The following is a 57,671-nucleotide window of genomic DNA, read 5'->3' as shown; positions in this document are numbered from 1 at the left end:
GCGGTTGATCTAAGGCATGCGACGTGATCGATGGTGCCGTGCTGCCTGCTGCAAGTGTAAGGATCGCTTCCTCAGCTTTAGCTGCACTTGCCGGGGATGAGTGGATCCCCAGACCGAGCAGAGTGGTTGCGATTATGGTGACAGACAATATCCGAACAGGGAGCATACGGTGGTTATTGCTGTATTTTGGCTTGTCATTGCTATCCATGTTATGGATTTTCATAAACTGTCGTTTCAAAGTAAAACCGCCTTTCCTTGGCCTAAATGCGCCATGGATGTGATGGAATCATCATATCGGACAAGCTGTGCAAAGACTGTTACAAGCTGTCGCGGTTGGCGAAAGACGAAAGGTTCTATTTTTGCCTGCTTTTGTTGAGCGGCGTCATGAGGGCGCACTCACAGGCGAACACAGATGAAACAGACCGCAGGTTATGACGGACAAGCTCACTTTGGGCTCATACTGCCACTGCATTTCGGAACGGCGGTTCTTATACTGCTCCTCAATGAGCGTTTTTTTCTCTTCATCCTGCTCCTTAAGCAAGTCCTCATAATAGCCGTCGATGACGAGCAGTTCTTCTTCAAGACGTTCTCTTGCTTGAGCGGCCCAGTCGTAGTCCAGCTTGCTTAACTTGTCGATGAGATGGTTCTCAAGTGCTGCTGCGGCCTGCTGGAGAGTAAGCACTGCCGGGCGCACGTGGACGCTCTCAGGCAAACGGGGAGTCAGGTCGCGTCCCTCTAAACAAGCGGGGAAATCTTGAGCGATGGTGCGGCTTGATAGCGATATTCCGAGAAAAAATAATTCCTCCCGCTTCAAATCGCAGCTGAACTCTACCTTGAAGCAGACGCCCAGCCACTGCTCATAAGGCGTGGAACGTCCCCTGGGACGCGGCTCCATATCGCGCTGCTGGAACAGATAGACGCATTTGCCCTCTTCCCGGGAAGCATTCCAGATTTGGGCGAGCCGACTGCTGCCATAGCCGATATTCTCGCGCTGTATGCGGCCGGGGCCCAGGATCGGCAGAACCGGGGCATTCCCGTAAAAGCGGGCCAGGAGCGGATCCTGTGCAGGCGCGGCGAGCTGAGACTTGGCTTCAGCTTCTTTGGTCTTGGCAAGCCGTTCGTCGTAATTTTCCGGGTCAAATACGAAATTGAACGACAACGTTTCGGCGGGAGCGCCGGTACGTTCGACGAAGCCCCAGTAATAGGGGCGATTGGTGAGCATTTTGTCGGCCTGCGGTGACAGTTTCACGGTGACATGCTCGGGTGATTTTTCAATGACGGTGCATTCGGTAGCTTCCAAATAGGCCATGAAGTGCTGCTGCACCTCCTGCGGCGTCATGGTCATATTAGGCTTCTTCCTCTCTGAGAGTTTCTCCAGCTGTGCTTTCCAGCTCGATGTCCTGCTTGATATGGTGAATCGATTCGCCCAATGTGCTGATGCGCTGGCGGATTTCATCATCGTTGCCGGACTCCAGCATGATCTTGTACAGGCTCTTCTCGATGGATTCCTTCTTCTCGAAGCGCTCCAGAATGACATCCAGTCCGCCGATCACCATCTCAAACATATTAATCTTCTCGTGGAGTAGATTCAGGATATGCTCTTCAATGGTCCCGGATGTGGACAGGTTGTAAATCTTTACATCATTGGTTTGGCCTAGACGATGCACGCGTCCGATCCGCTGTTCGACCCGCATGGGATTCCAGGGTAAGTCAAAGTTGATCATATGGTGGCAGAATTGCAGGTTAATGCCTTCGCCGCCGGCTTCTGTTGCGATCATGACCTGTGCATTTCCCCGGAAGAGATCCATCATCCAGTCCTTCTTGCCGCGGTTCATGCCACCCCGGTACGGTACAGAGATCAGCCCGTGATCGCGGAAATAATTCAGCAAGTATTCCTGCGTAGCACGGTATTCCGTAAATACGATGACCTTCTCGTTCATCTGCTGGATCAGCTCAATGGCTTTCTCCGCCTTGGTGTTGGCTTTGATGGCCTTGATGAGATAAACCAGCTCCCAGATTTTATCGCGCAGCGGAGAGTCCTCGGGCAGCTTCTTGGACAGATTAACCAGTGTCACGAAGACGGCATCACGGCTGCTGCACACTTCGCGCTGGAGGGTAACGAGGGACAGCATACTGCTTAAATTTCCCCCAGCTGCCTGATACTGATCTTTGACGAAGGATGTGACCCCATCGTATAATGACTGTTCTTCGGGCGAGAGGCGTAGGTCCACATTACGGACGGTTCGCTTGGTGAACTTGACTTCGCCTTCCCCGCGGCGGTTGCGGATCATGACCTTGGACAGCTCATCCTTGAGCTGATCCTGGTTTTTCGGTTTTCGTTTATCGACAACAAAATTAGCGGCAAACTGCCCCTGGCCTCCAAGCTGGCCCGGCTTCAGCAGGGTAATCAGATTGAAGAGCTCGCTGAGATCATTCTGGACCGGTGTGGCTGTCAGCAGGAGGCAGTATTTTTTGCGCAGCTTTTGTATGAATTGATAGTTGGAGGTTTTCTTGTTCTTGAGTTTATGGGCCTCATCGATGATGAGCATATCGTATTCCTCGTTCAGCAGAATCTCCTGGTGAGGATCGCGTTTAGCCGTATCCATGGAGGCCACAACGATATCGTTGCCCCAGGAATAGGCTTTTTTCTGTGCAACTGCAGGAATGCCGAACTTGGAGTTCAGCTCGCGCACCCATTGCAGCACAAGGGATGCCGGTACAAGAATCAACACTTTGGATACCAGACCACGAACGATATATTCTTTAAGTATAAGACCGGCTTCGATCGTCTTTCCCAGTCCTACCTCATCGGCAAGAATGGCTCTACCCGACATCTCGAACAATACGCGTCTGGCAGTTTCGGTCTGATGGGGAAGCGGGGATAGGGCGCCAAGATGCTTGAGACACTGCAATTCTTCAAAGCTTGTAACGAGACGCGACTTCTCGCCCTCAAGGGCCAGACGGGACAGCCGGTAGTCGCCCCAAGGGCCGCCCTTATCCAGTCGACCGGTGAGATCATCCAGCCAGGAACGGTCGATCTGCAATGGAACGGGAAGACGTGGGTCAATGATCATGCCGGAGTCGGCAGTTGGCTGTTGGTTCATGTCGATCTCCTCCTGTTGTAAGTATTCCATTCCGGGCCAAGCGGCGTATTTGTAGTATGGACGAAAAAAGAAGTCTTCATAACCTTGCACGAATTCGGAAGCCTCGGAATACCTTATAGGACGCACGGCTGCTGGAATTGTATATTTTCATCCTTTTTTTTCATAGGGAATAGCAAAAAAAGAGAGCAAGAGGAAGAAAGCGGAAGCTTGCGGGAGGACCTTGAAATGGGCGTCTTAATTTTCACATTATCGGCATAGTTATCCTATATATAGTGTAGTATAATGAAAAAACAGCACTATATATGGTGTATCTAGTGCTATTGCATGTTTGATCGGCTACATAACAGGTTATGTTGTTGGTGAACGCAATGCTAGCAGAATCTATTTTATTTTTATTTTATATAGGAGGTAGTTGCTCTTGAGTACGATGCATAATCAGCGGCTGGAAGGTTTAAGTGAGAAGATCTTTTTGGACCGGTATGCCTGGAAGGATGCGGACACCAACAATGCGAAGATTGGCGATGTGGTGCTCGTTCTGACGAAGGATGATCCTAAATTTCCGACAAAGGAAGTTGGCGAAATCGTGAAGCGCGAAGGCCGCAAGGTCACAGTGAAAACACGAAAGGGCGAGCTTGTCGAATCGGATGTGGAGAAGCTGACGTTAACCATCGAGAAAACACCGGAAGAAATGTGGGATCGACTCGCGGCTGCCATGTCATCGGTAGAGGCAACGCCGGAACTGCAGGAAGAGTGGCGCGGAAAATTCCGTGAAATTCTGGATGATTGGAAGCTTGTACCGGGGGGACGGATTGCCGCTGGAGCGGGCGCAAGCGATGAGTTGACGCTGTTTAACTGCTACGTTATTCCTTCGCCGAAGGACAGCCGGGGCGGTATAATGGAAACCTTGACTGAAATGACGGAGATTATGGCACGCGGCGGCGGTGTAGGCATTAACTTGTCTTCCCTGCGTCCACGACGCGCGATCGTCAAGGGTGTAAACGGATCTTCAAGCGGTGCAGTATCCTGGGGCGGATTGTTCAGTTATACAACAGGCCTGATTGAGCAGGGCGGTAGCCGCCGCGGTGCGCTGATGCTGATGATTAACGATTGGCATCCGGACGTGGAGGATTTCATCACCGTGAAGCAGACGATGGGACAAGTTACGAATGCGAACCTGTCTGTATGCGTCAGCAACGATTTCATGAAGGCTGTAAAGGAAGATTTGGACTGGGAGCTCGTATTCCCGGATACCACAGATCCCGATTATGATGAGCTGTGGGATGGCGACCTGGATAAATGGAAAAAAGCCGGACACGCTATCATTCCATACAAAACGGTCAGAGCACGCGAGGTATGGCATACGATCATCGAATCCGCCTGGAAATCGGCAGAGCCGGGCGTTGTCTTCATGGAATACTATAATCAGATGTCCAACAGCTGGTATTTCAACCCGATCATCTGTACGAACCCTTGCGGTGAGCAAGGACTTCCAGGCTGGGGCGTGTGCAACCTGTCCGCGATGAACCTGTCGAAGTTCTATGACGAAGCGAATCATGATGTTGCCTGGGATGAACTGGCGACGACCACGCGTTATTCCGTGCGTTTCCTGGATAACGTCATTGACCGGACGCCGTACCATTTTGAAGAAAACGAATTGAACCAGAAGAAAGAGCGCCGCGTTGGTCTTGGCACAATGGGTTTGGCTGAGCTGATGATCAAGCTGAACATCCGTTACGGCAGCCCGGAATCATTGGAGTTCCTGGATAAGCTGTATGGCTTCATCGCACGCGAAGCGTATCTCGCTTCTGCTGATATTGCAGAGGAGAAGGGTTCCTTCCAGGCATTCGACGCTGAGCTCTATTTGCAAAGCGGCTTCATGAAAAATATGGCTGAAGTGTATCCGGAAGTTGCTGAAGCGGTACGTGAAAAGGGTGCACGTAACGTAACCGTCATTACTCAAGCGCCAACGGGCAGCACGGGTACAATGGTTGGAACGTCCACAGGTATCGAGCCGTACTTCGCCTTCAAATACTTCCGTCAAAGCCGTCTGGGCTTCGACGAGCAGTTCGTGCCGATTGCGCAGGATTGGCTGGACAGCCATCCGGGGGAAGAGCTTCCGGACTATTATGTTACTGCGATGACCCTGTCCGCTGAGGATCATATCCGCGTGCAAGCAGCGATTCAGCGCTGGGTGGACAGCTCCATCTCGAAGACAGCGAACTGTCCGTCCGACTTCACAGTGGAAGATACGAAACGCCTGTATGAGCTGGCATTCGATCTGGGATGTAAAGGCGTAACGATCTACCGCGACGGAAGCCGCGATGTGCAGGTGCTGCAAACGGAGAAAAAAGAAGATAAAGCCTCCGAAGCGACAACAGCTTCTGCAGAAGACACAGCGCTGGAACAAAGTGCTGTAGGGCAATCCGCAGAGGATGCGACTAGCGTAGAGCCAGCTGCTGCAAGCGTGGCAGTATCTCCAGCGAGCAAGAGCGGGCTGGATAAGCAATACAAGAAGCGTCCGCAAGTTCTTCGCGGTGCAACCTATAAAATGAACACGCCATTTGGCATGGCGTACATTACGATTAACGATTTGGACGGCATTCCAAGCGAAATCTTCCTGAACGTCGGCAAAGCCGGATCGGATGTATTCGCGATGGCGGAAGCCTTGGGCCGCGTCTGCTCGCTGTTCCTCCGTTACGGGGACCATGGCAACAAGGTGGAGCTGCTGATCAAGCACCTCAAGGGCATCGGCGGAACCGGCGCGATCGGCTTCGGTGCGAACCGCGTGGAGTCCATCGCAGATGCCGTGGCGAAGGCGCTCGAAACGCACGTGGCGAACAACGCCGAGTTGGATCATGACCATGATCCGGCACCGGTCGCAGCCACGATGATACCTGCGGATGCAGGTGAAGCCGGGGCGACAGCTGCTGCGGGATACGGTGGCGGTTATGGCTCCAACACAGGCGGCAGCTCCATGTCGCTGGATCTATGCCCTTCTTGCGGGGGCGCATCCTTGATTAACATCGAGGGATGCAAGACCTGTGGGAATTGCGGATATAGCAAGTGTTCATAATAGAAGTACTTTGTTAATCAACAGAACCGAAGTGGGAGTTGTAACTAATTTTTCAGAGTTATAGAAGTTGAAATGAACTGTCACATACTTTGAATATAATAATCAAAGCCTGATCCTTGATGGATCAGGCTTTTTTGTGGTTTACATTCAATGCTATGTTTGAAGTTCATTCTTTGGCCTCGCTATTTGATAATGATAGAATGCGGTAGTGATAATGATAGGCAGCGGGATAGAGGCGCCATTTTTCGATATAATATTGAAATAATATTACTTAATCTAATATTAATATTGTAATTTTATTTCTAATCTTATACACTAGTATCAGATAGAGGAGGAGATGATAGAGTGCTGCATGACTTGCAAACAGAGAAAAGAAATCTACTCACGATGGATTTGGACCAGCTGCCAACACTTTCGGTCCTTAGACTCATGCAGGAGGAGGATGAGAAAGTATCTTTATTGATCAGAGAGAAATTGAACGAGATCGAGCGTGTAACGGAATGTGTGATTCATAGCTTTAAACAGGGTGGCCGACTCATCTATATAGGGGCTGGTACTAGTGGTCGGATGGGGATTTTGGATGCGGTTGAATGCGTTCCCACTTTTGGTACCGATCCGAGCATGGTTCAAGGTGTGATTGCCGGCGGAGAGGAAGCTATTCGCTTCGCTGTAGAAGGAGCAGAGGATTCGCTGGAACAAGGGGAGGAAGATCTGGCGAAACTGAATTTAAGTGACAAAGATACAGTTATCGGTATTGCTGCCAGCGGTCGAACTCCCTATGTCATTGGCGCATTGCAATATGCGAGCCGGATTGGAGCGACAACAGGAAGTCTGGCATGCAACGAAGATGCCGAAATTAGTAAATATGCCAAGCACTCGATTGAAATTGTAACCGGTCCGGAAATATTGACCGGCTCGACCCGGCTTAAAGCTGGAACCGCCCAAAAAATGGTGCTGAATATGATTTCCACAGCTGCCATGATCGGTATTGGCAAATCGTTCAGCAACTTGATGGTGGATGTTCAGCCTACGAATGAAAAATTAGTAGAGCGGGCAAAAACTATGATCCAAGAGATTACGGACTGTGATTACGAAACCGCTACCAAATACTATGAAATGAGTCATCAGCATGTGAAGGTAGCAGTGATTATGATTCTTACGGGCTTAAACTATGCAGAAGCTAAGATAAAGCTGGATCAGTCGGAGGGTTTTGTACAGCGGGCCATACAATCAAATTAAAGGAGACATCAACATGGCTAAAGAAAAAGATTTGGCTTTAGGTATACTAGATACAATTGGCGGAATTCAAAACGTCGAAAAGGTAACACATTGTATGACTCGTGTCCGTCTTACTTTGAGAGATTTGGAAGCAGCTGACATCGAACAGTTGAAAAAAGTGCCTGGTGTGATGGGCGTTATTGTCGAGTCTACGCTTCAGGTCATCGTAGGACCAGGCCTGGTCGGCAAGGTTGCACTGGTAATAGCGAATATTAGCGGAGTAGAGATGGGCGAAGAAATTCCATTGAATGCTCCGAATTCCAATATAGACCGTGAACAAACGAGCAATAGAATGAAAGCCTCCCAATTAGCGTCTGAAAATAAGAAGAAGTATAAGGAACGGAATAATACACCGATTAAAAATTTTTTGAAATCGATTTCACATATTTTTATTCCTTTGGCCCCAGCTTTCGTGGCAGCTGGCTTGTTAGCAGGAATCACTGCCGTTATTGCCAACTTAATCACATCCGGTCATCTGTCCGGTGATGGCTGGCAGCAATTTAGCCTCATCCTGAATGTGATCAAGAACGGGATATTCTCCTATATGGCGATTTTTGTAGGGATTAACTCGGCCAGAGAATTTGGCGCAAGTCCATCACTGGGGGGAATCATTGGGGGAGCAACGCTGCTTACAGGTGCGAGTGCAGAGCTCCCCATTATCAACTTGTTTACAGGCGATCCACTCATTGCTGGACAAGGCGGGATCATCGGCGTTGTTCTGGCTGTATGGATATTATCTCTAATCGAGAAAAAGCTGCATAAAGTTATTCCGAATTCGATCGATCTCATTGTAACCTCCTTCATTAGCGTGTTGGTAACTGGTCTGTTGACCATCTTCGTCATTATGCCATTTGCTGGCTTTATTGCAAGTTATCTGTTGATAGCGGTTAACTGGATTCTAGCCGTTGGAGGGGCACTATCCGGATTCTTGTTAGGCGGAATTTGGCTGGTGATGGTTATGCTCGGAATGCATCATATTATGACTCCGATTCATATTGAGCTTATCAATCAGACTGGAGTTACTATACTGCTGCCAATCCTGGCTATGGCAGGCGCTGGGCAGGTTGGTGCAGCACTTGCGCTGTGGGTTCGCTGCTACAAGAATAAACCGCTTATCAATATCATCAAAGGTGCCTTGCCTGTTGGGGTAATGGGAATCGGCGAGCCGCTTATTTACGGTGTAACTCTTCCTTTGGGCAAGCCATTTGTCACAGCATGTTTGGGTGCAGGATTTGGCGGGGCCGTGATTGGCTATTTCGGTAATGTTGGAGCCATTGCTATCGGAGCATCAGGGATCGAAATGCTTCTCTTGATCGCAGACGGTAAATGGTGGATATACTTGCTCGGCCTTATCACAGCATATTTCTTTGGGTTTCTGTGCACTTACTTTTTCGGCGTACCTAAAGAAGCAAGATTGCCTAAAGAAGCTTAAAACTATTGAACTCTAAACATACGATGAACTAAAAGGAGTTTTGGAACCATGGCTGGAGTACTTGTTTCATTGACAGAACAAAGCATAGACCGTACTATAGAATACTTGGCTTTCATGCGACCATACGGGTTTGATACGATATTCACTTCATTGCAGATTCCCGAGGAAGCGGCAGAGAATCTTATGGATCCGCTAGGGCAAATCGGTCGATTTGCTGAGGAGCATAAGATGGAATTGATGGTGGATGTGTCCCCAAGAACTTTTGAAAACTTCACGCTGGATCAGTTGAAGCAGCAGGGCGTCACAGGACTGAGAATAGATAACGGGATGGAAAATGCCGAGATTGCAGCGCTAACTCATAATTGGCAGGTTTCTCTTAACGCCAGCACAATTGATCCTTCCTTTCTGGACGAGCTTAGAAATTTGAACGCAGATTTTGCCTCTCTAGAAGCTTGGCATAATTATTACCCACGACCGGAGACGGGCCTTGAATGGGGCACATTCAAATCCCAGAACGAATGGTTAAGATCTCAGGGGCTGAAGGTGGGTGCCTTTGTTCCGGGTGACGGTCAATTGCGGGGGCCTTTATATGAAGGGTTGCCTACTCTGGAGCAGCATCGTTACCAATCGCCATTTGCAAGCTTTCTCGAGCTGCATACTGAAGGAGCCGTGGATCTTGTCATCATTGGGGATTTATCGCTAAGTGAGTGGACCATGTCCCAGTTTAAGTCTTGGCATGAAGGAAGCGTGCTGGTTGGCGTCCGGGGACAGCTGCCGTCCCATGTGTGGAGTGAAACTCATCATAACCGGCCGGATATCGCGCGTGATGTAATCCGTTCAGAGGATGCGCGAAGATATTTTAAAGGGGATATTCCTCCGGAGAATTGTGTAGAGCGGCCTCGGGGAGCACTGACCCTGGATAATGATAATTACAAGCGCTATAAAGGCGAGTTTCAAATGGTGCTGAATCCATTGCCTCCTGATGAACGGGTGAACGTAATCGGATATGTGACCGACGAGGATCTTTCATTACTGCCATTCTTGCAAAAAGGGCGTTATTCATTCCGTTTTGTTGCTAGAGAGCCGAATAGGGAATAATATAATAATGTATTGCTATTTTAATTGATTAGATGGAGGCGTTAGCGTGGGTTTTGGTCAGATTTTATCACGAATTGAGAATGTGATACCTAAATTGACGCAGTCCGAGCAGAAGGTGGCCAGGTTTGTCCTGTCAGTTCCTGAAGAAGTTATGTTTATGTCCGTTCAGGAGATGGCGAGCCGCTCCCTATCCAGCAGTGCTTCCGTTGTCCGCTTTTGTCGCTCCCTAGGCTTGAAGGGCTTCCCGGAATTAAAAGTGGCGTTATCGGCCGATCTAGCCCAGGACCAAAAATCTGGCTATTACGATCTAAACAAAAATGAGAATACCACCGATCTGGTTGATAAAATTCTATCCAACGCGGTTCAGTCTTTGAGGGATACAGTGGGCCTGCTCGATACGAAAATGATAGAAAAGACAGCTCATGACCTGTATAACGCACCGGCTATTTTCGCCTACGGTGTAGGTGCGTCTGCTCTGGTAGCGGAGGACATCGCACAGAAATGGCTTCGTTTAGGAAAGAATGTTTATGCGCTGTCTGATATTCACGTTCTAACGATGAGTATGGCAAATGCGCCTAAGGGCAGCGTGTTCATAGGGATTTCTTACAGCGCGGCTACGAAGGAAGTCGTCCAGCTCATGAAATTTGCTAAAAAAATGGGGCTGGTGACGATCAGCTTCACGGGTTTTGGAAAAAGTGAGCTTTCAGAACTCAGCGACTATAATCTGTTTACTTCCCTAGCTCCAGAAGCCAAGGTCAGAAGTGCAGCGACGGGTTCGAAGCATAGTCAATTTTTCATTGTAGACGTACTGTATTATGTTTGCGCATCGATTGATATTGAAACCTCACTCGACAAAATTCAAAGGACCAGTGATGCGATCCAAGATCTAAAGCAGTTTGATACAACCGATCGAAGTAATCGAGAGAAGAATGATTGAATGCTGCATCTATAGATGGCTCGCATGATTAGATGAGTCTCTAAGATAAAGATGCCGGATATTCGGTGGTTACATTGGTCATAACTTTTAGTTAATCAAGAGGTTGCTGAGTAGAGGGTTAGCGGAAGAGTGTCAGTCCGCGTTTCTACGTGCATAAATAACAAATAAAGTTTGGAGAGTCCCCTTTAAGTAGACAGCGTGTAACTAGCGCATTGGAGTTTACTTGGAGGGGGTTTTTTTAAGAAAATTATCGTTTAGCGCATGAGACTGTTAAATCATAACCGAGAGGATTGAGCTTTTGTGAAACAATTAGAGAATTCGATATTAAATTTTATAGAGACAATGAATAAATATCCTCAAATAGAATCCCCAGTTGTTAAGAAAGGTAAAGTGCGTTATAGGTCAGAATCTGTAAACCTACAAGTAGATGACAAAATTCATCTTTCTCCTGAGTTGAAATATTTTTATGAACATTGTGAAATAATTTGTGATGTTCAGCATGATGGTCATGAGCTAAAAAGCATGGGGATTGATTTAGGAAATGCACTTTTTAGTCTTTGGTCTTCTAAAAATCTTGTTCTTAGACAAGATGGGTTTCGGTGGATTGGAATAGAACGGAAAGAAGATCCAAATTGGAATCCATTTTGGCTCGTCATTGCAGATGTAAATGATGATCCTATCGTAGTTGTAACTGATAAAGAAGGATCGCCAGTCATGGCATCTTATGAGGGAGGCGCTCTTTTTCCGATTTTTTGGATTACCTTTCAGCTACAATAGAATTGATAAAGGAAAAATATAATGGGGAAATCATAGATGAGGAATCTTGTGAATTGCTCGAAGGATTTATAGAAGGTTTAAAAGAGATGCTAATTAAGGTGAATAATAGCAATGAACTTATTGATAATTTTATCGATTATTTATATGGTTAGGCAGACAAGATTGGAAATAGGTAGATGGTTGCAAATTTAATATATATGCAGACAATCTTATTTTTGATACAATAGTAAAAATATTGCTTTTCAAACGAGACCATTACATACACTTTCTCTACTGACATCTCGTGTTAAGAAGGGAGGTGAATTAATGAAAAAAGTAGTTTTGATCTTATTATTAGCGTGTTTTTCTTTTTCTACTAGCGCATTTGCTGCCTACACTGCAACATCCCATGATTTATACGTTGGCCAATCTGCTCAATATAAATTAAGTGTTGGCCTCTGGAGTTCTACGAATGAAACGGTTGAGCTCTCGCTTTATTCCAAAGGACCATCCGGTCAGCTTAGTAGAGTATTCTCTACCACTGTGAATATTGGCCCAACCACCCCAAGTCCTGTCGAGTATTCAGTAGGTTATCTCAGCCCAGGAACTTATGTCGTTAAAGGTGAATTCCAAGGCTCTTCTGGTAGTCTCGGACCTGTTAGTTTGAATCAAGTTTATTAATGAAATGCTAGGGTTGAGAACGGCCAAGCGAGATTTCAATCGTTTGGTCGTTTTGTTATTAGAATTGGAATTGCTTTGATGATGAGGTTGAAATCTGATGCGGCTTCGTTCTTTTGATAGAATTGATTACGAATTCCTATACTGATATATTTTTTATGATATAAAATAATGGCGTTATTCCAAAAGCATTGGAGATTTCCGCGTGAGCGGGAGTCTCCTTTTTTTATTTGATAAGAGAAGGGAGAGAGGAATATGGTGAAGGAGAAGGAGCAGAAGAAGCACCCCTATGTTGCTTTGTATGATGGCAACTCGAGTATATTGCTAAAAGTACCCTATGTTTCGGAATGGATTGGATATGTACGCCGAATTCCCGGCCGCACATGGGATAAGGACAAAAAAGTATGGCAGGTACCGGCAGAACATGAGACGATGATGATATTATGCAATTTTTTAGAAACCATTCCTGTAAAAACGATGGACCGGTCATTATATGAGCGTTTCCCTGAGCTGGTTAGGCTCTGCACACCGGAGGATTATGCAGCAATGGAGAAGCTGGGCGATTTGCTAAGAAGGAAGGGATACAGCAGCAAAACGCGTAAAGCATATCTTGGTCATGCTGAGCGTTTTATTCGGCAATCCGCAGTATCGGTTGAGGGAGTGACCTCTGCACATTTGGATGATTATTTCATGCGACTAATTGAGGAAGGACGTTCCCGTTCTTATGTAAATCAGGCCATAAGCGCACTTCGATTCTGGTTTAAGGAGACACTTAAACGAAGTGGTTTTTCCAAGGCATGGGTACGCCCAAAATCTGATCAAACGCTTCCCACGGTATTATCAGAAGATGAGGTGCTGGCGTTGTTTAAATCCACACAGAATCTAAAACACAGGCTGCTTCTAACTCTTGTTTACTCTTCTGGCCTACGCGTCAGTGAAGTCGTCCGCTTACGTAAACAAGATATCGATGTCTCCCGCATAATGATCCATATCAGACAAGCGAAAGGTCGCAAAGATCGGTACAGTCTCCTGTCCGCAACGGTGATCGGGATGATGCAGACATATTTGAAGACCCATGCGGTGCTGGACTATCTATTTCCTGGAGCCGACAAGAGTGCCGGGCATCTCACGGAGCGTTCAGCCCAGTATATGTTCGAGCGGGCCAAACGAAAAGCAGGAATTGTAAAGAAAGCCTCGATCCACACATTACGACATTCATTCGCTACGCACTTACTCGAGAATGGCACCGACCTGAGGCATATTCAGGAACTCCTCGGCCACTCCAGCCTGAAGACAACCGAAATTTACACACATGTCGGTCTAAAAAATCTTCAGCGCATCCAAAGCCCGCTGGACCGTCTCATGGGGAACAAGCTGCCAGAGACAGGGGAGGATTGACCACCTGTTCGTCTAATATATAGGTATGCGTGTATTATACGAATTCGTCCATTTGGCCTAGAGGGGAGAATGGGCGAATTCGGGGAAAAGATGTTATCTGCAAGATCTGCCCCAAGAGAATTCTGAAGGTGTATCGTCCGCAACGTCCTGTTGCTTGAAGAGAAATGTATATATTTTTGCTTATAAAGACATGATTGAAGGCGGATCGGGGAAGTTAGCGTGGCAATAATCAGCAGGACATGTTTTGAAAGTGGTTCGAGAGGTAAATGGAATAATAGTTGAAATTCATTTTTATGTAAATAAACATAAGATTCAAGTCATTGGCTCTGTTAACGTGGAAACATATTTCTCATACTTCAATTCCATGTTATGGTAATACAGAGTTGGGTTTATGAAAAGTATACAAGGGAGTGTAAGCGAAATCGCTGAAGAACCGTTCATCTTTCAGCTTGTATAATATGTTTTATCGTTAAGAATGGATGAATGTAAATAGTACATATGGAGGTAATTAAGTTTGAATACCCACTACTATCTCAGTTGGTTTAATGATTTTTTTCCAGAGAAGCTGGTCAAATGGTTGCATGAGGATATAAAAGACAGAAAATCGCTTGTTATGATCAGCGCTCAACCGTCTGGTTATAAAGGTGAGCAAGTTAACACTGATGATGTTTTTGAAAGGACATGGTTTAATCAGGCTAACATTATTTTTGATGAATATCATTTTATTGATCACCGCATGCAGAAGGAAGATGCCCAGCGATTAATTCAAAACGCTTCTGTCATTTTTTTATGCGGTGGAAATCCTGTTTTGCAGAACGATTTTTTGGCTAAATATGAATTGTCGGATGCGATTAAGAACAGCAATGCCGTTATAATGGGTGCCAGCGCCGGTGCGATAAACATGGCTGCAAAATGGTTATGCTCGAAAAACACTGGCTATGAAGTTGAAACAAGTACTATTTATGATGGTATAGGCTTTGATCATTTTGCCTATGAATCTCATTCTAAACTCGACTACGCCGCGCTGGTTCAAGGCGACCTGTTCCCCTTATCTGAAAAGATTGATGTTTATGCGGCAGAACAGGAGAGCGCTATGCGTGTAAATGATGGCAAAATAGACATAATGGGTAAAGTGTATTTAATTTCACACTCAAAGATTCAGATATTGGTTGAGACGCTCTAATTAGGATGAGTGGCTGTTACCTAACATTGGAATACTGTTTTTAAACAGATGCAATCTTAATATCCCTAGGATTTATTGTTGGGCAGAAATGGTAATTTTTTAGACCGCCTTCAATGGCGGTCTTTCTATGCTGGGCGGATGCTATCTGCTCATTTAGCAGGAACATGTTTTGAAAGTGGCTCAAGAAGTTAATGGACAATAGTTTGAAATACATATTTGTGAAAGTAAGTACAAGGTGTAAGTCGTTCAATAAAATTTTGAAGACTGTTGTGGGGTGAGCCAGAAGAAGGTAGTATGAGATAAAGTGAAATTACATTTTTAGTAAGAAAGTCCAGTTGATAAGAACAATTGAAGATCGATTAAAACGATTAAAAACATGATTAGAGCCGAGGGTCGACGTCCTGTCTTTATTCAGAGAAGTGGGGCAGACCCAGCAGATAACATTATATTCACACGGCGGGGGACAAGCCCCCTTGGTCTGCCCGAGGCAATTCGGGGAAGTGGAATCAGGCAGACAACCCTGCGAGGCTAAGTCCTGCGGACCCAGTCGCTGCTCTCCTTTAAGCCTCTCTGGTTCGTGAATACACAAACGTTATGTGAAAGATCTGAAATACAATTAAGCGAGGGTACTATGATGTCAAAATTAAAAATAAACGATCTAAAAAAATACTTAAAACTACTTGATAGGCAGCAACTCGAGAAAGAGATTATTTCTATAGTTAAAACACATTCAGAAATACAGGACTACTATTTTGCTAAGCTTAATCCTGATAATGAAGATTTACTGGAAAAATATAAAAAAATAGTAGAAAAAGAATTTAATCCAAGAAGTAGAGAAATTTTGAGATATCCAGTTATTAAGAAAGCTATTAAAGATTTTAGCAAGTTAACTACGAATCAAGAGCAAGTTATAGATATAATGTTATTCACAGTAGATTGTGGTATAGATTTTACTAATACTTTTGGGGACATAGATCAGAAATTTTATCACTCAATAGCAAGAATATATGATCAAGCAGTTGCAATAATAGTCAAACATGAAAAAGATGATTATATAGAATGGTGCCATAAGCTCATGGTTTCCAGTCAGGACATTGGATGGGGATTTGGGTTTGATATGAGCGATATATACAATGAAGCATTTGGGCATCTCGAAGAAGACAGATCCATCACATAACACTGTATCTACGCTGCGGGCTTTCCCCTTCTTGGTTCGCGAGAAGATTTATGCAAAGAAGTGAATCAGCGAACAACCCTGCGAGGCTAAGTCCTTCAGACCCGTTCGCTGACGCTCTCTTAAGCCTCTCGGGTTCGTAGATACAAGAACGTTATCTGAAAGCTTGGCAAACTATTAAAAAGGGCTGATAAACATTTCATTTATAATTAGACAATTTAAAAGTGCTGATAAAGAAATAATAAAGAAATTAAATATCGACGGATTAAATCAATTTGGTGCAAGTATTGGTGACCCAGCTTTAGATAAAGATTTAGACAAGATTGAAGAATTATATATTGCTAATGGTGATTTCCTTGTCGGAACTGTAGATGAAAATCTCATATGTATGGGTGCATATAGGAAAGTAGATGAAATAACAGCGGAAATCAAACGGATTAGGATTAAGATGGAATTTCAGGGTAGAGGATATGGTAGCCAGATTCTTGCCGCTCTAGAAAAGTCTGCAGAATATAAAGGTTATACGAGATTAATATTGGATACAACAAGCAGACAGATTCCTGCTCAAAAATTGTTTCTCAAGAATAATTACATTGAATTTTCAAGACGCAAATATGATGAAATGGAATTAATATATTATTGCAAGATATTAAAGGATAATTAGTAAGCAAATGCTTCGATGGCCAAGCCTTCAGATAACATTATATTCACGCAACGGTCCGGCTGGCGCCGTCCCTTGGTCCGCCCGAGGCATTTCGAGAAGTTGAATCTGGCGGACAACCCTGCGAACCTAACCGCAGTCGCGGCCGGCAGCTGAAGCTGCCTTAAGGTTCTCGGGTTCGTGAATACGGTAACGTTATAGGAAATAGAAGCAAAGATTGATTTAAACAATACAATTCAAAAGCAAATCAGGAAACAGATTGTTTATCAATTGAATGTTTTTTAATTTTCTTCATCTCAGTTTCAGTTATATGTTTACTTGTTTTTGGATCAAAAAAGTCAGACTTAAAAACTTCTAAATCTTGAGTATAGACAGCTAATCGAATATAAATATTAGGATTATTGTAATCTTCCTCTTCAGGTAGCCACCCTACTGAAGACGTATTAGGTAAAACATTTCGGTTAATGACGTCTCCATCGGGCCCAACAACTTGTGTGACATATCTTATTCGAGAGATTAAATTATCGAATTCGTATTTTTCAATGTATATTTCGGTAATATAAGTTGCTCTTTGAGAAGTATTTACTAGTGCATATTGGTACTGTTGTTCTTTTCCTGCTCCCAACGTACTTATCGCTAACCTAACATTCAAATGTAGCTTTTCTCTATCTTTCTTCTGCTTGGCTGCAATAAGTATTGGAACTACGATACTTCCTATTATCGTTACAAACAAAGTCAAAGTCCCTAACATGCTTCATCTCCATTCTATAAAAAATGAGACATTATTTATATGAGTTAGATTTTACACGAAGAAGTATATAAATGAAAAACCTAATTTCAAAGGACTTTCCGAAAAACAACCCGGATTTCAATTCATGAGAGTAATTCAATGATGACTTCTACTTCCTATAACAAAATATCCACGCATCGAGCCTGGCGGCTCCTCGGTCCGCCCGAAGGGGATTAGCAGGGAAGTGGAATCAGGCGGACACATCCGCACCGACTAACCGCATCGGGCCGGCTGCGGGCGCAGCCTTAAGTCGGTGGGACGTCGTGGATACAGTAACGTTATGTGAAATCGCAATAAATTAGGAGGAGAGAGAACGTGAAAGATAATATGAAGAAAGTTCAATATTACCTAGATAAAGTCAAATTACGGCATCCTATGGGGATACTAATTCTTAAATATCTAATTATTGTAGCTCTTATCTTTTTACTAATAAAAATATATCTTTGTTATTCACGACAAGTAAATGTGGCCTTAAAGATGGGGGTTGAATCTCCTGGTGTAGTAGCGATATTAGCATCATTACTCGGTGCAACAGTAGGTGGGGTTATTACATATTTTACTACTACTCGTTCTTTGATTCAGGGTAATCACATAAAGAGTTCAATAATAAATAAAAAAACTATTTATGAACCTTTACATATAGAATTGAAGAATTTAATGAATGAGCTTGTTGAAAACGATATTATTCATTTATCTACAAATCCAAGTAATAGACACGGGGGCACTACAGAATTTGAGGTATGGACTAGAATAAAGAATGACTCAAGATTGTATCAGTTACCTGAGTATTTAAAAATAGATCTGCTAAATTTGGAGGATAAGATTTTTAGCTACGTAAAACAAAGAAACAGTATAGGCAACAATGCTTTTAAATACCTGAAAACACAGCTCGAATCTTTAGGTTACAAGATTAGTGAAAATGAATCAGGAATTGAATCATGTTTTGACATTGAGGATTTGATAAAGCGGCAAACAGATATTTTAAAAACGAGCATTCTCAACAATAAGATTCTTGGAATGCCTGATATATTAGAAGAAGATAAAGAAATGCTAAATGTTAGATTCAATGCTTACATACACAATACAACTGATATCACTGAGTTAGAAAGTAGCAAACATAAGCTCACTATTTCAATTAAATCACTTGTCGATATTATTGAACTAATCATTATCACAATTACTAATAAGTATGAGAGACAAAGTAAATTATATTAGATTGGAGGAGTTAATATGCATGTATTCAAAAGAGAAATCAAAGAGAAGATGATTCGGAATTTTGAGTCAAAGCATCCAGATCTCTTACTTTATCTGGATAACCCATATATATCCGAATTGTTAGATGGAATATTCGATGTAGTTGCTGAAGAAATTTGTGATTTAAAGAACGACTCTGTATCAATAAAAGATCTAAATCGACGAAGATATTAGAAAGTTGATTCAAGAGGCATGCGACTTCACATAACAATATTTTCAAGCTTCAGGGCATTCGCCCTTCGGTCCGTAGATGGATTTCGAAGTAGAAAGTACAGCCGGACACATCCGACTACGTCGGACGTCTTGAATACAACAACGTTATATGAAACCGATGTAAAGAAATAGGTAGGTGTATCAATGAATTTAAATTATGAAGATCGATTTCTTTCAGTTCTTAGAAATCAGATGGAAATTAAGGCCCTAGAGATGTAGCTGTATGAGCATGTTGAAAAGCTGGAGGAATCTTTAGGTAGAGATATGTGTTTCAAATTACTTGATCTTAACTATAAATCAAAATTTGTAATAGATGAGCTTGAACCTATATTAGTTAAGATATTGGGTTTTGACTCAGTTGAAGATTTTATTATCAGAGATCTTTTGATTCGACTTATGCAAACAAATGATGACGATGAGTTTATAAATATATGTAGGAGTATTTATCATGAGTATTGTAATGGATATAACTTTTTCAGATTAATGGCTCTTAAATACATAGTTTATGATTATGATTTTCAATTACATGACCCTGTTGCAAAAGCTGATTTTTTACTGAATAATCGAGCGGAATTTATTGAAGAAGGAAAGAGACTTTTAAGGTTTTTTGACTCCGGAGCGTTAAAAATATTTGACATTAAACAGTACATTGATTTAAGAACTAAAAATGAAAAAATAGAAGAAGATTATTGGAAGTAGTTCTAGGAGACATCGGCATCATATAACAATATGTTCACGCATCGGGGGCAAGCCCCGCTCGGTCCGGGAGGAACAGTCGGAGAAGTGAATGCCGGGACACATCCGACACACGTCGGACGTCGTGAACACGAGAACGTTATCGGAAATCAGCTAACACATAATAACCCTCAATAGTTCATTGATTAGAAGCTATTCACCTAACGGGCAGGATAGTTGAAACGTCCCTCGAAAAATTATTTATTTGTCATATGGAAACATAAAAATTGTAGATTTTATTGGAGTGAATTTTTATGGAAAATGAAAATCGTTCGATAACATTCTTAAAAATGCATAAAAATCCTACGACAGATTTGAAATCAGATGAAGATTATTTAAGATGGTCAGAAAAATGTCTCAACGAAGCGAATGCGTATTATGAAGTATCATTTAGATGTAAGGATATGATTTATAATGATTACAGGAACGCATTTTTAACAAATGTTTCATTTGCATGTGAACTATATTTGAAATATTTGCTTTTAATTCAGAGTATTGATTGTAGAAAAGAACATAATCTCTATAAATTATTCAAGAAATTACCTGAGCAAATAAAAGAAGAGTTAAAGAAAAAGCACCCTTGTGGAAATATTTCAATAGATAAGTTCGAACTAGAACTTGATGAAATTGGTCAAGCATTTATGATTTTCCGTTACATGTATGAGCGAGGGAATATGGCATATAATTTTCAGTTTTTGATGGAATTATTATTTACTCTTCATAGCTTAATTAATAATAATAAAAAGGATGAGTGATTTTTATTTATCCTTTTTGCAGTAAAGGAGCTATATTCAAGCTGATTAAGCTAACGGGACACGATAGTTAAAGATAACCAAAGTTGAGGGATATTTCAAAGAAGACGCTGACATCCGATAACACAGCATTCCTACTGCGGGCATTCGCCCTTGATCGCCAAGGGGGATATAAAAAATGAAGTGGATTCAGGCGATACATTCAACCAGCTAAGTCTGACGACCCGTTCCCTTTGGTCACTTAAGCTGCTTGAACGTCAGGAATGCGAAACGTTATCGGAAATCAGCAAACCATATCTTAATTCATAAACTTTCTTTATAGGGAGATAATAACATGTTAACAGTTGATATACGCAGACTAAGTATTAATGACACTAAAGAGCTAAATCACTTTTTTAGACTCGTAATTACTGACACATTTATCAAAGAAGGAATTGGTGAGAAGTCAGAAGATATTGAAAAAGAAATCAATACAAAATAAACCACTTAATAAGGGACATAGAAAGTGATGGAGAGGATCACTATTTTTTAATTGCTGAGCATCAAGGAACTATTATCGGTTCCATTGAAATAGGACCTGCTAATAAGATTATCCGTAATAATATTAATAATGAAATAATCGATCTTATTGAACTGGATACAGTATTTGTTCATCCTGATTATCAAGAAAAGGGGATTGGTAATTTACTTTTGAAAACAATGTATTCTTCAATGCGCCTAAAAGGAATAAAAGAATTTGTTCTAGATAGTGGATATAAGAAAGCCCAAAGTATCTGGAGGAAAAAGTTCGGAGAACCTAATTACTTATTAAAGGATTATTGGGATAAGGGATACGACCATATGATTTGGAAAATCAAGACTGATGATATATCGAAATAATTGTAAGTATTACGAAGGAGTCGCTGACATCCGATAACACAGTATCTACGCTGCGGGCCGTTCGGCCTTTGGTTCGTGAGAAGTGTTAGGCATAGAAGTAGATTCAGCTCACAACCCTGCGAGGCTAAGTCCGTCGGACCCGGTCGCATCCGCTCCCTTAAGCCTCTCGGGTTCGTAGATACAACAACGTTAAGTGAAATATTCGTAAGAACATTTTAAATCGATAGAAGCTTATATGAGGTGGGATATGGAAGTCTTACAAACATATGATTACGAGCTTATTAGTAGGCTGAATCAGGAAGTTCAAGAATTACATAGACAGATGTATCCTGAGTATTTTAAACAATATGATCCCGATGCTGCGAAAACTTTTTTTAAACAAATCATAAACGACCCAAGATTTATCTTTTATGTTGCGCGAGAAGAAGATCAAGTTTTGGGATATGCTTGGGTGGAGATACGAGAGTATAAAGAAAGTGCATTCCGTAATGCGTATCAATCTCTATTTATTCATCATCTGAATGTCCTTAGTGCATTTAGGCATAGGGGAGTAGGAAATGGATTAATAAATAAAGTTATTGAAGTAGCTGAAAGTAATAAAGTAAATAAAATTGAATTAGATTATTGGGTGAACAATGAAGTAGCTAGGAGTTTCTATAAGAACAAAGGATTTATGAAATTTAAAGAATTTGTTTACAAAGATATACGAAATTAGGAACAGTATCTGAAAGCTTGATCGAGGATGACGAATACATCACTTAACATAGTATCTACGCTTGGGCCGTTCGGCCATTGGTTCGCAGAAGAGGCAAGCAGAGAAGCGGATTCAGCTCACAACCCTGCGAGGCTAAGTCCGTGGGACCGGGCGCATTCGCGCCTTAAGCCTCTCGGGTTCGTAGATACAGGAACGTTAGCTGAAATTACTGTGAACAATTAAAAATAAGGGGGAATTTAATTGAATTATTTAGAATCTATAAATAAGTTTATTGCGGCAAAACAGGAAGCATTTGTACAAGTTCAAGGCTATGAGAAAGACCTACTAATTTTTTGGAGGTTTTTAGAAACTAAGAAAGTAAATGAAGATACATGGAATCATGTCTTGGGTGGAGCCAACACTGATTTAGTACTTGAATGCCTAAAGTTTTATGTTGATTTTAACAAAGTTAACTCTATGTCAACTGCAAACAGATTCATTTCAGTATTAGCTGAATACTTTCAATTTGCTATTGAACATCAGCATATATCGAATAAAGAATTATACGAAGAAATGAATGCACCTATATATAGTGATCGATCGTTTAGAGCAAGAATAAACTCTTGGATCTCTAAGAACCTAAAGGATAAGGAAGCTACAAGGATTTTTAGTGAGTCTGAAATACAGAAGCTAATTAAAGATTGTAATGATACATTAGACTTACTAAATAATGAGGAATCTGATTACTTTGATAAGAAGTTTGTTCCAGCACTTATTCTTAAAATATTGGTTTTAACTGGAATGAAATATAAGAAAGTGCCTAAGTTAACTTTGAGCGACTTAAATCTACGATATGGAACTATTAAGATAAACAATTATATTATTCATATGCCCCATAGACTTATAGATCAATTTGAAATGTATCTCTCTTTACGAGAGGATAAGACTAAGTCAAACTTCTTGTTTATTAAATCAAATGGTGATCAAATACCTGAACAAACCAGCAATACAGCATATTTTCTTGGAAGTCTGACAACGAGAACTGACATTCAAGGCATTATTAAATATGTAATTGTTCAGATGCTTGGTAAAGGTATAAGCGTAGATATAATCTCAGAATTTACAGGAGTGGGCAAAACAATAATTGATGATTGCTTAAATTTTATTAATAAGGACTTATTCAATGATAGAAATACATTACTAGATGCTAGGATTAGAGAACTAAATACATTTAAACATTTATAAATATGATAGTATTTCGAGAGGACAGTAACATCTGCTAACATTGCATTACCGCAGCGTTCGCTACGCTCCCTAGGTCACCCAGGGGAAGTTTCGTAGAAGTATAATCAGGTGACACATCCAACCGGCTAAGTGGCAGAGCCACCCGAACCTACGGTCCTTAAGCCGTTTGAACGTCGGTAATGCGTGAACGTTATCGGAAATTAATGCAAAGAAAATAAAATAGGAAGTAATTCGGAGGTGTGAAATGAAAAGAAAACATGCAAATCGATTAGACTGGCATCGAGTAATAAAGAAAGATTTTGTAAGCAGGTTTCTCGATGAGGAAGGCTTTAAAGGGCATATTACCTTAATCAGTATTCATGAAGTAACGGAACCCTTAATAAGAAGAATTGCGGATCAAGAAATCTGTTTAGTCGATGAAGGTTATTGTTGGATGCAGCACTTTCCTGAGGAAGCAAATTATTGTGTTACTACAATGCTTAATAATAAGAAAGAAATAGTTCAATGGTATTTCGATGTAACCAAGAGCAATGGTATATGTGAGGAGGGTATTCCCTATTGGGAGGATCTTTATCTTGATGTTATCGTTTTTCCTGACGGTGACTATTATATACAGGATGAAGATGAGCTAGAAGAAGCTTTAAATAGCAATGACATCACAGAAGATGAATACCTACTGGCTAAGAATATAGCGGATAGTTTAGTAAGGGAAATTGAAGCAAAGCAGCATATTATTTTGAAGAATACTTTGAAACACTTTAATTACATGATTCAGGTATCTCAATGAAGGCACTAACATCCGATAACACTGTATTCAAGCTGCGGGCCGTTCGGCCCTTGGATTGCCAAGAAGATAAGAAACAAGGAAGCGGATTCAGGCAATCAACCCTGCAAGGCTAAGTCTTCGACCCGGTGCTGTCGCACCTTAAGCCTTTCGGGTTCGTGAATACTGAGAACGTTATCTGAAACCGGTGCAACACACAGAATGATACTAGAAGATTAAACTAATTATCTGTAGGAATGGGACCATTTTTCTTCTCATAGTCATGGATATGCTGCTCAATTAGATATTCAATTTGCATAGCAATAGAACGTTTGTTTTTATCTGCAATATATTTAATTTTTTGAAAATTCGTATCCTCTAATCTTAAAGTGAAGACTCTTTTATTAGTTGCCACAATTGTCTCTCCTTATTGGTGATAGCACTATATTATCACTTAGAAGTCACAAAGAATACATCCATATTGACATCACTATGAAATCACCATAGAATGGAAATGTCGAGTGATTTCGAAGTGACATCACTAATTGGAGGGGATTTAATGCTTAAAGAATTAGAGTGTTATTTTGATTGTTTTGTTGGAAAAAGAACTGAAGAAATTGGACAAGTGATTTTAATGAAAAATTTATACTACAGGAAGCTTGTGAATGGTAAAAGATGTTCGTTCGAGGAAATGTTGAAGAGCATTCCGGATTCATGCCGAGAATTGTTATTTGATTTCGAAGATAAAGTAAATTATCAGGTGGCGTTTGCAAACGAAATAATCTATAGACAGGGTTTGTTGGATGGACTGAACTTTCGAAATACCCCCTTGAATAATCATGTTCATGAGCATTTTGTGGGAGAGTTCGAAGAAGGCAACGGCATCAGATAACAATGTATTCACGCTGCGGGGCTTTCGCCCCTTGGTTGTCAGATATATAATCATGGAAGAAGCTCAGACAACACATGACCCAGCCTAAGATAGGAGCTATCTAAGGCTGGGTCACGTCGTGAATACGGTAACGTTAGACGACATTACTTGAATGGAGATTACTATGAAAAGCTTAAAGGAATATTGGAATCATTCATTTCAAAGACCAAACATGAAGCCCACCTATGATAATTGGCTTGATAAATATTCAAAAGAATTCAATGAAGCCAATATGCGGATTATTGATTTAGGATGTGGTATAGGGAATAACAGCCTTTATTTATCAGAGAGAGGATTTAATCCAATAGCATGTGATATCTCTGAGGAAGCACTGAGAAAACTTAAGGGATCAATTCCTGATTGTGCGACGCATTGTTTTGACATGAGTGAGGCAATACCCTTTGATAAAGGATCCATAGACATATTAATAACGGATCTCAGTCTGCATTATTTTGATGAAGATACGACCAATAAAATAATAAATAACATACATAGTGCGTTAAATACGAAAGGACTATTGTTGTGTAGATTAAACTCGACAAAAGAAATAGTAAATAAAGGTGAAGTTCAACAAAGCCAGGACAAGTATCTATACAAGAATGAAGGGATTAATAGAAGATTCTTTGATCAGAGTGAGATAGAGCGGTTTTTCAGCAAAGATAAGTGGGAGTACATGTACATAGAAGAATATGAACTTTTAAGGTACCAGAATAAGAAGGTCATGTGGGAAATCGCTCTGAAGCCAAGTAACGTCGTCTAACATTATATTCACGCATCGGGCCATTCGGCCCTCGGTCCGCGAGAAGCATTTGGCAGTGGAGCTGATTCAACGGACACATCCGCACCGACTAACCGCATCGCGGCCGGCTGCTGACGCAGCCTTAAGTCGGTGGGACATCGTGAATACGAGAACGTTAGGCGAAATAATCAGAGCTGAAACATTAATTAAAAGGAGATAACAGAGATGTCTGAAAAACTTTTAATTGCGTGGAAAGAAGAATATTTAAGCAAAGACGATACCTATTCGAATCATGTCAATAAATTCATAAATTATATTGATATTATAGGTAAGGCGAATGAGCCTAAAAATATATCACGTCAAGATATTGAAGGAAGTATTGAATTTTATAATAAGCAGGGCTTAATTAGAACTAGATCAAGTATGGACAATCATTTTGAGGCGATAAAGGACTTCTACAAATACATAGTATCCAGACATTATGCGGATGATATTTTTAATAATTTGGCTTCTTATCAGGACTTCAAGGGAATGATAGCTACTAAATTTAATCTACCTGAGTTTCAATCTCGCGGATTCAGAGAAGCCGGAGATATGATTCGTTTAATAGAGCAACTTGATTTATATTTTGAATCAAACACTTATGGAAAGCATATGAGCATTAATGAAAAGAAACGTTATATAAAGTTTATGATACTTCGCATTTTTATTAAATTAACCTTAGTAGCTCCTGCAAAGAAATCCGTTGTCTGCGCAATAAAGAAAAGAGATTTTGATAAGGATTTCCGATATGTACTTATTAACTCGGTTAACATAAAAATTCCAAATGGCCTTCGTAGAGATATTAAAGAAGCAATCACATTAATTTCTCATGAGAATCGGAAAGAGCTAATGGAGGAAGACTTTTTGTTTGAATTCCTTTATTCGCCGAAGAGATTCCAAGTAGAAAATTTGAATGGATTTTTTTCATTGTTTTTGAAAAGAACAGAGGCGATAGATATTGATACAAATTCTAGTAAGTTTCAATTAGAGGTAATTATGAATTCCGCTTTGTATTGTATGTTGAGGAATGGGGCAAATCCGGCATTACTATCTATAATAAGCGGAGTGAAAATCTCAAGGCTTGAAGAAAAGTTTTTTGATAATGGAATTGTCATTGATAATGCCGAATTATTAATAAATGATGAAATTAGTAAGACTCAATATTTTAACTACATATAAAGAATTTTTGTGTATTTCATAGAAGCTGATTACTTCGCCTAACATAATATTCACGCATTGGGCATGCGCCCTCGGTCCGGCAGAGGAATTTCGAAGAAGCATAAGCAGCCGGACACATCCGACATTCGTCGGACGTCGTGAATACGGGAACGTTAGACGAAAATATTGCATTAACAGGAGAAAAAAATGGAGCAGGAATTTATCCAATATCATTTTGAAGAATTAATTAAAACAATAATTACTTTGTCATCCCCAGCTGATAGGCAGATTTATATTATTGATATTGGTCACACTGGAGATGAGATGGTTATAGATTTTGATACACATTATAAAGATCTTCTTGTTTATTATTTGAATACAGGACTACTTACATCAGAACAAGCAAAGTCTCTTAAAAGATATGATGACTTTTTAAATCAGAAATGTGCAGGTCAACCAGTAGAATTCTTTCTAGATCGGCTGGAGTTGAAAACCAATAATATATGGGAAGAGATTAGAAATGAATCTAAGAAACTCTTGAAAACTTTAGATAAAGAAGATTTAGTTCTCGAAGTATGGAGAGAGGTCAACGGAGATATAGAACATACAAAAACAAAATTGATAAGATCAGACTGAGTAAGTTACACGAAGAAGGCAATAACTCCGTCTAACATAGCATTCAAGCATCGGGCATTCGCCCTCGGTCCGCAGAAGGTAGATCGGAGAAGCAAATCAGCGGACAACCCTGCACCGGCTAAGTCTGACGACCCGCGCTACGCGCTTAAGCCGGTGAGGGTTCGTGAATGCATAAACGTTATCAGAAATTGCATAAAAAATAAAAAGTAGAATAAAAAGTAGAGGGCAAATCATGAAAACACTAATAGACATAATTGATTCATTACCAGACGCATACAAGCCTGCTTTAATTACTTCGTCAACAGCTATTTTAGGGGCATTTATTGGAGCAATTGTAGCTCAGTACTTGTCTCATAAATTGACACTAAAGAGAGAACGAACAAAACAATTAAGCGAAATTTATTATAAGTTATACTCACCAATTATATTTGAAATTTATGCCTTTATTGATATATGTACACACTTTAGAAGAGGTCATGATATAAACTCAGATGTTGATGAGGCAGCAATATATGATAAGATTTTCAATCATGTTGAAGAAAATTTAATGTTTGCTTCTCCTAGAATAAAAAAAGCATTTTTTGATGTGAAGAAATCAAAATATTCATTTGATGGATCTGGATTTATGAGTAAAATCAGCGAATTGCTGTTTCTGTTGAATCTGCTTGAAGATCTACATCATCTTGTAATGAAAACTAGTATATATGACAAGGAAAATCAAAACGACTTAATGGCCAATAAAATATATTTACTCACTTGGGCCTTGTTACTATATATTTGCGCAGATGAAGCGGAGGCACTTGAAACAATTAAGTACAAATGGTTATTTGATAAATCATTGCTAACAGAAAAGAATTACAAGCAGATGAAGCAAAAGTACGGATTTCAAATTATGACGGAAGATGGTTACATGAAGAAAAAGTTCTCATCAACTGGCTTCTTAAATTATCTGGTAGATAACCTGATCTTAAAACAAGAATATAAGGAAATGTTCAAAGAGATTAAAGAAAAGAATATTGAAATTTTTGAGTAATTCACTGGAGTATGCAACATCTGATAACACGATAATCACGCATCGGGCATTCGCCCTCGGTCCGGCAGAAGTTAGAAGTGGATCGGGAGGCATTTTCAGTAGCGGAGAAGTAGAATCAGCCGGACACATCCGCACCGACTTAAGGCTCCTGACGGAGTCTTAAGTCGGTGGGACGTCGTGAATACAGAAACGTTATAAGAAATTGTCACAAAAAAATAATTAAAACAATATTAAAATATTATAGGAGATTTAAAATGATGACTGATATTAAAGAAGAAAATGACATAAAAGAATTAGTTTCTTTTGCGTTTACTGACGTAGACACTGAATTTAAGTTACTTAAAGCGGAAGATAATCAATTATAATAGACGTTGTTATATTAGAACAGCCTTTGCCGCTGTTGAAGCATTAACCTATGTCTTGAAACAAAAGTGCTTGGGTGGGCCAGGCATAAAAAGAGATTTATATAATGAAGCTGAAATTGCTCTATTAAAAGAAGAGTCATACACCCTAAATAATAAAGCGGAGGCTGTGAGTAGAAGTAACTTTCTACCAACAGCAGACAATTTTAGATTTGCTTTAAATATATATATGCGGAACTCGCCTCATTATAAATTAGATTTAAGCGATGGTGGATGGGAGACTTTTAATAAGGTATTAAAAATTAGACATCGTATAGTTCATCCAAAAGCGATTAATGATTTTATGATAGCTGATATAGATTTAGAAATTGTAACTAAGGGATATAGATGGTTTAACTGGGTAGTTTTGAGTGCATTGTTAAACTTAGTTGAATATCAAGATGAGATGATAAAAAAATTGAAGAATTTAAACTAAGATGGCGACAATATCTTATAACATTACATTTCAGCATCGTCGCTGACGCTCCTTGGTCGCAAAGAGGGTTATCGAAGAGGTGATGCGACACATTCGATCGGCTAAGTCTGACGACCCGGTGCTACGCTTACGCCGCTCAAACGTCAGAAATGTGGGTACGTTATACGACAGACTCAAATGAAAAGAGAGCCGTTTGGCTCTCAATTAGTTGATATATTTAATTCATTATGTAATTGAAGAGCATCCTTAAAACCTTGTAAGTAGATTTCACGTTCTAAGATTACTTGAACAGAAAGGTCTGCGTCATCGTAAAGAAATAGAGTTTTACGCATATCCTGGGGCAAAAGCTCATGTAACTGTTTGAAGTAAAGATTTCGATCGGATGAGAATTGATTATAAATGGAGTTGTTTTTGAGAAGATCGCTATATAAAGCTTCAATTCGATTACGAATCAACGAATCAAGTAAGACTTCTAAAGAATTGTGCATAAATGATCACCATCCGTTATGTTTTATTTTACGAACAAAAGTTTAACTTATTGAATATTATTTTATCATAATGAAATTTTTGGTCAAGACATATCAAAGATATTTTTGATTAAGGAAATATACTTTCATATAATTAAAGAAAAATTCAATTCGGATATGAAGGGATACCAGATGATAAGTTATAAACCATTTCAAAAATTATTGATTGACAGGGAGATTAAGAAACAAGATTTATTAAAAATGACGGGGATTTCATCGGCAACGATGGCAAAGCTCAATACAAATGAGTACGTATCTTTAGAAGTAATTGATAAATTATGTACTGCATTGGAATGCCAGCCTGGAGATCTATTGGAGCATATAGCAGATCAATGATGGGATGAGAATATCTGCTGGTTACTCAAAGATGAGATTCCGTCGTATGACATAATATTCAAGCAGAGGCTCCTTACGGAGCCTTGGTCTGCGGGATGGATTTCGGAGAGGGATTTCAGCAGACACCCCCTTTGGGAGAGATGGCTATCCCGTTCTAATTACTTACGGCGATATTATTATTAATGACACCTCACTGTACGAACTAATAGCACATGAATACGATTTTGTTTCATGTCTAGGATGGGGAAATAAACAATCTCAAGAACAACAAATAAGAAGATTATTGCTACAAGACAATTCTGATTTACCTAATAATCGTAATTCAATATATATATGTCCGGCATGTGCAGACTTGGGTTGCGGTGCAGTAACGATAGAAATTGAAATTAAAAACAGTATCGTAAAGTGGTCTAAATTTGGATTACAGGATAGTATTAGGAATTCTATTAAACATTTTGATAACATTGAAGAATTTTATTTAAATCTTGATGAATATAGACAAGCGGTAATAAATATAGAAGGAATTGGATCATACAAATGGCCTTGGGATAAAGACTAATTTTGGAAGTATATCAGGAAGAAGCGGCATCGCCTAACATCATATTCACGCTGCGGAACCTGTAGGTTCCTGGGTCGCCATTGAAGAGGAAGTGGATTCATAACGTAGCGAATTCAGTAGCTGGGAAGCCGATTCGGCGACAACTCCTGCGAGGCTCAGTCCTGTCGGACCCGGCGCATACGCGCCTTAAGCCTCTCGGGTTCGTGAATACTGAGAACGTTAGCTGAAATCACTAAAAATTAAAGGAGTTATACAAAATGAAAGGAATCCAAAAAGTGATCGATATAGTTCACAATGAAAATCCGATATCACAATTATTAAAACTAGGAATAACACCTCAGCAAATTAAAGAAGATGTCATTGATGAACTAGGACGCTTTTTTGTTAATGAAGAAAAACTGATCGAATATTCGACAGCGAACTTAGTAGGTGACTGGATTCATTTTAGTAAGTATCGTAATGATGATTTTTTTATCCATATACTTATTCAATCTCTAGAAATGTATCGTACTGCTATGAAGTACGATAGCAATATTTGTATAGAAATTATAACAAGTCTCCTTAATGAACATGCAGAATCAGATAATAGACTTTGGAGTTTCTTACTTACACAAAATAATAAAAAAGAGTTCGATCTTTATGAATATGTAGAGACTGTGATTAACGAAATGGGTCGCATTATTGAAGGGTTGTCTAAAAGCATATTAATGGAGTTTTTATGCATAAATAAAGTAGCAAATGGAAAATTAGTAGAGGTTCAAAAAGTAATGAAGCAGGATTTGGGAGTGATTAACAGTGAATTATTGTTAGATAATCGCTTTGTCGATCTTTTTTTAATAGAAGGACTTAAATTATCTGATTGGAGAAATATAGCTTATCATCATAGCTATAAAATAAAAGGAGAGAATATTTGGTGCGAGTATGGACCAAAACAAAATAGAAAGACAATAACCTTAACAAAAGAAGAACTATGGAATACTCTTCAAAGTGTTGTAAAAACATTAGATTTATTGAACTTAACCCATAAATTTTTTCTTTATGATAATGAAGATGCCATACTACTGACAAATTGTGACTTTGAATTGGTTGAAAGCGATATCAGACCAGAAATATGGTTTTTTACGCTTGCGTCTAGCATATCAGCTCAAGGATTTGAAGTTATAGATTTTATTACGAATACAAAATTTACAAAGTTAGTGCTTCGTGAATCAATTATTGAAAGCGATGCTGAAGCAAGGGCCATCGATTCTTCTCAGTTCACATATAAACTATGGTATTACTCCTCTTCCGAAAAGCTTGAGGTTGAATACAGATTGCCTAATAATCAAGTTTATTTAATATCAAGTACAACAAGCGAAGTCTGCGAAAAGGTTGAGAATGAAGAAAATGGAATCGAATATCTAGCTGAACATATTGAATTGAATTTCATTAAATATTGAATTGAATATATAAAATAGTAGCTTCAGCTAACAATATATTCACGCGTTGGCTCATACAGCCCTTGGTCCGGCATTGAGAGGGATTTCAGAGAAGTAGAAAGCAGCCGGACACCCAGCATACGCTGGGTCGTGAATACAGGAACGTTATCCGAAATCTTCATTATTAGTTGCTTTATTACTTCAAGAAAGTTACTATTTCATTAAATTGGTACATATTGAATTAATTCCATCTATCTCCATAAAGGACGGCGATAATATTGAAATTAAGTAAAATTAATGTTTCAAATCTATTTGGCGTATTTACGCATGAAGTTAAGATAAATACTGAACGCGGAATAACAATTGTGATTGGCGAAAATGGATTAGGTAAAACTGTATTACTTGAAATGATTGAATCATTTTTTAATAAGCGATTTCATTATTTTTGTAACGTTAATTTTGAGGAACTTTTTTTTGAGTTCGATGATGGTGTTGAATGGATTATAAAGAAAATAAGCAATGCAGAAGAAGAAGAGAGGCTACTACTTAAGCAGGTTAATGGTGAATTAATTAATGAATATTCTTTACAGATATCAAATGACGATTCTGAATCTCTAATAAGATTTGCTCAACAGATTGCTAGATCTTTAGGGATGAGAAGGATTTCTATCACTAGATGGGAAGACAGAAGAGACAGATCAATTTATTCAACAAGAGAGCTTATTGAAAAATACGGAGATTCATTCAGTAGTAGCAAATTTAGGTACGAGAATGAGGCTATGATAGATGCTCCGGAATGGTTTATTGCTCGATTCGAAAAAATTAGCGTAACGTTAATTGAAACTCAAAGAGTCTTTATTGTAGATGAACCTGATCAAGCTCCAGTTGAGACTGTAAAAAAATATTCAAGCGAACTAAGTCAATTGATGAAAAGAAAACTCACAGAATCTACAGAATTATCTTCCAAATTAGATAGGACGTATCCAAACAGATTAGTAAATGAACTGAAACAAAAAAAAGCAAAAATTACAGATGAAGTATTGAATGAAAAACTTAAAGAACTTGAAGAGAAAAGGACATTGCTTGATCAAGTAGGCCTTATTGAAACCGAAAAAGATTCGATTCTACTTAAGATCGATAAACCACAAGATGTAGTTAAAGATGTATTGATGCTATACATAAAAGATAGTTTTGAGAAATTATCTATTTTCGATCTTATCTCTATAAAAATTGAATTGTTATTAAAAATTATTAATGACAGATTTAAGCATAAAAAATTATTCGTTGATAAGGAAAATAGCTTCTTATTCAGATCTACAGTGATTAAAGATGAATATGGTGGATTTCAAATTATACCGATTGAAAAACTGTCCTCTGGTGAAAAAAATGAATTAATATTATTTTATAAGTTAATATTTAAAACCAGTTCTAATTCGTTGATTCTGATAGATGAGCCTGAAATCTCTTTGCATATATCTTGGCAAAATAAGTTCATATCCGACTTACATGAAATCCATAAACTAAATGAACTAAATATCCTGATTGCAACTCATTCTCCGGATATTATTTCAAATAATTGGGATCTGAAAGTTGAATTAAAAGGAGTCGAATAAGTTGATCGAATATATAACACCTGAGAGAATCGCTAATTCAATCATGCAGGACAGGACATTTACAGGTCATTATTTAATTGTTGAAGGTAACAAAGATTATAAATTTTATAATAAGTTTGTAACAAAAGAAATCTCAATAAAAGAGGCATGGGGCTGCGAAAAAGTAAAAAGCATCATTAACATTTTAAAAGAGCGAAATTATAATAGAGCAATAGGAGTAATTGACTCGGATTTTTCGGTAATTCTAGAAGAGACAATTGATTGCGATGAAGTATTTGTTACTGATTTTCATGATATTGAGGTGATGATGTTAAAATCTACAGCACTATACAGTATTTTGGATTTATTTTGTAGCAAGGAAAAGATGGTTGAGTTTTTTAAAGACAAAGACGCTTTGGATATCTTAATGGAATTAGGAGTCGAAATTGGTTTATTAAAGTTAGCAAATAAGCTATATAATCTTGGTTTAGTGTTTAAGCCAGAAAAACCTGAAGGAAACCAACTCAAATATAAGGAATTTGTTTCTGATAAAGATTTAACGTTCTTGGGAAAAGATTCCATGATTCGGACAGTTGTAAATTATTCGAGAAATAGAACGGGGAAAGTTGCTTCAACAGAAGACATAAATGAAAAACTTAATCTTTTATCTACAGAAATGTATGATCAAGCTCATTTGGTTAATGGTCATGATTTGACTAATATACTTTTTATTCTTATAAAAAAAGTACTAAAAAGTAGCAACAAGATGCTTCATGATTATAACAGCATTGAAGATTCGTTGATTTTAACGTATGACTACTGTGAATTCGTTAAAACTGAACTTTTTTCTAAATTATACTTGTGGTCTAGAGATAGAGGAATCAACTTCTTTAAACCGGAATTGACTGACCAAGTAAAAGTTAGAAGTTGTTTGCCATTAGCAAATTGACATATCTTTAACCCACTTTTCAAACTAGTGGGTTTCTTTAATAGGAGTGAATTAAACTTAATAATTAAGTGTGTAAACCACTGTATAGTGTTTCTACGAAGCTGAAGACATCGGATAACAATATATTCACGCTGTGGAGCTTACACCCCTTGGTCGTCCGATGTATAATCATGGAAGATAACTCGGACGGACACACGAGCCGGCCTAAGATAAGAGCTATCTAAGGCCGGCTCGCGTCGTGAATACGGGAACGTTATATGAAAGATAGGCAGAGATAGAGAATTATAGTTACAAAGGAAAATACATAAAACCCTCGGGGGATCTATATGGAGCAATGGGAAAGACTCATTGAAATATTACTAGATGAAAGAGCATCAGATGCTGAGCGGGATGATGCTGCTATGGATCTAAGTGGATATAGTCATGAAGCAGTTATCGAGGCATTAGCGGTAATAATAAAGGATGATTCGGTAGACGACATGATTAAAGCAAGCTGCGGAGAGTCCCTTGCAATGATTTTTATACTGAAAAACAGATTTGAAGAAAAGATTTATAATGAATTGAAGGGCATAGCAAAAATAGAATTTGATGGATCTACCCGTTCGCAAAAAGGAGAATGGCGGAAATACCTAAATAAGGAAACTTGATGAGTAAGAAGGATCGAGGAAGGCGTGCCCATCCGATAGATTCATGCTTCAGGTATATACCCTCGGTCTGGCAGAGGAAATTCGGAGAAGCGGAAGCTGCCGGACACACTTGGCATTCGCCAAGGGTCGTAAATACAACAACGTATGAAAGATAGGCAATGAATATTTCAATGAGGTGTTTCTATGAAGAAATCCTTAAAAGATCTTGCAGATAAGACTTTAAAATACTTATGCGTTGGTTCGTATATTGAGGGGATTAATTTCTATGGACTTAAGATATTATTTGCTGAAAATGAAGTAAACAAGACGAGAATAGATGGACAAATATATTTAAATATTGAAGGAAAGTTTGCAGTGCTTCCTTCCCTGCCAGAGTTCTTTCCAACAGCAGATACTTTACCTGAGTTGGATTGGATAGAGAGTTCAAAAATTATTTGTGAACTTAGAATGAAGAAAGTAGTAGATCTATGGTTATCGATTGGTGTACCGAATCTAATTATTATATTTGAATCAGGTGAAGTCCTTTACGTAAACGGACATAATGATAAATACGAAAGCTGGCAATTAGGGGTATGGGGGAATACAAATAAAGATGAAATATGGGAAATCGTTAGTTGTCCTGGGGATGATATTGCAGTATGGGCACCGGATGATTTTGTTGGCTAAATCAATGATGGCCTATCCATCATATAACATAGTATCTACGCTGCGGGCCATTCGACCCTTGGTTCACAAGATACGATAAGCAATGAAGTAGAATCAGTGAACAACCCTGGGAGGCTAAGTCCGTCGGACCCAGTCGCTTTGCTCCTTTAAGCCTCTCGGGTTCGTAGATACAGGAACGTTAGGTGAAATTGGGGCGAATATATAAATAAACAGAAACATAAGTTTCAAAGTGGGTGAGAAATATGATTTACCAACCTAATGAAAATAATTACTTAAAGGATCTTATAGATAGACAATTAAGTTCTGTTGAATTTGTACAGGATTATCTACAATTACATTTTGATGGAATTACACTAACATCATATAACATGCCCATAGTAATTATTAATGGAATTCCCTATACAATATATACTCCAGGATATCGAGATGTATTTTGTTCACTTATTTCACAAATCGTAAAGGAAGTTTATGAGACAAAAAAAATAATTACTATACAGTTTGGGGAAACGAATTATATAAATATTTCGATCAGAGAAGAAGATTGTAATCCAGAAGCAGCAACGCTTATTAACGAATATAACAATATTGTGGTATGGAATTAAATAACAACCAAATAATTTAATTTCAAAGAACTATTTCTAGCCATTCCGAAGAAGGCCCCAACATCTTCTAACATCGTATTCATGCTGCGGGGGTCAGAGCCCCCTGGTCTACTGGATGGTTTTCGGAGATGTAATATCAGGCAGACAATCCTGAGAGCCTAAGTCCTGGCGGACCCGGCGCTGCCGCTCCTTAAGGCTCTCGGATTCATGAATACAAGAATGTTATATGAAATCAGCCCAATTAAAGAAACGGAGTGAAAGAAATGAAGAATAACCCCAGGGCAATACTTTCAAACCTTAAAATTGATTCAAATGAGATAATAGAAAGTTACTTACAGCTATATTCTGAAAGTTCACACAATCAATATATCTCATCAATTGCAGATATCTTCAATGTATCTCGGAAGAACAGTGTTCGAGACTTGACATTTGATGATTATCGTTCAATATATCAAAAATATAATCAAGATGAAAAGAAGACTGCACAAGACTCATATAAAGAAACATTTTTCAAATTCTTGTATGCTAACGATTTGATAGACTCTAAGGGGTTCAGTGATATTTGGATCAAGGAAGATTGGATTAGATATTTTCTTAAGAAACTAAATGATGCTGATAATAACTCGGATAATCATAAAGAGAATGCGAAAGATGATCGCAGCTTATCATTTAGTGAAATTCTTCGTATTCAAGAGATATTAGACCAAGAGTAGACTAAATTTGATACTCTTCGAATGGCTTTTGTTTGGTATTTATTATTTGATACAGATTGTTCTGTAAGAGAGATACTTTTATTGACAAGCGATCACTTTAAAGATGGATTAATAACTACATATAAGAATAAGTGTTATCAAGTGCCGGACAAATTTACTATTATTTTTGAAACTTTATCTGACAAGCAATATAACGGATTTAAATCATTGAATGATATTGTATCAAGGCTTGGTATAATTGCAGAAATACCTGAATTGAAACCAATACGGATTAAAAATGCCAGAAAAGCGAATACATTAACTTGTAGCAATTGCAATAACAACTACACAAACTTAGTTCATAATTGGATATCTATAAATGAACGCATTGTCTGCGTAAAGTGTGGAGACGAAATAAAAAAAACTTAAAAATGAACACTCGAATCATTGAAAACACAAAGTTAGACTTAGTAACTGAGGAAATGAATCTTGAAGCATCCTCAATACTATACTCATATAATGAATTAAGATCTAAGTTTCCTGATAATATTGATTATTTAAAGTTGCATGAAATTCAAATCCAGATTGGCAAACTTGGTGAAGCATTCGCATATGAATATGAATTAACTAAACTCTACGTTACAGAATATCAAGCCCTTGTTGATAACAGTAAAGCAGCTGATCCAACAAACGGGTATGATATTCTTTCGTTTGATACTGATGGTACTAAATTATATATAGAAGTAAAGACTTCAATTAATGACGAGAGCGATTTCTATATAACACAAAATGAAATTGATACGGCTAGAGATTGCTTATCGAGAGGTGAGAAATACTTAATTTATCGAATAACAAATATAATGGATGAAAGATCTAGGGTAAAAGTAAACGTTATAAGTGACATTATTAATTCCAATATCTATGTAGTCGAACCCTATCATTATAAAGTAAGAATAAAGGAAGATAGTTGGTAGTATTTCACAGAAAAGGATGACATCATATAAACCAGCTAATCAAAGTCAAGACTATGTCAAAATTATCATTGTAATGCTTAAATTTTACATACTTAAATAAACCTATTCGGCTCTCGGACCGGCAGACGCTATTAGCAGAGAAGCAGAATCAGCCGGACACATCCATCTCCTTAAGATAAGAGCTATCTAAGGGAGATGGATGTCGTGAATACCTAAACGTTATATTAAGTCATATTTTCAAAACTCAAAAGAAGGTGAGTTTTATGAAGCAAGGCGCTATGTTTGATTCAAAAAGAAAATATAAATACTTATTGACTAGAGAATGGGATATTACACTACCTAAGCTATTATACATAATGTTAAATCCCAGTGCAGCGAATGAAAGCTCAGAGGATCAGACTTCAAGACAATGTCTATACTATGCAAACAAATTTCAATATGGATCACTTGAAGTAATCACTCTCTATAGTTTGATATCAACCGATCCAAAAAGGCTAAAAGAATCATTAATAGACCCTGAAACGGATAAGTACATTATAGAAGCAGCATTAAGAGCCGATAGACTTTTTTTGAAAGACGACTAAATAAGTTTAATGATTATGTGCTTGAAGGAAACGAAGCTTCAGCTACCATGATGAGAAAACTCGGATGTTTTCAAGAAGGAGTGGGATGTAAGTCATTTACACAAACGGGTATTATCATGATTTAATACTTTTCGGACTTACGAAGGACGAATTTATCGAGCATGAAAAAGCAAAACAAGATATGTAAGTAATTCGAAGATGCCGATGCATCGTACTCAAACGTCGTACCTATTGCAACCGTAACACGGTTCACTTTATGCACCAAATTCGCTTGGAGGAGGTCGGGTTTTTGTAAAGAACAACTTATGGTGAGATGCTAATCATTTGCCTTATATGAGATTATGTGTTATATTAGGAAAAGGTTGGAATATATACGTCATTGTTGTCTTGCCTTCTAATTGTTGGTATTTTAAGTGTTCAAGTAGCAGGTGCTAGTGGATTTAGCACCACTACCACTAATGAATCGGGTACATACGTTATCCCTACTGAGGATGGCAGTACATTGGAAGTTTCGATTGAAGAAACAGACAAAGAATACATTGTTACTTCTTATGTAAATGGAGAAAAAGAATCTCAAACAACTAAAAACAAAGAAACAAGAGATATGATGACAATTGATAATGATGGGAAAGTAGAATATTCTAACGAAAGTGACTATATTGAAAAAATTGCTCCAAATCCGGTGATTAGCGAGAATGACTCTTTTGCTACTAATTCCACTAGTAATTGGACTTTGGTAGATTCGGCATACAATTCTAATCCAAATGTGAAGCAATGGGGTTATTTATATAAACAAGAAAAAATCACTTTTGGAGAAACTTATAATCTTAATTATGATTCAGGAACTAGAGTTTCAATCATAGTAGGTGTGATTACCGGTCTTGTCACAGTTGGCTCAGGTGGTATAATTACAGCTATTCTCGTAGCGCTTGGCTCAACTATTGTTGCTGATAAGATCACCAAAGCTATTAGTGGTCAAGTTTATGGAAGATTTGCTGCACAGGACTTGGAAGTGAGATCAAATGGGAAGATTGGCTTGCGCAGTAAGCGAACTATCGTGGATGCTAAAGTGATTAATACAAAGAACGGACAAGTTCAATGGGTACCACTTAGAGTTGAAGGAGATGGAAGAAGTAATACTGATCTTTGCATAATTGGAGCATATAATGCTTGGCTTCTTAACTAAGTTTATGTAGAAACAGTCCACTCAAAATATATTTAAGATAAGTTGACGCCAATTGATGTTAGCTTCAACTACTTATTCAAAGGAGAAATGATGTATAGAAAAATAATAATTATTGCTTGTTTGATAGAAGTGTCTTTTTTAATTTTTTTACAATATCGTTATAATAATATTTTGGATGTGTTTTCTTTTATTGGAGCGTTAGTTTTTTTCATGGTGTTGAGTTATTTCTTAAAAGTTCAACTAAGCAAAAAACGTAAAGAGGTAGTACTTTTTTTACAAGCACTCTTTTTAATATTTGTCCCAATTTATGTAATTTCAACACTTCCTCAATACACTTATGAAAGTGCGGTAGATAAGGTCACTCAGAACTTAGAAGAACCTTATGTGGTTAATAAGCAGAAGAATACATTAATACAAAATGAATCTAATGAAATAAAAAAAGGTTATATGTTTTCTGTGGAACAAAATTCAAAAGTAAATTCATACGTTTTTGATCCGTGGACTGGTAATTATCATGAAGTACGAGATTAAGGTAAGACTGGCTACTCAGTTTAATTGATGTAGACATTGCTATCATGTGAAAATTGTTTTTTACACCTTAAGAATGAAACTTACTTTAAGAATCGGTTCGCCGGTTCTTTTTTCTGTTCTTACGCTTCATATCATGCATACCCGCGAATACAAGACCCAGAACGAATTTCCGCGCAGCGTGAATAAGATGTTCCTCTAAATAATCAGGAAACTCAATTTATGTCCATACATCCAGAGGGCTTTGAATACGCTGAATATTTTTCGTACACTCGTATGACCGAGTAGCTCCTGATGTATCGCAGATTTGTCCCATTTTCCAGCGAATGAGTGACGGAGGAGTATCTAAGAGCGTGAAACTAATTAACCATTTCACAATTTCTGCATGTCGTCCTGCTTCTTCAAATACTTTCTGCACGCTCTGCTCAGTAAGATATCTTCCGCGACGCAGTTAAGAAGTGCAAGGTTACCTGCTGACTCTACTTATTCGAATACCTAAGGCAGACCAAGAAGCGAAAGCAACAGGGCGTAAATATGTCGTTATCTGGGTGTCAGTTTCCTTCCAAGAATTAATTAGAGATTGTATTTTATTCTAGGGCATGTCTTCAAACTCAAGCAAGCCAGAGCATAATGGATGCCAAGGCTAAAAAATTGAATGTTCATGTTAATTTATCATAACGAGTCGCTAAACGACGATAATTCTATTTACTTTATTAAAGAAACATTCCACCAAATGACGTTCTTTGTAGACATCCCGATCATATTTTAGGGTCACTCGACGATTTTTCTTTCCATGAGTCATAGGTATGGGCTCTTGTTCCTTCAGAAAGGTGCTAATGGCCTTCGTATCATACGCTCGGTCGGCTAAAACTTGCTTCCGAGTCAGTTCCATACCTTTAAAAATGTTGAAACCTGGGACAGAGTCATTTACAACAGTCTACATCACTTAACATTATATTCACGCTGCGGGCATACGCCCTGGATCCCGCATTCGCAGAGTCGTGAATATAGAAACGTTAGTCAAAAGAAGTCCTCAGTTTAGGGAGGGGTCTACATGATTTTAGAAAAAGTTATAAATAAAATTGAAATACAAAGTGAACATAAGGATTTCGTTGATAAGTATGTAGATAATATACGTACCGAATTCAAAGGTAAGATTCATAGCATTTATATGTGTGGCTCGATTCCAAAAGGAACTGCTAAACCTTTTAAGTCAGATGCAGACTTTACGATTGTATGTGAAAATCCCAAAGATATTGATTACGAAAGATTATCAAATATTAAAGATAGGCTTTTGGAAGAATATCCAGTCGTAACTAAGATTGATACGACAATTTGCTCCATAGACGATATATTAAATAAACCGAATGAGTGGGGTTTTTGGGTTAAGATCATTGGCGTTTGCGTATATGGTCATGACGTTGGTGAGAAAGTACCACCGATCATTATTTCTCCAGAATTCATTATAGACTTAAATAGAGAGACCAAGGAGGAAGTAGATCGTATACATCGTTCACTTTCTAATGCTAGTGATAACACAATGAAAACTAGATATATCAAAGGCTACTCTAAGAGATTAATTCGTGCATTATACTCTTTGGTTCTAGAAGATACAGGTGTATGGCAAGATGACATGATTAAGATGAAAAGTGCCATATTAGACTATTGTGAGATTGACTCCGCTTTAGTTGATTATCTGTATGCTTGTTACTTAGATAGTCATGTACCTGTTGAAGAGTTTCTGGGAATTGTAGATGAAGTATATAGTTATTTTGAGGACGCCTTAAAAGCAATGGCTGCTTCCAGAAATTCATTCGGATAATAAAATATTGACGCTCCGTGTCACTCTGAGAAAAGACTGACCACATCCAGCCCTCCAAGCTAGTCGGGACGTCACTGTATTAGTTATTCGGCAAGCCTCACAACTATAAGCAGCAACTCTAAGGAGCTAGGACGTCATCAATACAAATCATTTGATAAAATTGCTTAATTGCAAAGAGAGGTGAAATTATGGAGGAAGATCAAAATTCAAGACCAAGACTTTTAAGCTGGAAATTCGATGATGAAGTTGAAACAGATCATGAGGAAGAATGAAATTGGATAGAAATCACCATGTATTTCTCGGATGGTTCAAAAAGATGGAGTATTTCGTATACACCAGAAAGATTATTAAATAACTTATCTAGACCAAACATTGATCCACCAGGTCTTCATATGCAACAGCTTATTGTAGTCAGAAGCTATGAAGTAAGTGATATTGACAGAGTGTTAAGAGTTTTTGATGAAGAAGATGAATTGATTAAAGCCTCAAGATCATATAGTGAGTGATTCAAAGAAGTCAGCAACATCATCTAACATAATATTCACGCTGCGAACATTCGTCCTTGGTCAGGCATTTGCCAGACAACCCCTTTGGGGTTCATGAATACAAGAACGTTATGAGAAAGTATTGCAATATAATAAAAGGAGAAATTTATGTATAAGGACTTAAATTGGCAGGAAATCAAACAATCTATATTATTATTGCATTATTAGTTTTGGTTTGGATATTTAAAGAGGTTAGAACAAGGTATTTAAAGGATTTGGATTTTGAGATTTCTAGAATTGACCAAATTTTAAAAGTTTACGGTGAATTAGAAATAAAAATTATTAAATGTCTAGAAAATGAAAGTGATAAAGAAAAACATATTTCATTGTTAGAAACAATTAGTTTGTCTTACTCCTATTTATCTAGAAAGTTATATCATAAGTGTAAAGATTATTTAGAGGACATGAGCAAGAATAATTTAGAGCAATTATTAAGAATACTTAGAAAAGAAATAGATTCTATGAATTATGAACAAAATAATAGAATTGATATTGAAAAAAAAGAGATGATTACATACTTCGCAAACATATTGAAACCATTTTTCATACCAGTTGCTATAACCTTTATGACATTATTGTTGGTAATAATTGCTAGCTTATTTGGTTTAAGTATGAGTAATCCGGCTCTTGAATGGCATATGAAACTTTGGGTCGCCTCAACATTTGGCTCAGGTTTTTTATTTCTTCTTTTTGCTTATGTGTTTGTAAGTATTTTGACTAATAAGAAATTCAAGAACAAATGGGTGAATTGGATATATATTTTAGTGACGCTCATGTTATTTATATTGATTTTTTATATTGATTATTTATCAATATTCTGCTTTGTTTTCTTAATTTATTTCCTCTTTTTTAGATTCCCTAAAATGATGAAGAGAGAATAGTATAAATTACATTTTCAACTGTTTTTCATGGAAGGCAAGACCATCTCATAACACTGTATCTACGCTGCGTCACTGTCGTTCCTGAGGTCTGCCGAGGGATTTCAAGAAGCTCTTCAGCAGACAACCCTGCAAGGCTAAGTGGCGAAGCCACCCAGTCGCTATGCTCCTTTAAGCCTTTCGGGATCTTAGATACAAAACGTTATGTGAAATCAATACAAAGATAGGAAAGGACAAAAATTAAAAAATGATGGAACTACTTTTAGAGTTTTATAAAAAGAAAGTTATTTCATATCAATTAGTATTTCGTTTTATGAAAATAAAGTATCGACTGATGAAATACTCTTTTTTAATTTTTATAATATCCATTTTACCAATGATTTACGGACTAACATTAGGTTTAGCATGGGAAAAGTCTCGTACATTATCAATTGGATTTATAATTTTTTTTGTTTTTATGTTGTGTGTATTGAAATTCATGGACTCACTAGTGAACAAGCGAGCTAAGATAATCGTAAAGGAGAAATATAGTATTGATCCAAACGGTTTGTCTTGGCGAACAGAAAAATTTGAAGAAAAGCAGTTAAACCTTATAAGAGATTACTTAATTAGCACCTCACTATATAAAGAAGATAAAATCAAATTGCTGATAGAAATACTCGAGAAAGATATTGAGAAAAGAAAACTTCTTCCTCTTATTAATCCTGGAATATTTATTTCTTTATCTGTACCAATCTGGATACAGTACCTTGTTTTTAAATACAGATCGATAGAAACTGAAGGAGAGGCTACTTTGATGTTGTTATGCGGCACTTTTTTGGTGTTGCTGATAATTATTTTAGTAAATATTATTAAAAGATTTTCTAGTGAAATAAAAGAAGTGATTTTTGTTGATGATAATGTGTATAAAAAAGAATTGTTAGAAAAACTTGAAGATATATTATTAGTTTACAAAGGGGATTAAAACCCATGAACAGTGACTTCACATAACATAATATTCACGCATCGGGTTACCCTCGGTCTGGCAGAAGAATTTCGGGAGAAGTAGAAGCTGCCGGACACATCCGACTGCGTCGGACGTCGTGAATACAATAACGTTAGCAGAAATCAGGGGAATGCTTAATTAAAGTATAAAGATTAGATAAACTATTATTTAAGGACGGGGATTTCAATGAGTAGCTTGTTACTAACCTCTTGTGGTTTTTATACTGAAGATATTAAAAATCAATTTCTGGATTTTATTGATAGAGATATTTCTCAATTAAAGGTCTCTATTATTACAACAGCATCCCCTATGAAAGAAAATAATAGATATGCACAAAGGGCAATGCAAGATTTCAAGGACATGGGGTTTCAGCATATTAAGTTTGTAGATATAGAATTTGATGACCCGCAAATTCTCATACATAGAGATGTTATATATATCAATGGTGGAAATCCATTTACATTATTGTATTACGCTAAGAAAAGTGGTGCTGATGAAATTATTAAAACACTGGCCGCACAGAATGTAATTATAGTTGGAGTAAGTGCTGGAGCGTTATTACTGGGGCCGAATATTAACATTGTCGATTTCTTTACTCCACAGATGAACACAATGGATTTAACGGATTTTAAGGCATTAGGTGTAACCGATAAGCTTATTTTTCCTCACTATGATAGAGAGGACGTATTTAAAGATAGTACTAATAAAACAATTGAAGAGAGAATAGTAGAATTTGAATCCAATGAGAACTGTAAGGTGACAAGGCTTAAAGATGAAGAATATATCTCAATCTTAATGAACCAAGCACATTGAAAGTCGTAAATTCATTGAAAGTAGCTCGAAGAAGCCCCTGAAATCTGCCAACACCGTATTCACGCTGCGGGGCTACGCCCCTTGGTCTGCCAGAGGGATTTCGAGGAAGTAGTGTCCAGCAGACAACTCCTGCGAGGCTAAGTCTTCGACCCAATCGCTCCTTTAAGCCTCTCGGGTTCGTGAATACAACAACGTTAAGTGAAATCTCCCGGTAAGACACTAGGAACAAAAAATAACTCTTTAGGTTATAATGAAAGCATAATAATGATCCAGAGGAGGGAAGTTCATTGAAGCGAGAAGATATTGAAAATAAATTGAAATCTGAAAAGCATTATTTGCAGGAACATTTTTATGTCGAGAAGATCGGGCTATTTGGTTCCTTTGCTCGTGATGAACAGACAGAAAACAGTGATATTGATTTGTTAGTTGAATTTTCTCGTCCTGTTGGATTTGAATTCCTGGAGCTGAAGCATTATTTGGAGACTATATTTAACCGCCACGTTGATCTTGTTACTCCTAATGCCATTAAACCTTATATGAAGGATGAAATATTTAGTGAGGTACAATATCAGTGAAACGGCCAATAAATTCATTAATGGACATTCTAGAGTCAATTCATCGGATAGAATCGTATCTCTTGAACGTTGGGTATGAGGACTTTTTATCAAATCAAATGCTTTTGGATGCAGTAGTACGAAATCTAGAAATAATTGGAGAAGCAGCTAGAAACATTAATGATGAAATAAAGAGAAAGTATCAGGAAGTTCCATGGAGGAATATGATTGGACTAAGGAACATCTTGATTCATGAATACTTCGGTATTGATGAAAGCATCATTTGGGAAGTATCTACAAGAAATTTGCAAGAAATAAAACCAATAATTATGAAAGCTATTCAGGAAGTGGGAGACTTCACTTAACATAAATATTCACGCTGCGATACCTTGCGGTCTCTTGGTTGTCAGATTAACAATCGAAGAAGATGCTCAGACAACAAACGACCCAGCCTAAGATAAGAGCTATCTAAGGCTGGGTCGTTTCGTGAATACGAGAACGTTATCCGAAACATCTGAAATCAATTGAATACTACTAATATAAGAGTCGTTATTGATCGGGAACATGTAGTTATTTCCTTTGGAAACCGCGGCTATTTATGAAGATTATAATTCCAATAAAGATGAAGATCTTTTATTAAGGACAATATTGAAAGCAACTCGGAAAGCTAGCATGGCAACATTATGTAAATGGTTTAGGAAGTAACTCAGAGGAGCTAGCGTGGCAACATTTAGCATAGTAAAAACAAACAATTTCACAGATGGAGGATTAGATGTGGAAATAAATAATCGAGATATTCCCTGTGTTAGTGTCATGGAATCAATCAAAAACTTAACAGAAAAAGATGCAAAGACATTCTTAAATCTTATTTACGGACTTTTAAAAGATAACACAAATCCAAGCGAAAAATTGATATTAAATGTGTTATCTATATTTGAGAAACAAATACCGAGAGTGGTTAAAGCAAGAGAGAAGCAATTGAAAGACGATAAGAACATGAATTCTTGTGACGGTTAAATTAGATTGGAAGGCAGTTCAGGGGGACAGATGCATCGGATAACATATCATTCACGCGACGGAGCTTGACAGCTCCTTGGTTCGCCCGGTGAGGATGAAGCTGAGAGTAAATTCAAGCGAACAACCCTGCAAGGCTAAGTGGCGAAGCCACCCGGCCCATTCGCGCCTTAAGCCTTTCGGGTTCGTGAATGCGGGAACGTTAACTGAAATAACCGAAAGGATGACAAACGATGAACATTAAACAAATTAGTAATAAACACGTTTTATTTTGCAGTAATCAATTTTTTGATTTGAATATTCATTTAATCTTGGGGGCTAAGAATACTTATTTAATTGATACTGGTCTAGGTTCCGATTTTGTGCAACCTGTTGTAGATTACATAAACCAAATCACTAAGCCCTTAATTATTATTAATACTCACCATCATTGGGATCATGTTTTTGGAAACAATAGATTTAAAGATTGCTTAATCATTTCTCATCAACTTTGTAGAGACATTATTGAAAAAGAATGGGACACGGTGGTAAATAAATATTCCAAATTCAGCATGGGAGAAGTGAAGAAATGCCTTCCCAATTTGATGTTTGAAAATGAGCTATTCTTTCCAGAAGATAAAATAAGATTGATTTATACACCAGGACATACAATAGATTCTATAAGTGTGGTGGATGAAGAAGAAAAAGTAATTAATGTAGGAGATAATATCGGAGATACAATGGAGGAAATCATTCCGGCTCTGTATTGTGATAAAAAACACTATAGAGAAACAATAAATACATACAAAAATTTAGAAATGGAAACATGGATATCAGGCCATAATATTGTATTAAAAAAGGATGTAATTGAAAAAATAGAAAAACAACTAGAATTATTAGTAGAGTGATTCGAAGAAGTCGGTTACATCAGTTAACATAGTATCTACGCTGCGGTCCGTTCGTCCCTTGGTCTGCATGAGGCAATTTATGAAAGCAGTCTCAGCAGACAACCCTGCGAGGCTAAGTCCGTCGGACCCGGCGCATTTGCGCCTTAAGCCTCTCGGGTTCGTAGATACGGAAACGTTATATGAAATCTGCGCAAAACCACAGAACAATATTCACATACGGGGGGACCACATGGATAAAGAAAACCCAACATTGCCGATATTGACTAATCGCTTAATGATAAGGAAACTTACTAGAAAAGATCAAGAACACATCTACGACCTTTGTTTGCAGGCGTTTACTAATGATTGGCCTGCGGGATGGAAGATGAACTATCAACAAGCATCTGATTTTCTGGATTGGCAAATAAGTAAATATGATACCTTTAATGTCATCTCTGATTCAGTTTATTTTGCGGTAGTGTCAAGAGATAATTCTACTTTTATCGGGCATTGTCATGTCGGGAATATAGAAGAGCTTGGAGAAACTGAAGTTGGTTATGGGATTGCAAAAAAATATAGAGGCTTAGGATATGCAACGGAAGTTGCACAAGCATTAACACAATGGGCCTTAAATACATTTAATCTTAAATATGTGGTGGCTACTATTGTGGACAATAATTTTTCATCGTTAAAGGTGATTGAGAAGGCTGGATTCGTAAAATGCGGTAGGAAGAGAATCCCTTCATTGGATGAACAGAATGAGTTCAATTATTTTAGATATTATAATCCGAGTCAAAAAAGAGATGTTTGAATGTAAATCAGGGATGGCGCAAACATCATATAACATAGTATTCACGCATCGAGGTTGTATCCCCTCGGTCCGCGAGAAGCATTTTCTGAAGAAGCAGATTCAGCGGACAAACCTGCACCGGCTAAGTCTAATGACCCGCCCCTACGAGGCTTAAGCCGGTGAGGGTTCGTGAATACAAGAACGTTAGATGAAATCAACAAACTACAAGTATTAAGGAGATAAGGATATGGAAGATAACAGCTTAGATTGTGGTTTAACAATAAGTAATATGTCTCATGAATTATTCAATGATGCTCTGTATTACAAAGAACAATCTGAAACTTTCACGGATTTTTTTATTCAATGGAGATATAAGAGATCAGCTATTATAAGTTTCTGTGCCTCAGCAGAAGCATGGATGAGTTCTTTAATCAAATGTAATTTAAAGGATAAATCCATAAGTTCAAGAGAGCAAGAAGTATTAGACTTCATTAATGATCATAATGCGAATATGCCTGTTGGTTATAATAATGTAAGACGAAAACTTTATAATTTTATTCCAGCAGCAATAACTGGTTCTACATTAAATTGGACTACTAACCGTAATGTGAATTTTGAAAGGTATATAGTTCTGAGTAACATGCGAAATAACATAGTTCATTATGCTACAAGAAATGGCAGTGTAATTAGAAGTAATGAATTTTCAGATTTGCTAGATCAAGCGGCACAGATTATTGAAGATCTCTTTAATGAGTATGATATTTTGGGGAGTAGGGTCAAAACTCCATCTTGGTTCAAAGAACGTCTTTCTAAAGAGATTTAAGAACAGGATGCAATACTTCAAAGATGGGCTGACATCATCTAACATAATATTCAAGCTGCGGCTCCGTTGGAGCCTTGGTCTGCTGGATGAATTTCGTAGAGGCATTTCTGCAGACAACCTCTTCGGGGTTCATGAATACGAGAACGTTATACGAAAGACTGTAGAACAATGGGAGGGAAGTGAAAAATGAATATTGATGAACTGCAAAGTATACCAATAAATGATGCTGTTTCTAATGAACTGATAAATACTGCCTTAGATTTAACTGTTGATTATAGCGAAATAGCATTCGATTCACTTTTGAGTGATGATCTTATTAGAGAAATACCAATAGTTAAGAGTATTGTTGCTTTGGGTAGATTCGGGATTTCTATTAAGCAACTTCATTTCACTAAAAAAGTTCTTTGTTTCTTAAAGGAATTTCATTCAAGAAGTTCGACCAATAATATTGTTAAATTTAAAAATAAACTCAATACAGATCAGAAGTTTAAAGATAAAGTAACAGAGCGAATTATATTAATAATTGATCGACTAAGAACGGAACAACGCGCTATTTTGCTTACTAAACTACTTATGGGTTACATACATGAAGAATATAATTGGGAAACATTTTGTTATTTCTCGGAATGCTTAGACTCAATGCAACTTATTGACATAGCTGTTCTTGATAACTTGCTTACTAAAGAGTCAGTTGAAATTGAAAATATTGCAGTCTCTACGTTTGATAAATATATGTTATTAGCTTCTATTGAAAGATTAAAGTCATATGGATTTGTTGGTGTGAAAGATTTGTCTTTTATTGGTTCGAAGGGGGAATTTAATAAGGTTGCTTACATCAGTAGCTTAGGAAAAATCATTTACAATACAATAAAAGTTTAAAAAATTCTAGGGAGCGCAGTCCTTCGTATAACAATGTATTCAAGCAGCGTCTCCTTGCGGAGCCTTGGTCTGCGAGATGGATTTCGGAGAAGCTGACTCATCAGACACATCCGACTCCGTCGGACGTCATGAATACAGAAACGTTATACGACAGGGTCTGAGATAAAAAGAATAGAGCCAAAAGGCTCTTAAACTTTTGTAATATTTAATTCATTGAAGAGATGTAGGGCATCTTTGAACCCTTGAAGATATATTTTATTTTCTAGAATTGCTTGTATTGAGAATTGAGCGTCTTCATAGAGGAATAAAGTATGTTGGAGGTTGTCAGGTAGGGATTCTCGTATTGTTTTGAAATATTGTACAGATTCATATGAAATTTGCTTAAAATCAGAGTTAGTATTTGTAATTTCACTGTATAGTGACTCTAATCGGTTACGAATAAGTGGATCAATCAAGACCTCTAAAGAATTAATCAAGTATGACACCTCCTAAAAATTTATATTTACGAAATAAAGTTCAACTTATTGAATAATATTTTATCATATTGAAATTTATTGTCAAGAGAACATAAATATATTTTTGATTATGCAAAGATTGTTTAATATAATTAAAGAAAAATCTAACTACTTGAGAGGGAATTGGCAATGATAAGTTATAAGCCATTACAAAAATTACTAATAGACAGGGATATAAAGAAACAGGAGCTATTAAAAATGACAGGAATATCGTCAGCAACAATGGCGAAATTGAACACGAATGAATATGTTTCTCTAGAAGTAATTGATAAGATTTGTTCTGCGTTAAATTGTCAGCCTGGTGATTTGTTGGAGCATATTCCTGAACCATAAATGAAGGATAAATTGAACATAAATAATAACGATGTAAGTTAATTCAAAGAAGGACCCCGTCGTATAACAGTACATCTACGCTGCGGGGCCTTCGCCCCTTGGTTGTCAGATGCGAAAGCATAGAAGAATATTCAGATAACACACGACCCGACCTAAGATAAGAGCTATCTAAGGCCGGGTCGCGTCGTAGATGAGGGAACGTTATACGAAAGAACGGAGTAAGAGTTGAAAGGAATGAATTGCAATGAAAATATTATTTTTATGCACAGACAATTTTACTCGCAGTATAATTGCTGAATTTTGTTTCAAAGATTATTTGAAGAAGAATCACATAACAGATGTTCAAGTGGCATCTGCAGGGATTAGAGCAGATAGTGATATAAGCAGATACTCTGATCTCCATTTTAGAATTATGAGCAGCATGAATATTGATACGTCTGAGTTTAAGAGAACCCAATTTAATGATGAAGCTTTTCTTAAATATGACATTATTATTGGCATGAGTGAACTACATAAGGAATTTGTGAAGAACGAATACACAAAGGACATTTATTTATTCAATGAGGTCTATAAAGGTCAGAATACACCAGTAAACATTGGGGCTCCAAATAGTGAAGATTTTGAAGAGAAGATGAGACAGTTAATTGAATACTTTATTAGTGCAATACCAGAAGTGATAACGAATTTGAAGAAGCGAAGTGCGTGAGGGTAACTCAAGAGTTCCTTCGCATAACAACGTATTCACACATCGGGCATTCGGAGAGGTATTTCTAAGAAATAGGCCCTCGGTCCGCAGAAGCATTTCAAGGAAGCGTTAAGCTGCGGACAACCCCTTCGGTGTTCGTGAATGCTGGAACGTTATGCGAAATCATTGTAATGACTCATTAAAGACTTAATTCTTGATTTATCATAGGAGGGATATTTTTGATAACAAGAATACTGCATGAATCAGATGTCCAGCAGTATCAGGATCTACGATTAAGTGCACTCTTAACAAATCCCGAAGCTTTCGGATCGACATATGAGAGAGAAAGTAGATTTCGTTTGGATTTAGTAATAGATCGAATAAGACCGAGCAAGGATAAATTTGTGTTAGGGGCGTTGGATGAACATGGATCATTAGGGGGAATCGTGGCTTTTGTACGAGAAAGTGGTATGAAGACTACTCATAAAGCCAACGTATTTGGAATGTACGTGTCAAAGGAAAAGAGAGGACAAGGGATAGGAAAATTACTTTTGCTTGAGTTAATCAAGATGGCAAGAGATATTGATGGTCTTGAACAAATTAATTTGAGTGTTGTGTCGAACAACGAATCGGCAAAGAAACTATATCAAGCGGTAGGATTTGAAACATATGGATTAGAACGTAATGCATTAAAGTTTAATGGACAATATTATGATGAAAACCTAATGGTTTTAAGACTGTGATTTTTTAAGTAAGTAACTCGAAGAGGATAATGACTCCTCATAACAACGTATTCACACTGTGATCGCTAACGCGACCTTGGTCCGCCCGAGAATTCTCGGTGAATCCGGATCAGGCGGACAACCTTGCGAGGCTAACTGCACAAGCGCAGCCGCAGTTCCGCTGCCTTAAGCCCCTCGGATTCGTGAATACAAGAGACGTTATGAGAACATCATCGTGATATAATTAAAGCAAAACGGATAAAGGCAGGAGAGACAGAATACATGGATGATTTTACGAAAAAGCGGATTAAGAAGATCATGGATAAGTACACTGAAAATGCAGTACCAGAACATGTGAAAAACCAGATTAAAATCAGTTATAAGATCAGAGGAAAACATGTAACATTGATAGAAGAAAGACAAGGCTACAAAAGTGATCAATGGGTGCAGATGCCTGTAGCTCAGTTCAGATTAGATAAAAAGGAATGGAAAATATATTGGCAAGACAGTAAAGGGAAATGGCATTTTATAGATGATATAGAACCAAAAGAAGATTTTGAAACACAGTTAAAGATCGTAGATGAAGGGCATAACGGATTGTTTTGGGGTTAACTCGAAGTGGTCAATGACATCTCATAACATAATATTCAAGTATCGGCTCCTTGTGGAGCCTTGGTCTGCTGGATGAATTACGGTGAGGGATTTCAGCAGACACATCCGACTTCGTCGGACGTCGTGAATACAGTAACGTTATGCGCCATGACCGGTAAATATTAAAGATAATATTTAAGGAGATAATTTATGAAAGGTAAGATACCCTTATTATTTTTTATTGCGATAGTGTTTTCATCTTGTCAAAATATTAGTCAATCGACTACCTTGAACGGCGAAACTAAATCAATAATGAATTCTGAAATGCCTCCTGATGTAGTGAGTACAGGTAATGGAACAGAATCGAAAGAAATAACTGAAGGTCGATCAGATCCTTCTAACAATGAAGTGTTATCCATGAGCATTGGGAACTATGATTTGAAAGGAGAATTTTATGATGAAATGCTTCGAAATCCTATAGATCATGATTATGAAGTGGAATTTAATGAATTTCAAAATTCCAAAGAGATTATTACAACATTGGGATGGGGGGCGTTGGAAAGCAAATATACAGAGATTTGGGATAAAGAGTTGAATCAAATATATAAAAAGCTTCTTTCTAAGTTGGATAGAGAACCAAGAGAAGCACTAATTGAATCGCAGAAAGAATGGTTACAGTATCACTTAAGGGAAACAAAATTTGTAGACAAGACATTTATTAATAATGGTTACCTTGGATCACAAGGATCGGTAAGCCTAGGCACGGTTATACGGGAGAGAATTAGGNGGGAAAGAACAATGCAATTATTTGAATATCGATATTTGCTAGATGGTGAAGTTGAGTTTTTATACCAAAGTAAAAAATAGAGTTGGAATCTTGATCAAAGGTTTTTAGGTGATGCTTCGAAGACAGTAACAGCGCATTTTATTCACGCTGCGGGGTTACCACCCCTTGGTCGTCAGATATAATCATGAGAGATACTCAGACAACAAACGCCCCAGCCTAAGATAAGAGCTATCTAAGGCTGGGGCGTTTCGTGAATACAAGAACGTTATAAGAAATTACCGTAATGCATTACAAGATCGTTATCGGGAGGCTCAGATGAACTATAAAAACTTGGGATTAATTCTCATTACATATTTTCTTTTAATTGGTGGTTTGGGATATGTAGTCCAATTATATTATGATATTTTTATTGACATCTCAGATGCAACACCTGACGAAGGCTACTATTTATATTCTCTTATTATATTTGTTCCTTTTCCTCTGTTTATTGCAGCATTAGTTAATTTCCTCGTAGATCGTGTGTCTAAATCTCATTCCAGGGTGATGTTAGCTGTAAAGATGGCGTTTCCATTTGTTTGTTTAATACTTACCCCATGCCAATTTTTAATTTTATCAATAGTGGATAACTCACAGATGGTATGCTTTTTAATTTCTATATTATTGTTCTGCGTTAGTATATTTTTCTTTTTTACAGACTTGAAACACATAAAAAATCGGTGATTTTATGGAAGTCCCAATAGAGGTAGAGCTCATCAGGCTATTCAATAAAGATGGTAACATCGCCTAACACCATATCTTCGCTGCGGGCTCCGCCCTGGGATCGCAAGAAGGAGTGGGCAGGGAAGCTGATTCAGCTCACAACCCTGCGAGAATAAGTCCGTCGGACCCAGTCGCTGGCGCCCTTTAAGTCTCTCAGGTTCGTAGATATACAAACGTTATCGGAAATTATTGCAACTTTCAGTTAATAAAAACATACATTAATGTACTACTTTCTGGGGGGAAACAAGTTGAACTTAATGATAATAAATACAATATTGCCTTTGTTCTTCTTGCTGTATCAAATAATCATTGATTTTGTAAATATGTTTCCATTTAACGATATCGAGAGTAGAGACAAACGATTAAGGAAATACGAGGTGATTGGAAATTACCCTCCATTATTAATAATATCAATTTGTTATTACAATCATAACCAGATTACTTTATGGATAGGATTCTCAATTACTATAATAATTTTCATTATGCATATCTTGACTTGGTGGATTCCTTATTTCACAGGCTTCCCGAAAAGTGCAAAAGAAAATTACGATAGATACTTTAAAAGGACTTATAAGATATTACCTCAAATAAAAGACCATCTAACTCCTGATGTTGAACATATGGGGGTCGGAATTTTAATAGTAATAACATTGATTTTTCAAATATGGGACTTGTTATCATAGGAACAAACGAGAAGAACATGAGGGCTATTCCTAAGAAGGTAATAACTTCCGATAACAATATATTCACGCATCGGGCATTCGCCCTCGGTCCAGCAGGAGTAAGAAGTGTTTAGGGGAAGCGTTTCAGCAGTTGGGAAGTAGAATCAGCCGGACACATCCGTACCGACTTAAGGCTCCTATCGGAGTCTTAAGTCGGTGGGACGTCGTGAATCCAAGAAGCGTTATGTGAAACTCCCTTACAACAATAAAACCATAAATTGAAACCATATTAATATGGAGGTGTTGACTATTCAAACAGTTAATTATAATAGAAAGACTTTTGTATCCGTTGAGAACACAGACAATGGTGAAATTACTAGAGAAACAGTATTTAATTATAGACAACAAGATCGAATGGTTTGGGCTGATTATTCAGGTGGAGGAATATTACTTGGACACTTAGTTGGAACGGTTGATGATAGTGGAAAACTTGATATGAGATATCATCATTTGAATGAAAATGGTGAATTAATGACTGGAGTATGTATTTCAACCCCAGAGATATTAGATGATGGTCGAATAAGAATATATGAAAGATGGCAATGGACATGTAAAGATCAATCTATAGGACATTCAATAATAGAAGAAGTAAGAATATAGAATAATAGATTTTAAGAAACTCGAAGAGGCAGGGAGAATCACATAACACAGTATTCACGCGGCGGCTAGGCCTTGGTCACTTTGATGCATTTGACAGAGTAGTAGATTCATGTGACAACTTGCTGCGCAAGTTCGTGAATACCTGAACGTTATAAGAAATCCCCGCAAAACAACACAAAAAATAGATACTACAAAACAATACGAAGTTATAGAAAGGGTGAAATATCATCTCTAATTCAATAAATTTAAGAAATATATCCATAGACGATTATTCTTTTGTTTTATCCTGGAGCAAGGATGACTCATTTTGTTCTGCTAATGGATGGGAGAAAAACAGAAATCCCGATGAGATATACAGTTGGTGGGCCAAATTAGTAACTAAAACACAAGAAAATTTTATTCGAATGGGAATTGAAATTAATAAGAAATTAATAGGTTATATTGATTTAGCATGCATTAAAGACAATACTGCAGAACTAGGAATAGCCATCGGTGAAAGCTCAATGTGGGGAAAAGGGATTGGAAGTAAATCTGCTCTATGTATGATCGAATATGGATCAAAGAACTTAGGGATTACAATTTATAATGCTGAAACACACGAATCGAATACTCGATCCAGAAGAATGCTTGAGAAGATAGGATTTAAGGAAATAAGTAGAGTTGGTACTGAAGAATATTTGGGAATGAACGACCAACTTATACAATATCAACTTAAAGTTTAGAAATTTGATTGAAGTTCGAAGTAGGCAGGGATATCTTATAACACTTTGTTAACGCATCTGGGGATAAGCCCCCTCGGTCTGGCAGAGGAATTTCGGGGAAGCAGAAGCACCCGGACACATCCGACTTAGTCGGACGTCATGAATACAAGAACGTTATAAGAAATCCCCATAAGAATAAAAAGGAGTGAATCATAATGACTTCAGTTCATGACAATGAAGTGATTTCTTATGAAGTCAATCTGAAGAATAAACACATCGTTATAAATACAGAGAATAGAGAAAAAACAGTGAAGATTAGATTCTCCAATGTAATGGCACATCTATTTGAAGATCATTTATATGGAAGTATACTATTAGATATTGAAAATTATGAAATTGATGAATTTATAAAAGGAAGTAAAGATTTATTTGAAAAACATAAACCTTATTGTTGGCCAGTGAATTATGAGAGCATTGGAGAGCGTAAAATATCTTGTGTAAATAGATAAATAGCAAAAAGGAAGACCTTTTCTTGTAGAATTAAGTCACCACAA

At 37.9% G+C, this 57,671-nt stretch carries 64 protein-coding genes and 3 pseudogenes (1 of these 67 running past the window's edge); 59 read left to right on the top strand and 8 right to left on the bottom strand.

Annotation, left to right across the window (positions count from 1 at the left end; genetic code table 11):
* From AM231_RS15565 to AM231_RS15555, 3 genes are all read right to left on the bottom strand, one after another.
* A protein-coding gene (locus AM231_RS15565; protein WP_242615173.1) for a hypothetical protein crosses the window boundary here: on the bottom strand, positions 1-208 show its beginning. It extends 875 nt beyond the left edge of the window; 208 of the gene's 1,083 nt are visible here — the first part of the coding sequence; it begins with the start codon at positions 206-208; its stop codon lies beyond the left edge, outside the window.
* A 174-nt stretch (positions 209-382) separates the two neighbouring features.
* Positions 383-1,345, bottom strand: coding sequence for a YqhG family protein (locus AM231_RS15560; RefSeq protein WP_054403345.1), 963 nt, complete (start codon positions 1,343-1,345; stop codon positions 383-385).
* A 1-nt stretch (position 1,346) separates the two neighbouring features.
* Positions 1,347-3,104: a DEAD/DEAH box helicase gene (locus AM231_RS15555; protein WP_054403344.1), complete on the bottom strand. Its 1,758-nt coding sequence runs from the start codon at positions 3,102-3,104 to the stop codon at positions 1,347-1,349.
* Positions 3,105-3,531: 427 nt separating this feature from the next.
* Between AM231_RS15555 and AM231_RS15550 the strand changes: the two genes are divergently transcribed.
* The 11 genes from AM231_RS15550 (at position 3,532) to AM231_RS30015 (ending at position 16,775) form a co-directional block, all read left to right on the top strand.
* Positions 3,532-6,177, top strand: coding sequence for an adenosylcobalamin-dependent ribonucleoside-diphosphate reductase (locus tag AM231_RS15550; RefSeq protein WP_242615212.1), 2,646 nt, complete (start codon positions 3,532-3,534; stop codon positions 6,175-6,177).
* 345 nt (positions 6,178-6,522) lie between these two features.
* Positions 6,523-7,416, top strand: a complete 894-nt coding sequence (gene murQ, locus AM231_RS15545) for an N-acetylmuramic acid 6-phosphate etherase (RefSeq protein ID WP_054403342.1) — start codon at positions 6,523-6,525, stop codon at positions 7,414-7,416.
* A gap of 13 nt (positions 7,417-7,429) precedes the next feature.
* A complete protein-coding gene (locus AM231_RS15540; protein ID WP_054403341.1) occupies positions 7,430-8,887 on the top strand; it encodes a PTS transporter subunit EIIC in 1,458 nt (485 codons plus the stop codon).
* A gap of 48 nt (positions 8,888-8,935) precedes the next feature.
* Positions 8,936-9,985 carry a DUF871 domain-containing protein gene (locus AM231_RS15535; protein WP_054403340.1) on the top strand — a complete coding sequence of 350 codons (1,050 nt, stop codon included), beginning with the start codon at positions 8,936-8,938 and terminating at the stop codon, positions 9,983-9,985.
* 46 nt (positions 9,986-10,031) lie between these two features.
* Entirely contained in the window at positions 10,032-10,922 is an 891-nt protein-coding gene (locus AM231_RS15530) for a MurR/RpiR family transcriptional regulator (RefSeq protein WP_054403339.1), read from the top strand.
* A gap of 300 nt (positions 10,923-11,222) precedes the next feature.
* Positions 11,223-11,699 (top strand): hypothetical protein, encoded by a 477-nt coding sequence (locus tag AM231_RS15525; RefSeq protein ID WP_054403338.1) that lies wholly within the window; start codon positions 11,223-11,225, stop codon positions 11,697-11,699.
* A 306-nt stretch (positions 11,700-12,005) separates the two neighbouring features.
* Complete coding sequence (locus AM231_RS28260; RefSeq protein WP_082341658.1) at positions 12,006-12,359, top strand: hypothetical protein; 354 nt, start codon at positions 12,006-12,008, stop codon at positions 12,357-12,359.
* A 252-nt stretch (positions 12,360-12,611) separates the two neighbouring features.
* Positions 12,612-13,754: a tyrosine-type recombinase/integrase gene (locus AM231_RS15520; protein WP_278044626.1), complete on the top strand. Its 1,143-nt coding sequence runs from the start codon at positions 12,612-12,614 to the stop codon at positions 13,752-13,754.
* A 514-nt stretch (positions 13,755-14,268) separates the two neighbouring features.
* Positions 14,269-14,937 carry a Type 1 glutamine amidotransferase-like domain-containing protein gene (locus tag AM231_RS15515; RefSeq protein WP_054403337.1) on the top strand — a complete coding sequence of 223 codons (669 nt, stop codon included), beginning with the start codon at positions 14,269-14,271 and terminating at the stop codon, positions 14,935-14,937.
* Positions 14,938-15,568: 631 nt separating this feature from the next.
* Entirely contained in the window at positions 15,569-16,114 is a 546-nt protein-coding gene (locus AM231_RS15510) for a DUF6155 family protein (RefSeq protein ID WP_165593411.1), read from the top strand.
* Positions 16,115-16,298: 184 nt separating this feature from the next.
* A complete protein-coding gene (locus AM231_RS30015) occupies positions 16,299-16,775 on the top strand; it encodes a GNAT family N-acetyltransferase (protein ID WP_082341657.1) in 477 nt (158 codons plus the stop codon).
* Positions 16,776-17,019: 244 nt separating this feature from the next.
* Here the strand turns inward: AM231_RS30015 and AM231_RS15500 are convergent, their stop codons facing one another.
* Entirely contained in the window at positions 17,020-17,523 is a 504-nt protein-coding gene (locus AM231_RS15500) for a hypothetical protein (RefSeq protein WP_054403334.1), read from the bottom strand.
* A 354-nt stretch (positions 17,524-17,877) separates the two neighbouring features.
* Between AM231_RS15500 and AM231_RS15495 the strand changes: the two genes are divergently transcribed.
* From AM231_RS15495 to AM231_RS15460, 7 genes and pseudogenes are all read left to right on the top strand, one after another.
* Positions 17,878-18,777 (top strand): hypothetical protein, encoded by a 900-nt coding sequence (locus tag AM231_RS15495; RefSeq protein WP_054403333.1) that lies wholly within the window; start codon positions 17,878-17,880, stop codon positions 18,775-18,777.
* A 516-nt stretch (positions 18,778-19,293) separates the two neighbouring features.
* Positions 19,294-19,728, top strand: coding sequence for a hypothetical protein (locus AM231_RS15485; protein ID WP_054403331.1), 435 nt, complete (start codon positions 19,294-19,296; stop codon positions 19,726-19,728).
* A 290-nt stretch (positions 19,729-20,018) separates the two neighbouring features.
* A complete protein-coding gene (locus tag AM231_RS15480) occupies positions 20,019-20,519 on the top strand; it encodes a HEPN domain-containing protein (RefSeq protein ID WP_054403330.1) in 501 nt (166 codons plus the stop codon).
* Positions 20,520-20,850: 331 nt separating this feature from the next.
* Positions 20,851-21,395: pseudogene (locus AM231_RS15475) on the top strand (GNAT family N-acetyltransferase).
* 247 nt (positions 21,396-21,642) lie between these two features.
* The gene (locus AM231_RS15470) at positions 21,643-22,110 is read left to right on the top strand and encodes a GNAT family N-acetyltransferase (protein WP_054403329.1); all 468 of its coding nucleotides are present in this window, start codon (positions 21,643-21,645) and stop codon (positions 22,108-22,110) included.
* 240 nt (positions 22,111-22,350) lie between these two features.
* Positions 22,351-23,334, top strand: coding sequence for a tyrosine-type recombinase/integrase (locus AM231_RS15465; RefSeq protein WP_054403328.1), 984 nt, complete (start codon positions 22,351-22,353; stop codon positions 23,332-23,334).
* A 244-nt stretch (positions 23,335-23,578) separates the two neighbouring features.
* On the top strand, positions 23,579-24,121 hold the full coding sequence (locus AM231_RS15460) for a ribonuclease FAU-1 family protein (RefSeq protein WP_054403327.1): 543 nt from the start codon (positions 23,579-23,581) through the stop codon (positions 24,119-24,121).
* Positions 24,122-24,338: 217 nt separating this feature from the next.
* Here AM231_RS15460 and AM231_RS28820 read toward each other — a convergent pair whose 3' ends face one another.
* Entirely contained in the window at positions 24,339-24,512 is a 174-nt protein-coding gene (locus tag AM231_RS28820; protein WP_036642512.1) for a hypothetical protein, read from the bottom strand.
* Between the two features lie 144 nt (positions 24,513-24,656).
* Between AM231_RS28820 and AM231_RS15455 the strand changes: the two genes are divergently transcribed.
* The 6 genes from AM231_RS15455 (at position 24,657) to AM231_RS15430 (ending at position 29,473) form a co-directional block, all read left to right on the top strand.
* On the top strand, positions 24,657-24,989 hold the full coding sequence (locus tag AM231_RS15455) for a hypothetical protein (protein ID WP_054403326.1): 333 nt from the start codon (positions 24,657-24,659) through the stop codon (positions 24,987-24,989).
* A gap of 163 nt (positions 24,990-25,152) precedes the next feature.
* Positions 25,153-25,788 carry a class I SAM-dependent methyltransferase gene (locus AM231_RS15450; protein WP_054403325.1) on the top strand — a complete coding sequence of 212 codons (636 nt, stop codon included), beginning with the start codon at positions 25,153-25,155 and terminating at the stop codon, positions 25,786-25,788.
* Positions 25,789-25,992: 204 nt separating this feature from the next.
* The gene (locus AM231_RS15445; RefSeq protein ID WP_054403324.1) at positions 25,993-26,988 is read left to right on the top strand and encodes a hypothetical protein; all 996 of its coding nucleotides are present in this window, start codon (positions 25,993-25,995) and stop codon (positions 26,986-26,988) included.
* A 186-nt stretch (positions 26,989-27,174) separates the two neighbouring features.
* Positions 27,175-27,603: a hypothetical protein gene (locus tag AM231_RS15440; RefSeq protein ID WP_054403323.1), complete on the top strand. Its 429-nt coding sequence runs from the start codon at positions 27,175-27,177 to the stop codon at positions 27,601-27,603.
* A 232-nt stretch (positions 27,604-27,835) separates the two neighbouring features.
* Positions 27,836-28,636, top strand: coding sequence for a hypothetical protein (locus AM231_RS15435; RefSeq protein ID WP_054403322.1), 801 nt, complete (start codon positions 27,836-27,838; stop codon positions 28,634-28,636).
* Positions 28,637-29,056: 420 nt separating this feature from the next.
* Positions 29,057-29,473 (top strand): hypothetical protein, encoded by a 417-nt coding sequence (locus AM231_RS15430; RefSeq protein ID WP_054403321.1) that lies wholly within the window; start codon positions 29,057-29,059, stop codon positions 29,471-29,473.
* A 200-nt stretch (positions 29,474-29,673) separates the two neighbouring features.
* Here AM231_RS15430 and AM231_RS30010 read toward each other — a convergent pair whose 3' ends face one another.
* Complete coding sequence (locus AM231_RS30010; protein WP_054403320.1) at positions 29,674-29,961, bottom strand: hypothetical protein; 288 nt, start codon at positions 29,959-29,961, stop codon at positions 29,674-29,676.
* 171 nt (positions 29,962-30,132) lie between these two features.
* Between AM231_RS30010 and AM231_RS15420 the strand changes: the two genes are divergently transcribed.
* The 3 genes from AM231_RS15420 (at position 30,133) to AM231_RS15415 (ending at position 32,334) form a co-directional block, all read left to right on the top strand.
* Positions 30,133-30,336, top strand: a complete 204-nt coding sequence (locus AM231_RS15420) for a helix-turn-helix domain-containing protein (protein ID WP_054403319.1) — start codon at positions 30,133-30,135, stop codon at positions 30,334-30,336.
* A 283-nt stretch (positions 30,337-30,619) separates the two neighbouring features.
* Positions 30,620-30,895 (top strand): hypothetical protein, encoded by a 276-nt coding sequence (locus tag AM231_RS28815; RefSeq protein WP_131724757.1) that lies wholly within the window; start codon positions 30,620-30,622, stop codon positions 30,893-30,895.
* 257 nt (positions 30,896-31,152) lie between these two features.
* Positions 31,153-32,334, top strand: a complete 1,182-nt coding sequence (locus AM231_RS15415; protein ID WP_054403318.1) for a hypothetical protein — start codon at positions 31,153-31,155, stop codon at positions 32,332-32,334.
* A 23-nt stretch (positions 32,335-32,357) separates the two neighbouring features.
* Here AM231_RS15415 and AM231_RS29545 read toward each other — a convergent pair whose 3' ends face one another.
* Complete coding sequence (locus AM231_RS29545; RefSeq protein ID WP_207383579.1) at positions 32,358-32,495, bottom strand: hypothetical protein; 138 nt, start codon at positions 32,493-32,495, stop codon at positions 32,358-32,360.
* 96 nt (positions 32,496-32,591) lie between these two features.
* On the opposite strand from AM231_RS29545, the gene AM231_RS15410 reads away from it, so the two are divergent.
* The 23 genes from AM231_RS15410 (at position 32,592) to AM231_RS15300 (ending at position 50,702) form a co-directional block, all read left to right on the top strand.
* On the top strand, positions 32,592-33,926 hold the full coding sequence (locus AM231_RS15410; protein ID WP_054403317.1) for an AAA family ATPase: 1,335 nt from the start codon (positions 32,592-32,594) through the stop codon (positions 33,924-33,926).
* 1 nt (position 33,927) lies between these two features.
* Entirely contained in the window at positions 33,928-34,854 is a 927-nt protein-coding gene (locus AM231_RS15405; protein WP_054403316.1) for a DUF4435 domain-containing protein, read from the top strand.
* A 326-nt stretch (positions 34,855-35,180) separates the two neighbouring features.
* Positions 35,181-35,501 (top strand): hypothetical protein, encoded by a 321-nt coding sequence (locus tag AM231_RS15400; protein ID WP_054403315.1) that lies wholly within the window; start codon positions 35,181-35,183, stop codon positions 35,499-35,501.
* 183 nt (positions 35,502-35,684) lie between these two features.
* Positions 35,685-36,167 (top strand): hypothetical protein, encoded by a 483-nt coding sequence (locus tag AM231_RS15395; protein ID WP_054403314.1) that lies wholly within the window; start codon positions 35,685-35,687, stop codon positions 36,165-36,167.
* Between the two features lie 242 nt (positions 36,168-36,409).
* Entirely contained in the window at positions 36,410-36,769 is a 360-nt protein-coding gene (locus AM231_RS15390) for a hypothetical protein (RefSeq protein ID WP_054403313.1), read from the top strand.
* Between the two features lie 254 nt (positions 36,770-37,023).
* Positions 37,024-37,482 carry a hypothetical protein gene (locus tag AM231_RS15385; protein ID WP_131724755.1) on the top strand — a complete coding sequence of 153 codons (459 nt, stop codon included), beginning with the start codon at positions 37,024-37,026 and terminating at the stop codon, positions 37,480-37,482.
* A gap of 21 nt (positions 37,483-37,503) precedes the next feature.
* Positions 37,504-37,890, top strand: coding sequence for a hypothetical protein (locus AM231_RS29540; protein ID WP_131724754.1), 387 nt, complete (start codon positions 37,504-37,506; stop codon positions 37,888-37,890).
* A gap of 2 nt (positions 37,891-37,892) precedes the next feature.
* Complete coding sequence (locus tag AM231_RS15375; RefSeq protein WP_054403310.1) at positions 37,893-38,435, top strand: protein NO VEIN domain-containing protein; 543 nt, start codon at positions 37,893-37,895, stop codon at positions 38,433-38,435.
* Positions 38,436-38,698: 263 nt separating this feature from the next.
* A complete protein-coding gene (locus tag AM231_RS15370; protein WP_054403309.1) occupies positions 38,699-39,019 on the top strand; it encodes a DUF1643 domain-containing protein in 321 nt (106 codons plus the stop codon).
* 379 nt (positions 39,020-39,398) lie between these two features.
* Complete coding sequence (locus AM231_RS15365) at positions 39,399-40,205, top strand: hypothetical protein (RefSeq protein ID WP_207383578.1); 807 nt, start codon at positions 39,399-39,401, stop codon at positions 40,203-40,205.
* An 87-nt stretch (positions 40,206-40,292) separates the two neighbouring features.
* Entirely contained in the window at positions 40,293-40,736 is a 444-nt protein-coding gene (locus tag AM231_RS15360) for a hypothetical protein (RefSeq protein WP_131724753.1), read from the top strand.
* A 1,051-nt stretch (positions 40,737-41,787) separates the two neighbouring features.
* Positions 41,788-42,555 carry a nucleotidyltransferase domain-containing protein gene (locus AM231_RS15355; RefSeq protein ID WP_054403306.1) on the top strand — a complete coding sequence of 256 codons (768 nt, stop codon included), beginning with the start codon at positions 41,788-41,790 and terminating at the stop codon, positions 42,553-42,555.
* A 290-nt stretch (positions 42,556-42,845) separates the two neighbouring features.
* On the top strand, positions 42,846-43,061 hold the full coding sequence (locus AM231_RS29535; protein WP_131724752.1) for a hypothetical protein: 216 nt from the start codon (positions 42,846-42,848) through the stop codon (positions 43,059-43,061).
* 164 nt (positions 43,062-43,225) lie between these two features.
* Complete coding sequence (locus AM231_RS15350) at positions 43,226-43,981, top strand: hypothetical protein (RefSeq protein ID WP_054403305.1); 756 nt, start codon at positions 43,226-43,228, stop codon at positions 43,979-43,981.
* Positions 43,982-44,225: 244 nt separating this feature from the next.
* Complete coding sequence (locus AM231_RS15345; protein ID WP_054403304.1) at positions 44,226-44,942, top strand: hypothetical protein; 717 nt, start codon at positions 44,226-44,228, stop codon at positions 44,940-44,942.
* 207 nt (positions 44,943-45,149) lie between these two features.
* Positions 45,150-45,776, top strand: coding sequence for a Type 1 glutamine amidotransferase-like domain-containing protein (locus tag AM231_RS15340; protein WP_053492184.1), 627 nt, complete (start codon positions 45,150-45,152; stop codon positions 45,774-45,776).
* 287 nt (positions 45,777-46,063) lie between these two features.
* Positions 46,064-46,351 carry a nucleotidyltransferase family protein gene (locus tag AM231_RS15335; protein ID WP_054403303.1) on the top strand — a complete coding sequence of 96 codons (288 nt, stop codon included), beginning with the start codon at positions 46,064-46,066 and terminating at the stop codon, positions 46,349-46,351.
* 20 nt (positions 46,352-46,371) lie between these two features.
* The gene (locus AM231_RS15330) at positions 46,372-46,695 is read left to right on the top strand and encodes a HepT-like ribonuclease domain-containing protein (protein ID WP_054403674.1); all 324 of its coding nucleotides are present in this window, start codon (positions 46,372-46,374) and stop codon (positions 46,693-46,695) included.
* 355 nt (positions 46,696-47,050) lie between these two features.
* Positions 47,051-47,347, top strand: a complete 297-nt coding sequence (locus AM231_RS15325; RefSeq protein ID WP_242615171.1) for a hypothetical protein — start codon at positions 47,051-47,053, stop codon at positions 47,345-47,347.
* A 230-nt stretch (positions 47,348-47,577) separates the two neighbouring features.
* Positions 47,578-48,231, top strand: a complete 654-nt coding sequence (locus AM231_RS15320; RefSeq protein WP_054403302.1) for an MBL fold metallo-hydrolase — start codon at positions 47,578-47,580, stop codon at positions 48,229-48,231.
* A 229-nt stretch (positions 48,232-48,460) separates the two neighbouring features.
* Entirely contained in the window at positions 48,461-49,021 is a 561-nt protein-coding gene (locus AM231_RS15315; RefSeq protein WP_165593409.1) for a GNAT family N-acetyltransferase, read from the top strand.
* Between the two features lie 226 nt (positions 49,022-49,247).
* The gene (locus AM231_RS15310; RefSeq protein WP_054403300.1) at positions 49,248-49,823 is read left to right on the top strand and encodes a hypothetical protein; all 576 of its coding nucleotides are present in this window, start codon (positions 49,248-49,250) and stop codon (positions 49,821-49,823) included.
* A gap of 186 nt (positions 49,824-50,009) precedes the next feature.
* Entirely contained in the window at positions 50,010-50,702 is a 693-nt protein-coding gene (locus tag AM231_RS15300; protein WP_054403298.1) for a hypothetical protein, read from the top strand.
* A gap of 188 nt (positions 50,703-50,890) precedes the next feature.
* Here the strand turns inward: AM231_RS15300 and AM231_RS15295 are convergent, their stop codons facing one another.
* On the bottom strand, positions 50,891-51,178 hold the full coding sequence (locus AM231_RS15295) for a hypothetical protein (protein WP_054403297.1): 288 nt from the start codon (positions 51,176-51,178) through the stop codon (positions 50,891-50,893).
* A gap of 168 nt (positions 51,179-51,346) precedes the next feature.
* On the opposite strand from AM231_RS15295, the gene AM231_RS15290 reads away from it, so the two are divergent.
* From AM231_RS15290 to AM231_RS15245, 9 genes and pseudogenes are all read left to right on the top strand, one after another.
* Positions 51,347-51,550 carry a helix-turn-helix domain-containing protein gene (locus AM231_RS15290; protein WP_054403296.1) on the top strand — a complete coding sequence of 68 codons (204 nt, stop codon included), beginning with the start codon at positions 51,347-51,349 and terminating at the stop codon, positions 51,548-51,550.
* 244 nt (positions 51,551-51,794) lie between these two features.
* Positions 51,795-52,256 carry an arsenate reductase/protein-tyrosine-phosphatase family protein gene (locus AM231_RS15285; protein WP_054403295.1) on the top strand — a complete coding sequence of 154 codons (462 nt, stop codon included), beginning with the start codon at positions 51,795-51,797 and terminating at the stop codon, positions 52,254-52,256.
* 218 nt (positions 52,257-52,474) lie between these two features.
* Positions 52,475-52,978 (top strand): GNAT family N-acetyltransferase, encoded by a 504-nt coding sequence (locus AM231_RS15280; RefSeq protein ID WP_053492185.1) that lies wholly within the window; start codon positions 52,475-52,477, stop codon positions 52,976-52,978.
* Positions 52,979-53,239: 261 nt separating this feature from the next.
* Entirely contained in the window at positions 53,240-53,569 is a 330-nt protein-coding gene (locus AM231_RS15275; RefSeq protein WP_053492186.1) for a DUF3024 domain-containing protein, read from the top strand.
* Between the two features lie 189 nt (positions 53,570-53,758).
* Positions 53,759-54,334 (top strand): annotated as a pseudogene (locus AM231_RS30375) (lysozyme inhibitor LprI family protein); the annotation flags it as partial.
* 1 nt (position 54,335) lies between these two features.
* Positions 54,336-54,415 (top strand): annotated as a pseudogene (locus tag AM231_RS30370) (lysozyme inhibitor LprI family protein); the annotation flags it as partial.
* Between the two features lie 1,644 nt (positions 54,416-56,059).
* Positions 56,060-56,416, top strand: a complete 357-nt coding sequence (locus tag AM231_RS15255) for an avidin-fold protein (protein WP_242615170.1) — start codon at positions 56,060-56,062, stop codon at positions 56,414-56,416.
* A gap of 224 nt (positions 56,417-56,640) precedes the next feature.
* Positions 56,641-57,138 (top strand): GNAT family N-acetyltransferase, encoded by a 498-nt coding sequence (locus AM231_RS15250; RefSeq protein ID WP_053492190.1) that lies wholly within the window; start codon positions 56,641-56,643, stop codon positions 57,136-57,138.
* A gap of 194 nt (positions 57,139-57,332) precedes the next feature.
* Positions 57,333-57,626, top strand: coding sequence for a hypothetical protein (locus tag AM231_RS15245; RefSeq protein ID WP_054403292.1), 294 nt, complete (start codon positions 57,333-57,335; stop codon positions 57,624-57,626).
* Positions 57,627-57,671 lie beyond the last annotated feature (45 nt).

This window comes from Paenibacillus solani, from assembly GCF_001277345.1.
GTDB lineage: Bacteria > Bacillota > Bacilli > Paenibacillales > Paenibacillaceae > Paenibacillus_AQ > Paenibacillus_AQ solani.
The sequence above is the reverse complement of the archived record's forward strand: the minus strand, read 5'-3'. Positions and strand labels throughout refer to the sequence as shown.

Bases quoted from the DNA above. Each gene is read 5' to 3' on its own strand.
- AM231_RS15560 (WP_054403345.1), bottom strand. From the start codon at position 1,345: ATGACCATGACGCCGCAGGAGGTGCAGCAGCACTTCATGGCCTATTTG.
- AM231_RS15555 (WP_054403344.1), bottom strand. From the start codon at position 3,104: ATGAACCAACAGCCAACTGCCGACTCCGGCATGATCATTGACCCACGT.
- AM231_RS15550 (WP_242615212.1), top strand. From the start codon at position 3,532: ATGCATAATCAGCGGCTGGAAGGTTTAAGTGAGAAGATCTTTTTGGAC.
- AM231_RS15540 (WP_054403341.1), top strand. From the start codon at position 7,430: ATGGCTAAAGAAAAAGATTTGGCTTTAGGTATACTAGATACAATTGGC.
- AM231_RS15535 (WP_054403340.1), top strand. From the start codon at position 8,936: ATGGCTGGAGTACTTGTTTCATTGACAGAACAAAGCATAGACCGTACT.
- AM231_RS28260 (WP_082341658.1), top strand. From the start codon at position 12,006: ATGAAAAAAGTAGTTTTGATCTTATTATTAGCGTGTTTTTCTTTTTCT.
- AM231_RS15520 (WP_278044626.1), top strand. From the start codon at position 12,612: ATGGTGAAGGAGAAGGAGCAGAAGAAGCACCCCTATGTTGCTTTGTAT.
- AM231_RS15510 (WP_165593411.1), top strand. From the start codon at position 15,569: ATGATGTCAAAATTAAAAATAAACGATCTAAAAAAATACTTAAAACTA.
- AM231_RS15500 (WP_054403334.1), bottom strand. From the start codon at position 17,523: ATGTTAGGGACTTTGACTTTGTTTGTAACGATAATAGGAAGTATCGTA.
- AM231_RS15485 (WP_054403331.1), top strand. From the start codon at position 19,294: ATGTGTTTCAAATTACTTGATCTTAACTATAAATCAAAATTTGTAATA.
- AM231_RS15480 (WP_054403330.1), top strand. From the start codon at position 20,019: ATGGAAAATGAAAATCGTTCGATAACATTCTTAAAAATGCATAAAAAT.
- AM231_RS15470 (WP_054403329.1), top strand. From the start codon at position 21,643: ATGGAAGTCTTACAAACATATGATTACGAGCTTATTAGTAGGCTGAAT.
- AM231_RS15460 (WP_054403327.1), top strand. From the start codon at position 23,579: ATGAAAAGAAAACATGCAAATCGATTAGACTGGCATCGAGTAATAAAG.
- AM231_RS15455 (WP_054403326.1), top strand. From the start codon at position 24,657: ATGCTTAAAGAATTAGAGTGTTATTTTGATTGTTTTGTTGGAAAAAGA.
- AM231_RS15450 (WP_054403325.1), top strand. From the start codon at position 25,153: ATGAAAAGCTTAAAGGAATATTGGAATCATTCATTTCAAAGACCAAAC.
- AM231_RS15445 (WP_054403324.1), top strand. From the start codon at position 25,993: ATGTCTGAAAAACTTTTAATTGCGTGGAAAGAAGAATATTTAAGCAAA.
- AM231_RS15440 (WP_054403323.1), top strand. From the start codon at position 27,175: ATGGAGCAGGAATTTATCCAATATCATTTTGAAGAATTAATTAAAACA.
- AM231_RS15435 (WP_054403322.1), top strand. From the start codon at position 27,836: ATGAAAACACTAATAGACATAATTGATTCATTACCAGACGCATACAAG.
- AM231_RS30010 (WP_054403320.1), bottom strand. From the start codon at position 29,961: ATGCACAATTCTTTAGAAGTCTTACTTGATTCGTTGATTCGTAATCGA.
- AM231_RS15420 (WP_054403319.1), top strand. From the start codon at position 30,133: ATGATAAGTTATAAACCATTTCAAAAATTATTGATTGACAGGGAGATT.
- AM231_RS15415 (WP_054403318.1), top strand. From the start codon at position 31,153: ATGAAAGGAATCCAAAAAGTGATCGATATAGTTCACAATGAAAATCCG.
- AM231_RS29545 (WP_207383579.1), bottom strand. From the start codon at position 32,495: ATGAAGATTTCGGATAACGTTCCTGTATTCACGACCCAGCGTATGCTG.
- AM231_RS15400 (WP_054403315.1), top strand. From the start codon at position 35,181: ATGGAGCAATGGGAAAGACTCATTGAAATATTACTAGATGAAAGAGCA.
- AM231_RS15395 (WP_054403314.1), top strand. From the start codon at position 35,685: ATGAAGAAATCCTTAAAAGATCTTGCAGATAAGACTTTAAAATACTTA.
- AM231_RS15390 (WP_054403313.1), top strand. From the start codon at position 36,410: ATGATTTACCAACCTAATGAAAATAATTACTTAAAGGATCTTATAGAT.
- AM231_RS29540 (WP_131724754.1), top strand. From the start codon at position 37,504: ATGGCTTTTGTTTGGTATTTATTATTTGATACAGATTGTTCTGTAAGA.
- AM231_RS15375 (WP_054403310.1), top strand. From the start codon at position 37,893: ATGAACACTCGAATCATTGAAAACACAAAGTTAGACTTAGTAACTGAG.
- AM231_RS15370 (WP_054403309.1), top strand. From the start codon at position 38,699: ATGAAGCAAGGCGCTATGTTTGATTCAAAAAGAAAATATAAATACTTA.
- AM231_RS15360 (WP_131724753.1), top strand. From the start codon at position 40,293: ATGATGTATAGAAAAATAATAATTATTGCTTGTTTGATAGAAGTGTCT.
- AM231_RS15355 (WP_054403306.1), top strand. From the start codon at position 41,788: ATGATTTTAGAAAAAGTTATAAATAAAATTGAAATACAAAGTGAACAT.
- AM231_RS29535 (WP_131724752.1), top strand. From the start codon at position 42,846: ATGTATTTCTCGGATGGTTCAAAAAGATGGAGTATTTCGTATACACCA.
- AM231_RS15345 (WP_054403304.1), top strand. From the start codon at position 44,226: ATGATGGAACTACTTTTAGAGTTTTATAAAAAGAAAGTTATTTCATAT.
- AM231_RS15340 (WP_053492184.1), top strand. From the start codon at position 45,150: ATGAGTAGCTTGTTACTAACCTCTTGTGGTTTTTATACTGAAGATATT.
- AM231_RS15330 (WP_054403674.1), top strand. From the start codon at position 46,372: ATGGACATTCTAGAGTCAATTCATCGGATAGAATCGTATCTCTTGAAC.
- AM231_RS15320 (WP_054403302.1), top strand. From the start codon at position 47,578: ATGAACATTAAACAAATTAGTAATAAACACGTTTTATTTTGCAGTAAT.
- AM231_RS15315 (WP_165593409.1), top strand. From the start codon at position 48,461: ATGGATAAAGAAAACCCAACATTGCCGATATTGACTAATCGCTTAATG.
- AM231_RS15310 (WP_054403300.1), top strand. From the start codon at position 49,248: ATGGAAGATAACAGCTTAGATTGTGGTTTAACAATAAGTAATATGTCT.
- AM231_RS15300 (WP_054403298.1), top strand. From the start codon at position 50,010: ATGAATATTGATGAACTGCAAAGTATACCAATAAATGATGCTGTTTCT.
- AM231_RS15290 (WP_054403296.1), top strand. From the start codon at position 51,347: ATGATAAGTTATAAGCCATTACAAAAATTACTAATAGACAGGGATATA.
- AM231_RS15285 (WP_054403295.1), top strand. From the start codon at position 51,795: ATGAAAATATTATTTTTATGCACAGACAATTTTACTCGCAGTATAATT.
- AM231_RS15275 (WP_053492186.1), top strand. From the start codon at position 53,240: ATGGATGATTTTACGAAAAAGCGGATTAAGAAGATCATGGATAAGTAC.
- AM231_RS15245 (WP_054403292.1), top strand. From the start codon at position 57,333: ATGACTTCAGTTCATGACAATGAAGTGATTTCTTATGAAGTCAATCTG.